The organism is Bombilactobacillus sp. ESL1097, assembly GCF_058107205.1.
Genome location: NZ_JBYLUB010000001.1, coordinates 173015 through 230685, shown reverse-complemented (window position 1 = coordinate 230685; position 57671 = coordinate 173015). Strand labels below are relative to the sequence as shown.

Genomic DNA, 57671 nt, shown 5'->3' with positions numbered 1-57671 from the left:
CTATTATTTGACAATAAATAGCCACATGGTATTTTATAAGCAATAAGTATGCATTTTTTAGACTTGATTATCAAATTATTTAATATGTAAATCAATGAAAAACCATTACATTTTAGACCAAAAAATGCTCACCCAAGCAAAAGCTTGGACAAGCATTCCTGTTTTAAAATGAAGTGGAACAAAATAACTGAGAAGTTGTGTACTAATTAAAAACTCCGTCAAGACAAAATAATTTATTGGAATGTAGGAATTTGGATCGCATATTGTTCTTCCAGCAAAATTTTGGCTAACGCTGCTGGTTGAAAAGCGCCTAAATTTTCAGGTAAATTGCTTTGTTGAAAAGCATCAATTAACGGCTTTAACTGAAAGGAAACCCCAATTAAATTCTGTTCAATCAATTGCAAATTTCCCGAAGCCAACGCAAAATCACCATAAATTTTGATTTGCGTCAGCACGTCGTGCTGCACAGTAAACGCAAATTCAATTGTCCCCAAATTAGCGAAGTGGCGTGCATGAAAATGGGCTCCGGTTTGCTGTGAACCATAAATCCATTCCGGCGTACTGTATTTAGTAGCTGCCAATTTAGTTACCGCTTGCCAGTCTTCATCTGTCATGTGATAAGTTGGAAGTGCTGTTAAATCAGTCGTTTGAAATTCCATCTGTAAAAATAAGTCTTGAATTTGTTGCCGAGTAATATCTTGATACTTTGATTTCAAATAAGGCCGAATATTAGTAATTCGACGTTGAACTGAGGGAACACCCTTGATCGCCACATGCTGTAAAGCTGCTTTGGCTTGAGCCATATCAACATCCAACATTAAGGTGCCACCACAAGAAAACCGTTGCTTAATTCTCGCAGAGGACAGGCTAGAACACTTTTGATCTGCCACCGTAAGATCAGTTCGACCATTCATAATTGCGGGTACGCCTAATTCATGCAAAACTTTCAGCATCGTTTGGGCATACAAATCAAACTGCTGATAATTAGTCCCCCGATCACTATCCACATAAAAATAAGTTAAGCTCCCAACGTCGCTATAGATCGCACCGCCACCAGAACTGCGCCGCGCTAAAGTAAATTGCTGGTTCTTTAAGTAACCCAAGTTGACTTCTGCGCAAACATTTTGATTAACTCCACAAGTGACCGCTGGTTGTGAAGAGTGTGTAAAGCCGATGAGTGTTTCATCACCAAACTTAGTTTGCGTTTCTAAGTATTCAATCACTGCTTGACTTAAATACGGATTCTGACAATCAACTCCTCTGCTAGCTAGATCAATATATAACACTGTTTTTTCCTCACTTTTTTGTAATCGCTAACATTTATTATTAGCACAAAGCTTCTAATTTTTCAATCAGACTGAGCTGATATTTATTAATAAATTATCAAAATTTTAATAAACATCTGCGAAAACAACACATTACCCTTTATTTTCAACAGCCGAGCGCGCATTATTCCGCAAGCGTGAACTATGGCAGCACGAAAGTTTCGAGCTGCTGGGAATAGACTTAACTACAACTTAGTGACAATTGATCCCAATTTGCTATGGCTTATTTCAAATTTATGCAATAATCAAATCTTAAATTTACTTCAGAAGGTTTTTCTGGTCGTCAGTTACATAGTTAAATTTGATGGCTCTTAATATTGAAATGATGGTAAAAACTGCATCTCCAAACCAAAAAAATAATTATCAAAAATTGTTAAAGATGCTTCATTACTGTGATAATTAGTCAACTACCGATATGGCTGCAGAACTTGGTACTCATTCACTAAATATCTTTGATAGCAATCGTTTTACAACCATCAAATAAATTAGTAAAAAAGCAATAAAAAATATTGCAATATTTTTGAAATAAATTGATTAAAGTAATATACCACAAAATGCCGCTTTTGTAGCACTTGTTTGTGAACTGTTCTTTTTTATGAATCCTAGGTTAATAATTACTCATGTAGCAAAATGAAAAGAAAATTATTACTTGAGGAGTGAACGATGAATGGTAAAAAACAAACTACTAAAGAACAATCACGTCAATGGTTATGGCAATCATTTCTTCGACTGTTGACTCAAAAGGATTATTCGCAAATCACAGTCACAGAAATTGCCGCTAATGCTTCGTTGGATAGAGGGACATTTTACCGCGCTTTTGCTAATAAGGGGGATTTAATTGATTGGCATTGTCAACAAGATTTTTATGAATATTGTCAAGTGATTTTAGCAGAAGACCTAAAAAATTTGACTGCTGAACAATTTCTGGGTAATCTGTTCAATTTTTGGTGGGATAAACGCGCAACCATTAAAATTTTGATTCAGCAAAATTTAACTTACCATTTTTTAAAGATTTGGAATGATAAGTTTAGCGACATATACGATAATTTTAAACTACCAACTCATATACAAGGTACACAAGCAGAGATCCAATATTTACAAACTTTTACTTCGGGAGGATTTTACTTTGTCATTATTACTTGGCTGGCTAAAGAAAATCCAGAGCCACCTAGTTATCTGGCGCAGTGTTTTACACGTGCTTATAATCACATTTTAGAGAACTAACTTTTTGAAATTGAATAAAAGGTCAAAAAGCATCCCGTTTTTACTAAAAACTATCTAGAATTTCTGTTTTTTTTATGTAAGAACAACAACGGCTAATTTATTACTTTTAAATCACCATAACAAAAAAGGTAAAGAAAAAAATGAGTAAAAAATCTTTCTTTAATGTAGCATTAACATTAATTTCTTTAGTTATCAGTATTATCTTCGCCAATGGTTTTCAAAGTCAAACCATTTTAGCAACAGCTAAACAAGAACCATCAGCTGCTCTTGTTAAGCAAGTTGAAGGAATGAATTTACCTAATGAACAACTATTAAAAACGCCCGTTATGACAGTTAGTAATTTCACCTTGAATCCTCCACAAGCTACTGATATTGATGATGGCTTAACTTGGTCAGCACCGCAAAATAACTTGGAGATTGGTTATACTAATCCTATGGCTATTAACGGCAAAACAGTTAAAATGGGCTTTACTTTTGGTAGTTGGTCGGCAACTAAATTTTCCGGACAAATTACTTCAAATTCTAATATTTTTCTGCAAGATGGCTTAAATTCTAATGGTACACCAAATAACATTCAAGCCTTTAGTCACGGTGCAACTGAGGGACCTTCAACTAGTTCGGATTACGTTCTTTTTCAGGGGGGCGGGGCGAACTCATTAATGTATACAGCATTACTTACGTATGGTCATCAACCGACTTATTTTGTATCTAAAGATAGTAGTGGTGCCGTACAAGCGGTTAAAGTCATGGGGTATTGTACTAATGGTGATTCTAACGATTCATTCGAATTTGAAGAAATTTTGCGGCGTTCCCCCTACCGTAATGGGAATGTTGCTCAAGAATTATATGTAAAAAACATTTCTAGTTCACCACAGCTTTACCTTATTGGTGAACATGAGGATACACAATTAGAAAATGGTGCGCTGATTGGCAACTATGTTCCAGATCGAGTGCCAGTTTATGCCTTGGGAGATAATCGTGGTATGTATCTGGAATCACCTAATCATCGGTTAAATATTAATTTTGATCTTACAAATGGACCAGCGCATTGGTTAGCTGAAGATTATAGTGATCGGTTTAGCTATAGCCCAACAGGTCTTAGTAATGCAGTTAATCGTGATAAAACTCCAGTTTTTAAGGGACCGAATTTTACAAATGTTACTGGACAAGAGATTTATAATTATTCAGCAGGTAAGATATTGTTACCGAAAATTAAAAACCGCAATAACGGTAAAATCGAATATCCTGATTCAGGTTATGCTGTATTATGGCCACAATTTACTTTACCAGTAGGACAAACGCAACATTATGCATTGGATATTGGGGTGGGTGCTAGCTCTTCTTCCAACCCATGGCTAAAAGAAAATTGGCAAAATGAATCCCGATCAGATGGTAAAAATTATTCAGGAGATAAAATTAAGTTTACTGTTAATTTAGGAAATGATGGTAAAGATAGTGAGTATAAGACAACTAACTTATCCGATTTAGTACCTGCAGGAATAGACGTAGATAATAGCAGTTTTAAGTTAACTGATGCTAATGGTACAACTAAGTCTGTCACTTATAATGCTGCTAATCGTGGTTTGCAGTTAAGTAATGCTGATGCCATAGACTTAAAAGATAATCAAACTGCAACTTTAACATTTTTGGGAACTATTTCGAATTCTGCTAGTGGACCAGCTTTAACGACGACTCCTAAAGCAATAGCTATTGAACAAAAGTTAGATGGCAATCCTACTAAGGACTTTTCTGGACCACAGGTTAGTATCCCATTATCACATAAATTTCAGGCCGAATTAACACAAGATGCCTCAGACCAAACTCACAAAGAATTACCAGCAAACCATTATATACCGGGGGATACGATTGATTTTCATATACACTACAAGATTAATGCTGATGTTACTGATAGTGTATCGGAACTTCACTTTATTCCTAGTGTTAGTGCAGGATTAACAGCTAGTGGCCATGTAGCAGCGACAATGGATAATTCTGAGACTAATGACTTAAAAGTAACTTATCAACAAACAGAAGGTTCTCCTTGGCCTTCTCAAGTTAACGTTACTAAAAGTGATGGAACTGCTTTTAAGGCAGGTGATCAAATAACGGTAACCATTACGGGAACCGCGGAAAAATCACCCGATGATCAGTCTGATGGTAAGTTAAGTCAGACAGTTGATGTGACTGGTACTTTAGACTCAGGTGAAGCAATTGCTTCAAACCCAAACACTTTAACAATCTTACGTCAAAATCTGACCCGCTTAAGCGTACCGAAGAGTATTGATTTTGGGACACATTACAAAGGAGAAGCAACCGAATTCTTAAATCCAGAGTTAGATGCTAATTTGACAGTGGAAAGTGGAGTTAAATTAAATTCTAATTCTAGATTTTTGGTTCAAGCCCAGGGTAATGCGCAATTAGCTGGTGGATTATTTTTGAAAGATCAAACCAATCAATGGCAGGATTTATCAACGCCAACATTGCTACCTGTGCCATCACCATCGCCAGCTCCAACAACTGATGTTAATTATCAGTATATTTATGATTTTTCTGCCTTAATCCAGCCTAAAAAATGGAAATTAGTAGTACCGGTTAATGCTCAAAAACCAGGCCAGGCTAATCAAACTGTTACTTGGACCATCTCGAACTCATTATGAGTTAGTAAAATTGAGAAGTATTTAATTTTGAGCGGAACCATCACTTAATCCAAGGTTAATCCAATTAATCTGAGACCAAGTGGTTTGATTTCATCAGGTCTTCAAAGAATGGGTTCCTTGCTTACTTTCAAAAAATTAATAGTATGTCTAAACTAGGCAAAATTTGCTATGATAGAAGTAATTACTTCAGAAAAGAGTGAGTTGCATGAAACAAGGAACACATATTCTAACCTTAGATAATGGTTACCATTTATGGACACGCACCGTAGGTCACGGTGATATTAAATTATTATGCTTACACGGTGGTCCCGGTGGTACCCATGAATATTGGGAAAACTTCGGTGATGAATTGGCCGATTTAGGTGTCGAAGTTACGATGTACGACCAATTAGGTTCATTTTATTCTGACCAACCAGATTACAGTGATCCCCAAATTGCCGAAAAATATTTAACGTATGATTATTATTTGGGTGAAGTTGAAGAAGTCCGTCAAAAATTAGGTCTTGATAATTTTTATTTAATCGGCCAATCTTGGGGTGGCTTGTTAGTTCAATTATATGCTGCCAAATATGGTCAACATTTAAAAGGCGCTATTATTTCTAGTATGGTGGACGAAATTGATGACTATGTTAAACATGTCAACCAATGCCGTTTAGATTGCCTCGGCCCTGATAAAGTAGCCTACATGGAGCAAATTGAACAAGCAAACAAACTGGATGACCCTACCTACCAAAGTTATGTTGACGTTTTGAACGCCGAATACGTTGATCGCAAACAACCTGAAGCCATCCGACATTTAGTATCAACCATGGCAACTGATGTTTACAACGTTTTCCAAGGCGACAATGAATTTGTTGTGACTGGTAAATTAAGTCAATGGCATTTTCGCGAACATTTGCACGAAATTCAAGTTCCAACCTTGCTGACTTTTGGTGAACACGAAACTATGCCGTTATCATCTGCAAAAATTATGCAGGAAAAAATTCCACATGCTCGCTTAGTAACCACGCCTAACGGTGGTCATCATCATATGATCGACAACGCACCAGTGTACTTTGATCATTTGAAACAGTTTATTAAAGATGTGGAATCCGGTAATTTCAACGATTAAATAATCACTGCGACAAGCAGCGTTTAAAAGTTGAGTATAGCCTTAGATAAAGGACTTAAGTTTTGATTTTTAAACTTGAGTCCTTTATTGTAGCTAGACGCAGACTTCTGCTACTTGGAGCGCTAAATCAATTACTGTGACAAAGGGCGATTAAAAACTGAGCACTAACCTAGACCAAGACTAAAGTGTATTTTAGCTTTAGGACTTGGGCGTAGTTAGGCACAAGTTTTTGCCCTTTGGAGCGCTAAATCAACATCGCGACAAAAAACGTTTTTAACCGAAAACTAACCTAGACTAAGGACTGAAGTTGAACTTTAACTTGAGTCATTAGTTGTTGTTAGGCGAAATTTTTCAATACTTAGCTGAATTTCATAGTATAAAATTCAAGCTAAGTAATTATTTTATTCATTAAATTAAATAATGTCATCATTAAAACAACTCCGCCATTTTCTCATAAAACGAGTACAATAATTGACAGGAGGTAGTGAAATGAAATACACAGTTTATTTAATCCGTCACGGCCGCACCTGGTTTAACAACTACAATAAAATGCAAGGTTGGTCTGATAGCCCACTAACAACTGAAGGTACTGCTGTTGCCGAAAAAGCAGCTCAACAACTAAAAGATGTTCCGTTTGATCTTGCCATTTCTTCTGATGCACGACGAGCCATTGATACTTGTCGCATCATTATTTCTGAAAATGTTAATCATGAACAACTAGTTCCTCAAAAATCTTCCCGCTTTCGGGAAGAATTTTATGGTTACTTTGAGGGAATGAACTCTGACGAAGCTTGGCATATGATTTTAACACCTCATGGTTATACCAGTTATAATGACGCTGCCCAAAAAGTGGGGTTGGATCAAACCAAAGACTGGATGAAAGTCGCGGATCCATTTCATGACGCTGAAGATTCCACGGAGTACTGGCAACGATTAGAGGCGGGATTTAATGATTTAGATCACCTCGCATTTGATGGCGCCAAAGTCTTACTAATCAGTCATGGCACCACCATTCGTTCTTTAGCTCAACGCTATGGTGATGGCTCTTTTGAAGTTGATCGTGGCCCGGCTAATGCTAGTTTAACGACTTTAGTGCGTGAAGATGGTCAAAATACCGTAACCAGCTATAACCAAAATCTCTTTACCGCAGACGAAGTTTAATTATCTAGTTGTCCCAAATTTATTATCTATTCAATCTTACCTGAGAGTTAGATTTCTAAGTTTCTACTTTAGAAATTTAACTCTTTTTATCTGCTTAAATTTTCACTTGACTCCTGTTCAAAATAAATTATAGTAAAATAGGATTAGTTAGTGAGTGTTTACTCATTGATTTTTGAGTAATTACTCAAAAATTATATTATCAGGAGGTAGCCCTATGGAAGATCGGGCTTTATACACGCTCTTTCCTGAAGCCCAGTTGTTTACCAATACGAAGTATAAATTATTTAAAAGTGCGATTGAATTATTTGCACAACAAGGCTTTAACAAAACGAGCACTCGCCAAATTGCTCAACAAGCACAAGTATCCGAAGCTTCGCTGTTCAAATATTTCACGAATAAGCGTGGAATTTTAACCGCGATTTTAAAGCCGATGGCGCAGCAAATTTTTCCCGACGTCATTCGCGAATTTTCTCAAACCGTTTTGCAGAAACACACGGCCAATCTTCAAGAACTCATTACTTTAATTGTTCATAATCGCATTGATTTTTACAAAAAAAATCCCGAGTTAACTAAAATTTATCTCAACGAACTCAGCACGAACCCCACTTTAAGCCAAGAGCTGCTACGTTCTTTTCCTAAAGAAGCTATTCAAGATTTTAATGCCGAAATTAATTATTTAAAGCAGCGGCAAACTATTGTCACTTGGCAAAATTCTGAAATTTTTCGCTTTATTATCACAACCTTGTTAGGTTATTTTGTCGAACATTATATTTTGTTTCCCCAAAAAAAGTGGTCTCAAACCGTTGAGGTCAATCATTTAATCACTTTTATCACTGACGGTTTAACCGTCAATAACCACTAAGCATTTTTGATGTCAAGTATTTGGAGGTCCTAAAGATTAATATTTTATATTGTGGTGATGATAACATGTTTCATGGTATTTTATTATCCATGTTATCAATTGCTAAACATGAACCAACACCGTGTCATTTTTATATTATTACTGCTTCGCTCTACAACAAAAAGCATCAGTTTCAAGCCTTGAGTACTGCACATGTAAACTTTTTGACGAAAGTTTTACATGACAAAAATCCGCAGCATACGCTAACCAAAATCGATTTAACCGACCTATTTAACCGTTATTCACCGTTGGCCAACTTGAATACCATGTTTACACCTTACAGTATGTTGCGACTATATCTTGACTTAGTTCCAGAAATTCCCGATCGTTTGCTTTATTTAGACGCTGATGTTATTTGTCACCATGCTTTTGATGATTTTTATGATCAAGATTTGCGTGATACCGAATTAGTGGGCGTTTTAGATTATTACGGTCGGTGGTTTTTCCATTACCAATGGCAGAAGTTTGATTATCTCAATTCTGGGATGTTACTACTTAATATGCAAAAAATTCGTCAGACCGGTCTCTTTGCCAAATGTCGCACTTATTGTCGCAAACATAAATTAATTATGCCGGATCAATCAGCCATCAACAAATTTGCGCGCACCAAACGCTTCGCCGCCACTAAATACAATGAACAACATGGCGTGAACGAAGCCACGGTCTTTCAACATTTTTCTACCAATTGGAAATTGTTACCAGTTATTCATGTAGTTAGTGTCAAGCCTTGGGAAACTGACAAGGTTTTCCAATTAAATTTAACTGCGAATGACCAAGATATTTACTTAGAATATCTTGCTTTAATTAACTAGTGCTTGTTCAACGTGCCAAATTGTTCCTGAAAATAAGCTTGGTAAGGTGGATAATTTTGTAATAGCTCCTCATGCGTCCCCGAACTTTGCACTTGACCATTTTTAATAAAATAGATTTGATCAGCATGAATAATGGTATTGAGTCGATGAGCAATAATGAGTGTCGTGCGGCCAATCATTAATTGCTGCAGTGATTGTTGAATTAATTTTTCAGATTCTAAGTCTAAACTGGCAGTTGCCTCATCAAGTAATAGCAGTTTGGGATTGCGCAAAAACACCCGTGCAATCGCTAAACGCTGGCGTTGACCACCGGACAAATTCGTTCCTTGCTCTCCCACTGGCGTGGCCAATTTTTGGGGCATTTGTTGGACGAATTCGCGCGCATTGGCTAACGCCAATACTTGCCATAATTGTTCATCAGTATAATGTTTTGATAATCCATAAGTGAGATTATCCCGAATTGTGCCAGTAATGGCTACTGAATTTTGATCAACCAAACCCAATTGCTGACGCCAAGAAGTCAAGTTAACCTGGTTTAAATCGACTTCACCAATTCTGACTTGACCGTGGGTGGGCTGGTAAAAACCTTCTAACAAGTTAAAAATTGTAGACTTGCCGCTACCTGAAGGTCCCACAAATGCCACTGTCGTCTGCGGTTTAATCGTGAACGCTACTTGGTCTAAAGCTTGCCGGCCATCCGGATAAGAGAATTGCACATTATCAAAAGTTATTTTTTGCCGTTGATAATCAATTTTTTGCCCACTGTGTGAATTTTCTGCTCCTTCATCTAACAATTCCCGAATTTTATCGGTGGAACCATCCACTTTGGCTAAATCCGTTAAGAATTGCCCTAATGTCGTAAAGGGGACCATTAATTGAATTAGATACATCATAAAGGCCAACAACGTTCCCAAATCCAAAGTACCATTTTTGATCCGCACTTCACCATAAAGTAAAATGCTAAAGACCGTGGCTAACATAATAATGCCCGTGACAGGACCGACAATAGAATCATAAATGGCTTCTTTACGTCCAACCTGATACAATTGCTGTAATTGATTTTGACCGCTCTGATATTCTTGAATTTCGGCGTTATCAGCCTTAACTAAGGTAATGCCACTAATCATTTCGCTAACTTTACCACTAAATTGTGCTAACAAGCTTTGCCGTTGCCCCGCAATTTTGGTGGAACGGTGAAACACTGGTAATAAAATCAAAATCAATAACGGGACCGCAATAAACAAAATCAGCGTTAATTGCCAATCCATCGCTAGCATAAATAACAAAGCCCCGACTAACTGCAACAAAGAAGTTAACATTTTGGGTAAAGAATTAGCTAACAACTCTTTAACTTGGTTGGAGTCATTAATGACTCTTGACGCAATTTCGCCGGATTGTCTTTGATCAAAATAACCTACCGGTACCGTTAACAACTTATCCCACAATTTTAAGCGTAATTTCAAGACCACCTCTTCGCCAAAAAAGCCCAAAAAGCTGCCTGAAAAAGCCCCAATCAAAGTACTCAATAAAAACAGCCCACCGCCTAAGACCACTAAACCTACATCCACGTGTGCTAGAGATTTTTGTACCATTGCCACTAATTGTTTAGCAATCATGGGCACAATTAATTGGATCACAATCGAAACCGCCCCTAACACAATGCCAAGGAGTAATTGCCAATAGTGCGGTTTAATTTTATGTATTAAAGTCATCAAATTATGATAACTATCTCTTAATTTGTTACTATTGAAAAATGACATAATTTTACTCCTATGATTGCTAAATTAAAGAGTTCTATGTAATATTAACCGAACCAGCTAGCATAAGTAAAGCCATTATTTTACTAGGAAGGATGGACTATGACTCAGAAAACCATTTACTATGAGTCTTATCAAGACGATGTTGTTACTTCTAAAAACCAAGCGGCCAAATTACCAGCTAACCATCGTTGGATTCATCATAATTTATTTTACCTCTGTTTTTCACAATTATTTTATTATTTAGTAGTTGTTATTAGCATTATATACTGTTATGGTTGGTTACATTTAAGATTTCAAAATTTACATAAACTACGCCAAAACTCCAAGAAAGGTGGTGTTGTCTATTGTAATCATACTCAGCCTTTAGGGGATGTTTTCTTGCCTTTTTTAGCGGCTTTCCCCAAACGGCCTTATATTATCTGCTCCCAAGCCAATCTCGGATTGCCAATTATCGGTAAATTACTGACATTTGCCGGCGCGTTAATCATCCCTGATGGTAAAAAGCAATTTAATCAATTTAATCAAGCTATTAAATATCACTTAAACAAGCACCACCTCATCTTTATTTATCCAGAAGCCCATGTTTGGCCGTACTTTACTGAAATTCGGCCCTTTACCGCCACGAGCTTTCATTATCCCGCCGCTTGTAATAAACCCAGTTTTAGCTTAACCGTGACCTATCAATCAGCTAACTACTTCAAGCGGCCACAAATAATTGTTTATACTGATGGACCTTTTACGGTTGCTTCGCAACTTTTGCCCAAGCAAAGGCAATTCCAATTGTATCAACAAATTCGCAAAACCATGATTACTCGCAGTCATCAGAGTAATTGTCAATACATTAATTACCAACAACGAAAGGACTTCGTCAAACAATGACAAATCTTAATCAAGAAATTCCCGTTTTCTTTTCTGTCGATGACAGATACGCACCTTATCTAGCTGTAGCTATAAATTCCTTAATTCAAAACAGCAATCCTGAAAGAAATTATCATATTATCGTTTTGTGTGATGACTTATCACTGACTAACCAACAAAAACTCCGTACCTTAGTCCAATCAAATATTCAGTTAGAATTTGTTTCCATCACCGAGCAAATCAAAAAACAAATTACGGATACGAATAACAAGTTACGTGCCGATTATTTCACCTATACCATCTACTTCCGCTTATTTATTGCAGAATTATTTCCACAATTTGACAAAGCTATTTACTTGGATGCCGATACTGCTATCAATCATGATATTGCGGATTTATTTGATCTGCCATTAGGTGACAACTGGATCGGCGCAGCCGTTGATCGCTTCATCGTGGAAAATCCAGAAACTTTTAATTACGCTCAAGAGGCTATTGGCGTTGCCGGTGATAAATATATCAATTCGGGCGTTTTACTCATGGATTTACAGGCCTTACGCGATAATCATTTTGCTGATCATTTCTTTAACTTATTAAATCAATACCATTTTCGTAGCTTAGCTCCCGATCAAGATTATCTCAATGCTATCGCTAAGAATAAAATTATGTACCTAGATTCCACCTGGAACGTAATGGTAACTTTTCCTGAGGAGACACCAGCTGCTTTAATCCACTGGAACTTATTCAACAAACCTTGGTACTACCAAGATGCCCCCAGACAAGAATATTTTTGGAAATACGCCCAAACAACACCGTATTATGATCAATTACAACAACAACTGCATAGTGTGGATGCTCAAGCCATTCAAAAAGATGAAAAAAATGCTGACGAATTAATGAACTTAGCTGTGCAAATTGCTAAAACTTCTAATACTTTTCATGCTCGTGCCCAGCAAGGAGTGAAGATCGCCTTATGATGATTGATCATTTTATTGATATTGGTGATCGAAAACCGGTCATCGACAACATCAAGCATAACGTTCAACAGCACGCTTTAACTGCTAAAGTGGAAGTTAATGATCCCGTCATGAGCTTAGCTGACGAACAGGCAACCATTCACGAATTTGAACAACTGTTACCAACTTGGAAATATCGGCTGAATAATTCTACGGCCCGCCATATCATGAACTTAGCGGCAGCGACTTTAAAAAGCAATCTTCAAGTAACAAACCAACATAATTTAACCGGCTTACAATTGCCTGCGGTCATTACTTGCAATCATTTTAACCCCATCGACAGTTTATTGGTCCGCCAAGGATTGCATTTTAAGCGAATGGCCATTGTGATTGAGCCTACCAACTTGAAGATGCCCGGACTGTTAGGATATCTGATGAACTATACCGATACCATTCCTATCAGCCAAAGCTTCAATTATATGAAAAAAGATTTTCAACAGTTGGTCGCTCACAGTTTGCAACAAAAATTACCCTTATTGATTTTTCCCGAAAGTGAAATGTGGTTTAACTATCGTAAGCCGCGCACTTTCCAACGCGGTGCTTATTATTATGCGGCTAAAAATCATGTTCCTATTCTTTCTTGTTTTATTGCAATTTTTGACGCACCAACTGCCAAGGATTCACATGCTGTTAAGTATCAATTAATGATCCTCAAGCCAATTCATGCGGATCCTGATCTATCTATCAGTGATGCGTCTGAACAGATGCGACAAATTGATTACCAACAAAAGGTCGCTGCTTATGAACAGGCCTATCAAAAACCATTTACACCTGAGTTTGAGGACACAGATATTGCGGGACATTACCTTTAAGTAAAGATACACATTATAAAAGGCTTAGAACTAAAGCTTACGATCTCAATATTCAAACATTTTTTGAATATTGTTAGATCCTAATTGCTTAAGTTCCAAGCCTTTTTTGATTTATGGACATTAAACTTATTTGATCTAGTCTCCAAGTATCATCTAACTACGAATCAGCCACCAAGTCAAAAGTCGAAATTAATTGTTAATCCTTAGCTTTTAGATAGGTACTGGTCAAAGTCTTTGCTGTTAACCAGCCATGCGCTTATCAATATGATTACCTAATAATGATAAGCTGAAACAAACGATAAAATATAACACAGCTAATGCTGCAAACATTGGCAAAATATAGTTGGCATTTTGTCCATAAATTACTTGCGCATGTTGCATCATTTCAGGAACCACGATAATTGTGGCTAACGATGTATCTTTAATCAAAGAAACAAATTGACTAATCAGTGCCGGAATCATTTTTTTATACGCTTGCGGCAAAATAATATGCCACAAGGCTTGCAAAAAGCTCATCCCCACTGAGCGCGCGCCTTCCATTTGTCCCGTATCAACCGCATTCAAACCCGAACGAACAATTTCGGCAATCATCGTTGATTCGAAAACCGTCATCGCAATAATTGCTGCAACGATGGTATCGGGCTTTAACCCAAAATTAGGCAAACCAAAATAAGTGAAGAAAATAATCAACAAAAGCGGAATATTGCGAATAATATCAATCACAAAACCAAAAATAGCCGAGACATATTTGATTTTAGAATAGCGAATAATCCCTAAAATGGAACCAAAGATAAAGCTTAATACCACCGAGATCACGGAAATATAAATTGTCACCCAAAGTCCCATTAACAAGAAACGCAGGTTCAACCATGAAAAAGCTTGAATCCAATTTTGCATTGATGGTCACCTCCTAAGCCAGTTTCTTTTCTAAGTGTTGCATGTAATAACTCAATGGCAACGTAATTATTAAATACAAAACCCCCACAACCAAATAACTATTGATGGTATCAAAAGTCGTGGATGCAATCGAATTAGCTTGATACATTAAATCAAAGCCCGCCACAAACGCCAAAACGGACGAATTCTTAACTAAGTTAATAAATTGATTACCCAAAGGAGGAATCACAATTTTGACAGCTTGCGGCAAAATAATATAACGCATTGCTTGCCAATAAGTCATCCCTACTGATAGGGCTCCTTCCATCTGGCCTGTCGAAACTGACTGAATACCCGAGCGAATGGTTTCGGCAATAAAAGCGGAAGTATATAACGTCAAGCCAATGGTCCCCGCGGTAAAACCGTTGATTTTTACAACGTACATCGGAATAACTAAATAAAAGAACATGGTAATTACTAATAACGGAATATTACGAAAAATTTCCACATAAGCCTTGCCAATTACCCGGGCAATTTTATTGGGCACCACTTCCATAATGGCAAACAACGTACCAATGATTAGGCTAAAAAACAAGGCCAAGATACTTGATAAAACGGTCCAACCAAAGCCGCTTAATAGTTGGTGGCCGTAATGTGTAAAAATATTAATCATTATCGATACAGCTCCTTATAATTAAACCCAGGCACATTACCAAACCATTTTTTAATTAAACGATTATACTCACCATCACGTTGCATTTCTGTCACCGCACGGTCCACGGCCTTCGTAAAGGACTTTTGACCCTTGTTAACTGCCACCCCGTACGGTTCTTTAGTAAACGTGCCGCCCCGCACTTCAAAGCCGGGATTTTCGACAGCTAACCCGTACAAGATCCCATTATCGGTTGTTAATGCATCACCTTGGTGCGACTTTAAGGCATTCATTGCTTGGGCATAATCTTGCAACTCCACGACGCGAGCTTTCGGTGAAACTTTTTGGATATTATCAACTGAATTAGAACCGACTACGCCAATCACGGTTTTATGATTTAAGTCACGCGCATTTTTAATAGTAGAATTTTTGGGAACTAACAACGATTGACCAGCATCAAAATAAGAATGTGAGAAATCAATGGTTTTTTCACGTTCTGGTGTAATCGACATGGTTGCAATGACCGCGTCAACGTTACCATTTTTTAGTAATGGTACCCGGGACTGCGAGGTAACCGTGACAAATTTGGCATGACCATGAGTGCCTAAAATATGCTTCGTAATGTGCTTGGCCATATCAACGTCAAACCCTTTTTGTTGCCCGTCACGTACATCAATCAAACCAAATAATTTCACGTCACCTTTGACACCCCAAGTAATGGTATTCGACTGACGATCATTTTGTAAAACCGATTGACTGGACAGTTTTTGACCACAACCACTTAAGAATACAATACCTATTAATAAGGAGAACAACCAAAATTTCTTTTTCATCGCGGTTCCTCCTAATGTGTAATAATCTTACTCAAGAATTGTTGTGCCCGTTGCGTTTTCGGCTGCTTAAAGAATGACTCCGTATCATCATCTTCCACAATGCGCCCGGCGTCCATAAAAATAACGCGGTTAGCCACCTCTTTCGCAAAGCCCATTTCATGGGTCACGATTAGAGAAGTCATATCACTATCAGACGTAATTTTTTTAATAACTTGTAAAACATCATCAATCATTTCTGGATCTAGCGCCGAAGTTGGTTCATCAAATAATAACAGTTTCGGACGCATAGCTAAGGAGCGCGCAATCGCCACCCGCTGTTTTTGACCACCCGAGATTTGACTCGGCATATTTTGAGCTTTCGTTTCTAAACCAACCATTTCTAATAATTTCATGGCTTGTTTTTTGTTATCAGCTTCTGGAATATGGCTGACAATTCTCGGAGCCAACATAATATTTTCTAAAACTGTTTTGTTCGCGTATAAGTTGAAATGTTGAAAAACCATGCCAACATCGCGGCGTAAAATATTTAAATCAGTCTGGTCTGATGAAAGATCATGATTATTGACAATTAATTGTCCCTCTTGAATCGACTCCAGTCCATTCACCGTTCGCGCTAGCGTACTTTTTCCTGAGCCAGATGGACCGATTAAAACTACCGTCTCTCCCTGATCAATTTCCAAATTAATATCGTACAATGCATGAAACTGTCCGTAATACTTTTGGACATTATGAAATTCAATCATTGACATGTTATCGCCTCTTTCAAACTTGTTTCCTAATAGCTTCTGTCTAGAAACTATTTTTTCAATTATACTCTTCTAAGGACAAATTAAAAATAGTCTTTCTTATAATTAATTTTTCTTAATTTTATAATCCCGTCGCCGAAACCGCCAAGCTAACGTCAAAACTACTGCAAAACCTAAGGTGGCCAGTATTAAATCTAAGAAGAAAATTTGCTGAATATTTTGCGTCATGCGTCCCGTAACTAACGGAATCACCACTGCTGCCACAGCGCCCGCCGAGTTATAAAGTCCCGTGGCCCAACCTTTTTGTTGCGGCCAAACTTCTAATAATAATGTCAATCCTAACTGCATGACGCCACCAGCAGCACTAAAGCCGATTAAACCAGACATTAAAATGCAGACCGCCTGATTATTAAAAAAGCAGAGCAGACTTAAAGCAATAACTGATAATAATGTATAAACGAGCATCAAGCTAAGGGTTTTCGCGCCGTGTTGGGTCAACCAGACGGTCAGCAAAACGCACACCACCGATCCTAGACTGTAGTAACTAATTAATGCTTGAGCCTGTGACGTTGTTAAGTGAACCACTGTTTGCCCTAAGCGCGTTAACCACTGGCTTACTAAATAAAACGTTGCTTGGGCCAAAAAGCCATAACTAATTAATAAGCCAATATCAAAAGTCGTTGCTTTAACCGGCAACAAAGTAGTCTTTTTAGTTGTCGATGGTGATATTTGAGGCACTGATTGGCGCCAATTGATGGCCCATAAAACGAATCCATTACAAAACATTAAGCTTAAACATAAAAGAATGTTCCAACCAAACCATTGTTGATGCAAAGTCAACCAACTCACCAATAGCGGTAGCATAAATTGTCCCAAAGACATACTGGCTTTTAATAACACGTTGGCACTACTGGCATGTTGTGGAAATAATTCCGTTAAACTCGGATACGTTCCGGCATCTAAACACGCATTAGCGACACCTGCCAAGAGAGCACTTAACTGAGCTGTTAACAGTGTTGAGCTAATTAATAAACCGCCAAAAAAACCTGCATAACAAACCATTCCTAATAGAATGATTTTTTTTCTGCCCAAATGATCAGATAGTTGACCTGCTAATAATTGCGTCAGTAAACGACCAATTCCAATATTGGCAATCACGGTAGCAATGCCTGCCAAGTCAGTCTGCCAATACTGCATCAGACTAGTAGCATTTTGGGCAATCATAATGGCACCCATCCCGTGAATAACATAATTTAAATAGAGGCTGCTCGCCAAGATTTTACGTTGAACTTTCATAAAATGGTTCTCCAAAAGAAATTATTTTTTCTGGTACAAAAAAGGTTGGAACAATAATATTAACATTTCCCACCTTGGGCAACATTATTTACTATTATTGTGCTCCAACCACTAAATTGCGTCTACTGATTCATTTGAAATCAAATACTGTTTCTATTCTGTAAAAACTAATCCGAACTATTTTTCTTCAATACAATGACTTTATATAAACCAACTGTCACTAAATAATACAACGCATATAACAAAATAAAAATAATCATTGGCCACCACAAGTGTTGGTAGGGATTACGTAACAGCGGTTTGAATAAGCGCAACCCAAATAACAAGTTAATAATGCCTAAGCCAGCCGGAATACCAAAAAGGACGGCCAATTCTTGTTGAATCGAAGTTGTTAATAACTTTTTTCGAGTACCAATTTTTTGTAACATGACATACCGTTGGCGATCTTGATTAGCTCCTGATAAGACTTTAAACATCAAGCAACTGGCTAGCATTGCTAAAAAGGCAAAGCCTAAGAAAAAGCCCATAAACTCTAAGCCACTGTACATTTCGTTAATCATTTGGTAAGTCAAAAATTTCGGCATCGCTCCTTGATCCTTTAACATTGGAAACCGGCTTTGTTGCGCAGCGACTAATTTCCCAATGACTTTGGTATTTTGATAAAAATCACTAGTCTTCACCAAAATTAATTGATTAGTAGGCTGATTAATTTGATCAAAGTCACTTTGATCTACCCAACGTAAAGATTTTTCTAAGCCCTGTGGGATTAATAAGTGTTGTAAATGATTCCCCACTTCTGATTCTGGACGTTGCATTTGCTTAGCCGATGGGGTCAGCGTGGTCACTTTTTGGTTATTCGTTAATAAATATTTAAACGGTTGTCGTTGTAATTGTTGTCGGACCAAATAGACCTGTCCCGCCTGAATTTTATATTGATAACGCGTTTGTTGTGGCTGTTTTAATTGGTGCAATAATTGCTGTTCATGATATGTCGGATTATTAACCGTAACATCGTAATACTCGGCATGATCAGTGACAGTCCGCACATTTTGTTGAAAGCTCATTCCCACACTCAAAGCTCCCAACGCCAACGAAAAGAGCAATGACACAATCGTTAAAATTTTTGTATAATCAGCAATTCGAAAATTCAATTGTCCTAACGTAAATTCATGTAAGCCCCGCAAAGCCCACCGGCTTTTTCGCAAATGGTTTAATAAAATTCGAAACAAAGTATTGATAATCAGATAAGTTCCGAAACTAACCGCAATTAAAGATACCGCCAACGCTAGAATAGCCATTTGACTAACTAACCCCATCATCCAATAACCAATGCATAAACAAACTAGTCCCCAGATTAGCCTAATTACCTGTCCCACTGAAATAGCATTCAACCGTGGATTAATTCGCGGACTTGCTGGCTTTACCAGTTGTAAAATTGGTGTATGACTAATCTTCCAACTGTTTTGGCAAGCCGCTAATAAAAAGATTAAGCCCAACACAATGATCGTTGATAATAAAGCTGGACCATAGAAAATGTGAAATCCAGTTAATGAGGTGTGAAGTTGGTGTGCCAAGGCTTGAGCAACTAATTTTGTCAAGCCTAAACCAACCAGCATACCACTAAGCAAACTAAACAAGCCAATCAACATCGTTTCCAGAATGACTAGTTGACGAATAGTCTTCGGTCTGGCTCCGAGCATCAAAAACATTCCGTAATCTTTTTGGCGCATACTCATCAAAAAGTTATTAGCATATAAAACATAGACGAGTGTAATCACTACTAATAAGACAGTTCCTAACTGAAAGACAATTGGCGTCACGGCAATTGGGGAATTAGTTTTTAAGAACTTTTGATTCAAAGCTAGTGCTTGAAACATATAAAAAATGGCGGCCGAGATTAATAACCCCGAAAATAATACCGCGTAATCTTTCAATCGATGTTTAATTCCACTTAAAGCTAATTTATGAAGCATAATTCCTCCCTACTGCGACCAGTGTCGTTCAGAAGCCGAAGACTAACCTAGAATAAACAATTAAGTTGCGTTTTTTAACTTGATGGTTTATTCGTAGTTAGACGCAGGCTTTTGGCACTTAGATCGCTAGATCAAATACTGCGACCAGTGCCGCGTAAAAGAAACGGACTAACACTTAGGCTGCTTTGTACTTAAAGATTGTGTGTCGTTAAATAACCTTGAGAGCAGCTCAATTCCTATTGAAAATTTTTATTTTCAATCTTATTCCACAAAAGTACCCAAATTATTTAATATTTGCTGATAAAATTCCGTCCGTGTGGCTTGCTGCCGCTTTAATTCCAAACCAATTTGGCCATCGCGAATAAATAAAATGCGATGGCAAAAACTGGCTGAAAATGGATCATGTGTCACCATTAAAATAGAAGTTTGATCCGTTTGATTGATTTTAGTCAGTGTATCTAGTAAAGCTCGCGCACTTTTGGAATCTAAAGCACCAGTGGGTTCATCACCTAAAATCAAGGCTGGATCATTAATTAAGGCCCGAGCCGCCGAAACGCGTTGTTTTTGCCCACCCGATAATTGATTAGGATAATGTTTTAAATACTGTTTCAGGCCTAACTTTTGCGCAACTAGCTGTACTTTTTGTTGAATCAGTCGCGGTTTAACTTTTTGTAAGGATAAAGGCAAGGCGATATTTTCAAAAGCCGTTAAATTATCTAATAAATTAAAGTCTTGGAAAATAAAGCCAATTTGCCGCGCTCGAAAATCAGCTAATTGATTCCCCTTTAACTGCGTAATGTCCTGACCATTAATTGTCACCGTACCACTGGTTGGTCGATCTAACGTCGACATCGTATTTAATAACGTCGTCTTACCCGAACCAGAAGCACCCATAATCCCCACAAATTCACCCGCATCTACTTGCAAATTAATATCTTTTAAAACTGGAGTGGCGACTGTATTTTTCTGACCATAAACTTTTTGAATATTTTTTAATTCTACAACTGGTGTCATAATATCCTCCACAGCAATATTTTTTATTATGTTATATTATATGGTAAATAGCATTGTACAATAAATTATATATTTGCGTCAAACCTTTTTTGGCGTATACTATTTACGTTTTTGATTAATTGGAGGAGGACGATCATGTTTGAAGATTTAGACCCTGATCGTAAAAAATTTATTAGCTGGCCCGTAGTCGCTTTAATGGATTTTGTGACAGTCATCGGCTTTGATGATATTATTTATAACTTTCAAAACCAAGGCTTAGCCGTGGTGACTACTTGGATTTTAATGTTATTTGTTTTTGTCGTCCCTTACGAGATGATTGTGGGACATCTAGGATCCGTCTTTAGCCATGATGGTGGCGGCATGACTTCTTGGGTTCGTCATACTAGTGGCGATCTCTGGGGTTATATCTGTGCCTGGACTTATTGGGTCTCAGGTTTGCCTTATATCGTAGATGTTGCTAACTCAATGGTTGTTTCATTTGGCTGGTTGATTTTTGGTAACAACTCACTATCTAACAAAATGAGTAATGCCATGTTTGCTTTATTAACTGCCGTTATCTTTACCATCTTTATTTTCTTGGAACACCGCTTTAAAAATTCCCTGCAGTTCTTCAGTATTATTGGTGGGGGCGCGATGTTTATTATGACGGTTTTATATGTCATCATGACCTTTGTCTATTTAGGACACGGTGGTGCCCCACATACCCAACCATTTACTTGGAAGTCCTTTTTACCGCATGTCGATATGAAATACTTAGGATCATTTGCGTTAATTATTTTTGCCATGAACGGGAGTGAATTTGCGGCTCCTTATGTAACCGAAATGAAAAACGGCAAAAAAGACTTTCCTAAAGCCATGTGGATGTTAGCGATTATGACCGGCTTCTTAACCGTGCTGGGTTCATTTTCACTAGGAATTTTCTTCAATGCCCATCACTTACCGAATGATCTAAAAATGAACGGTTCTTATTATGCTTTTCAAAAAATGGGCGCTGAATTTGGCTTAGGTAAGTTCTTCTTATACGCCTTTGCAATTACCCAAGCCATTTATATGATGGCCCAATTGGCTGTGTTATTAGATGCGGGCACGCGCATGTTCTTATCCGATACGGCGAAAAAATATTTACCAAAGAGCTTAACTAAATTAGATAGTCGGGGCTTACCGATCAACGGCTATTGGTTAACGACTGGTATCTGTACTTTTATTATGGTCGCCAGCGCTACCTTGCCGAATATGAATTCTATTTTTAATCAACTCTTAAATCTGAACGGTATTGTTTCTCCGTATACTACATGTTTTCTCTTTTCTTCATTTATATTAGTGCGCCTGCACGATAAAAAGTACCCTTCCGATTTTGTCTTTATTAAAAATAATAAATTAGCTGTTGCGGTAGGGATCTGGTGTTTTGCCATCACCTTTGGTTTTGCGACACTTGGCATTTGGCCCGTTGATGAAAAACCGGGTACTGCCACGTTCTATCAGGTTTTAGCTTTAAATATTATTGAGCCCTTGGTCATGCTAGTAATCGGTGCCATTTTACCAATGATTGCCCGCCATCAACAAAAAAAGGCTTTGGAATAATTTTTACTATTAAAAAAAGACTGACTAACATCAGTCTTTTTTTAGTTATAACTAGTAGAACTTCAATATACACCATGAGCTATCTTAGCTAAAATAGATAATATTAAGATTAGTTTTTGAAATCATCAGCCCACTTTCTTAAATTACAGGAGGTCTATTATGCAGCAACTAATACCCGTTATTCTGATCGGTGTCAGCCAATTTCAAAGTGATTTTTCCAGTTCGATGGCCGAATTAAAGCAATTAACTTTGGCGGCCAACTTAAAACCGCAAGCTCAACTGACCCAAAATATGGCCCAAATTAATCATCAAACTTACTTTGGTCAAGGAAAAATTCAAGAACTTATTCAATTAGCTCACCGCAAAGCTATTCAGTTAATCATTGTTAATGATGAACTCACCCCGGCTCAGTTACGCAATCTGGAAAAATTGACGCAGTTAAATTTTTTAGACCGAACAGAATTAATTCTCCAGATTTTTAATCAACGAGCTCATAGCCGCCAAGCTCAACTCCAGGTAAAAATTGCCCAGCTGCAATACCAATTGCCACGTATTCACCCCTCTGGCAATCCATTAGATCAACAACGTGGTGGTGGTTTAGCTAACCGTGGCACCGGTGAAAGCCAATTAGAATTAAACCGCCGGACCATTCAACAACAAATTACCCAACTCCAACACGAGCTTCAACATCTGCACACCGCACTACAAGTTCAAAGCCAGCGCCAACAACAATCGCGCCTGCCTAAAGTGGCACTGGTAGGTTATACCAATGCTGGTAAATCAACCACTTTAAATGCCATTTTAGATTATGTTCAACAACAAACGACTAAACAGGTTTTAGTCAAAGACCAATTATTTGCCACGTTAGATACAGCCGTGCGGGAAATTAAATTACCGCGACAAACTAATTTTTTATTATCTGACACCGTCGGCTTTGTCAGTAAACTGCCCCATAACTTAATTGAAGCTTTTAAATCAACCTTAGCTCAAGCTCAAGATGCCGACTTATTGGTACAGGTCATTGATGCCGCTGATGTTCACCATGAACAAATGGTCCAAATTACAGAACAAACCTTACAAGCCATTGGCATCAACCAAAAGCCCATGATCTACGCATATAACAAGCTAGATCTAGTCACATCGAAGACCAACGCCGTGACTATGAATCGCAATACCATTCGTTATAGCGCTCAAAATCCGGCCGATATTGGGCAATTGTTACAATTGATTGAACAATTTTTGACGGAGCAGTACCAAACTATTGCTGTGCTGATTCCCTACACTAACGGCAAAATGGATAATTATATCCAAACACAGCTCACCATTATCGATAAATACTTCACCACAACTGGGACCTACTACCAACTCAAAGTCGCGCCCGCAGCAAAAAAACTTCTCCAAAAATTCAGATTACCTAGTGCCCAAAAGCCGGCCCCTCTGAGTTAATTTTTACGCTTTGAACTAAAATCGCACATTACTCAAATAATCAAATTGCTCTGCTGCACTCCCTCGACTATTGGCAAATTAATTCTTATTGCCCGCTTCCACTTCAAAATCTTTAATTTTTTTAATAGTAATTCGCTATGTAAACAGTGCTTTTTTGATATTCATTAATCTATCATCATTTTATATAATTTATTTTTAATATCACTATTTACTTTTAGATTATTAGTCGGTACACTTTGAATAATCTTTTAGTAAGGAAGTGATGTTGATGAAGTTTAATAAAATGCTTTTAGTAAGTAGCACTTGTTTATTAGCTGGTAGTTTATTAGCTGGTTGTCATTCTCAGAATCAGTCTCAAACTAGTTCCAATAGTACAGTTAAATTTATGGCTAAAGATGTCATTGCCACGATGGATCCCTCTTTAAATACCGATGTGATTGGTTCCCAAAACCAAGGTAATACGATGGAAGGATTATATCGCTATCATGGCAAGCAATTAGAACCCGCCATGGCCACGAAAATTGTGACCCCGACCAATAACGGTTTAACCTATACTTTTCCTTTAAGGAAAAATGCCAAATGGTCCAATGGTCAACCCGTAACTGCCCAAGATTTTGTCTATGCCTGGCAAAGAACGGTCAATCCCAAAACCAAATCCCAATATGCTTATGCTTTTGAGAATATTGTCAACGCCAAGGACATTTCCGCGGGCAAAAAAGCCGTAACCACCATGGGCGTGAAAGCCTTAAATCGGCATACATTACAAGTTCAACTGAATCAACCGGTTCCTTATTTTAGTCAATTAATGACAACTCATGCTTTTTTACCTCAAAATCAAAAAAACAATGCCAAGTGGGGCAAAAAATATGGCACCAGCTCCAAAACGTTAGTGTTTAACGGGCCGTATAAATTAATCAATTGGAGTAGTCCCGATACTACTTGGACTGAAGTGAAAAATAATCAATATTGGAATGCTTCCGCTGTTAAAGTTAAAAAATTACAATACCAAGTGGTCAAAGATCCCTCAACCGCGTTAAATCTTTATCAATCCAAGAAATTAGACGATGTGGTTTTAGGTGGCGACACAGCCAAGCAAATGCGTAAAGATAAATCCTATAATATTGTGAAATTAAACGCGACTTTCTATATCCAAACTAATCAAAGAAAAGACCCGCTGTTTAAAAATGCCAAAATTCGCCAAGCCTTATCTTTGAGTCTGGATCGCCCCCAGCTCACTAAACAAATTTTAGGTGATGGTAGTTTTCCGGTTTCGTCAGTCACTCCCAAGCAAATGGCCTATAACCCCAACAATAAACAGCAAGATTTTGTGCAAGCTACTAATAAATCGGGACAAAAATATACCACGTACAATCCGACTTTAGCCAAAAAATTATGGCGTCAAGGTTTAGCTGAAAGTGGTCAAACTAATAAAAAATTCACTTGGACCTTGTTAGGTGATGATACTGATGGTTCCAAAAAGCAAGGCGAGTTCTTACAAAACCAATTAGAAAAATTGCCGGGCGTCAAAATTAATTTGAATAACGTTCCCTTCAAAAGTCGCTTAAGCAAAACCGATGCAGGTGATTTTGATTTAGTTGTAACTGGTTGGAGTGCTGATTATCCCGATCCAATTAATTTCTTAACACTGTTCACTAGCGATGCCAGCAACAATGATGGTCACTGGAACAATAGTAGCTATGACAATCTCGTCAATAAGAGTTTAACCACTGATTCCAACAACGCCACCAAACGTTGGCAGGATATGGTCCAAGCTCAAGATATTTTAAATGAACAACAGGCTGTCTTACCGTTGTACCAAAAAGGTGAAGCTCACTTGACGAGCTCACGTTTAAAGGATGTGCAATACGACCCGGCTGGTAAATGTGATGTGTTAACTTTAAAGATTAAATAACTACTGAACTATTTTCTCATGACATTTAAATGTTTATTAGTAAGTTTATTCGACTTATTAATAAGCATTTTTTTGATTGAAGCTAGATTAGTTGGCCCATGAGCAATTTTTAAGATTACCCGTTTACTTTTAATCTTAAACATTGTAAACTTAACTAAATGCTTATGAATGAGGAGAGGTTTTTATGAAGTTAAAACAAGTGTTAGTTGCTAGCACAACAGCACTCGTTAGTATCGGTGTTTTAGCTGGTTGTGGCTCTTCCAAATCAGCTGCACCTTCTGATACTGTACGAATTATGCGTAAAGATGTGATCGCCACCATGGATTCTTCCATGAATACTGACGTCATTGGTGCCCAAGCACTAACTGATACAATGGATGGTTTATATCGCTACCATGGTAAAGATGTGAAACCAGCGATTGCTACTAAGGTAGTTAAGCCAACTAACAATGGTCTAACCTATACTTTCCCATTACGTAAAAATGTTAAATGGTCCAATGGTGATCCTGTAACTGCCAACGATTTTGTCTATGCTTGGCAAAGAACAGTTAACCCTAAGACTAAGTCGCAATATGCTTATATCTATGAAGGTATTGCCAACGCCAAAGCTATTACTGATGGCAAAAAGCCGGTTAATTCCTTGGGCGTTAAAGCTTTAGACAAGCATACCTTGCAAGTTAATTTAGAAAAACCAATTCCTTATTTTAATGAATTAATGACTTCATCAACTTTCTTCCCACAGGATAAAAAGGTTGTTAATAAATGGGGTAAGAAATACGGTACTAGTTCTAAAACGCTAGTCTTTAACGGACCTTATACTTTGAAGAAATGGAACGGTCCAGACAATACTTGGAATGAAGTTAAGAATCCGAACTATTGGGATGCTAAACGCGTTAAGGTTAAAAAGCTGCAATACCAAGTAGTTAAAGATCCTTCCACTGCGTTAAACTTATACCAATCGAATAAACTTGACGATGTGACCTTAACTGGCGATACTGCTAAGCAAATGAAGAATTCTAAGGGCTTTAATGTTAAGAAAATGAATGCTACTTTCTACATGCAGATGAACCAAAAGAAAGATCCCGTCTTTAAGAACCAAAAAATTCGGCAAGCTTTAGCAATGTCGATTGATCGTAAGCAACTAACTAACAAAATTTTAGGCGACGGTAGTGTGCCACTATTATCCACTACTCCTTCGGATATGTCTTATGATCCCGCTAATAAATCACAAGACTTTGTCAGTGAAACCAAACAAAGTGCCAAAACTGCTGAATACAATCCTACCAAAGCTAAACAGCTCTGGAAGCAAGGTTTAGCCGAAACTGGCAATACTGGTAAGAAGTTCAACTTGACTTTATTAGGTGATGATACTGATTCTGCCAAAAAACAAGGTGAGTTCTTACAGAATGCCTTTGAAAAACTACCTGGTGTTAAAGTTACCCTGAATAACGTGCCATTTAAGAGTCGTTTAACTCGTTCTACGAATGGTGACTTCGATTTAGTCGTAACTGCTTGGAATGCCGATTATCCTGATCCATCGAACTTCTTAACCCTCTTTAACACTGGCGCAAGTAACAACGATGGCAATTGGAGTAATAGTCAGTACGATAACTTAGTCAATAAGAGCTTAACTGACGATGCCAATAATGCCACTGCACGGTGGAATGACATGAAGCAAGCTCAGGATATTCTGAATAAAGAACAAGGAATTATCCCACTATATCAAACTGGTGAAGCCCATATGACCCGCTCAAATGTGCAAAACTTGAATTATGGTCCATCAGGTAGCTACGATACAGCTTCACTTCGTGTTCATAAAAAATAGCAATTATTAATTCATGAAAACGGAGTTACAGGTAACGCTGGAACTCTGTTTTTGTTTTATATCAAAGGAGTTGGTGACATTGACCAAATATATACTCAAGCGTCTTGGTTACATGCTTTTAACACTATTTATTGTTGCTAGTGTGACCTTCTTCATGATGAAATTGATGCCTGGGACGCCCTTTTCAAATCAAGATAAACTCTCAGCAGCACAATTAAAAATCATGAACGAACAATACGGTTTAAATAAACCCATTTGGCAACAATATTTAATTTATATTGTTAACTTATTACACGGTGATTTTGGAACCTCGTTCCAATTTAATAATCAACCTGTACTCTCTTTAATCATGACCCGCTTAAAGCCTTCCATGTTGATTGGGGCACAAGCCATGATTATTGGTTCACTCCTTGGTATTTTATTGGGAGCCATTGCTGCGATTAACAAAAATAACTGGATTGATAGTTTAGCTACTTTTGTTTCCATTGTGGGCATTTCAATTCCAAGTTTCGTCTTAGGTGTTTTGTTACAGTTCTTCATTGCCTTTAAATGGCATCTATTGCCCATCGCGTTGTGGAACGGTTGGCAGTCTAGTATCTTACCGTCTCTAGCATTAGCCGTTTCGCCGTTGGCCCAAACCGCGCGCTTTATGCGGACGGAAATGGTTGATGTCTTAAATAGTGATTATATTGAATTATCCAAAGCTAAGGGAAATACCCGCTGGCAAACCGTGGTTAAACATACTCTGCGGAACTCTTTAATTCCAGTTATCACAATTTTAGGACCGTTAACTGCTAATATCTTAACTGGTTCTTTGGTGGTTGAAAACATTTTCTCCATTCCTGGTATTGGGGAACAATTCGTCAAGTCAATCATGACCAACGATTATCCCACGATCATGGGCTTAACAATTTTTTACTCCATCATGTTCATGGTAATGTTATTAATTACTGATATTTTATATAGTATTATCGATCCACGTATTCGCTTAACTAATAGTAAGGGGGCTAACTAATGGCTGATCTCAAAATCACAGCTGATAGTTTTGAAAAACTCAGTAGTGACCAAACTCAAAATCAGGAAAAAATTAGCGCACCTTCATTAACTTTTTTCCAAGATGCCGTGCGGCGTTTAAGAAAGGATAAAGTCGCGGTCGTTTCGTTTATTGTTTTAGTCTTAATTGCGGTCGTAGCTTTTTGTGCTCCGATTCTTTCACCAAGAGACCCGAACGCGCAAAATCCCGATTACGCCAATTTACCACCCCGTATTGCCAATACCAATATTCCGGGTTTTCGTGGAGAAATTAAGAATGCTGCTGGCATTAAAACTAATCCTTATGAAACCAACAATGTGCCGAAGAATCGGACTTACATTCTAGGGACTGATTATCTTGGACGTGATTTATTCTCACGAATCCTTTATGGAACACGTTTATCACTAATTATTGCGGTGGTTGCTACCTTGGTCGACTTATTAATTGGTCTACCTTACGGGATTATTTCCGGTTGGAAAGGTGGGACGGTGGACTTAGTTCTGCAACGCATTATCGAAATTATTTCTTCCGTGCCTAACTTAATCATTGTTATCTTGCTGTTATTAGTCTTAAAACCGGGACTTTCTTCGATTATCATCGCGATTGCCTTTAGTAGTTGGGTCACGATGGCGCGACTCATTCGAGCGCAAACTTTACAGTTAAAAGAAGAAGAATATATTTTGGCTTCGTTAACTTTGGGTGAATCACCCTTCAAAATTGCGATGAAGCATTTAATTCCTAATTTATCTTCAACAATCATTATTCAAACGATGTTTTCCATTCCCAATGCCATCTTCTTTGAAGCTTTCCTCAGTTTCATCGGAATTGGGATTCCCGCTCCAAACGCTTCATTGGGTACCTTATTATCTGATGGTCAAAAAGCTTTCCGGTTCTTACCATATCAAATGTGGTACCCCGCTTTAGTCCTTTGTATTTTAATGATTGCCTTTAATTTATTTGCTGATGGCTTACGCGACGCGTTTGATCCAAAATCAGAATAAGGAGGTTGACATAATGGCGAATAATATTCTAGAAGTTAAACATTTACAAATTGATTTTAAAACTTTTGCCGGTACTGTGAAGGCTATTCGAGATGTCAGCTTTACTTTACGCAAGGGTGAAACGCTCGCCATCGTTGGTGAATCCGGTTCCGGTAAGTCCGTTACTACCAGAAGTATCATGGGTTTGTTAGCTTCTAACGCCCAAATTACCAATGGGGAAATTTTATATAAAGGTAACGATTTACTCAAAGAATCAGAAAAACAAATGGATCATCATCGCGGAAATGACATTTCAATGATTTTCCAAGATCCGATGACTTCGTTAGATCCAACAATGCCGATTGGTAAACAAGTAGCAGAACCACTGCGAATTCACGGCAAAATTTCCAAAGAAAAGGCGCTCAAACGTGCCCAAGAAGTTCTTGAATTAGTCGGTATTCCGAATGCGAAAGAACGGATGAAAGATTATCCCCACCAATTTTCTGGTGGCCAACGGCAAAGAATTGTGATTGCTATTGCCATTGTCAATTATCCCGAAATCTTAATTGCTGACGAACCGACCACGGCCTTAGATGTTACCGTGCAAGCCCAGATTATTGATTTAATGCGCGAACTACAAGAAAAGCTCGAGACTTCAATTATTTTTATTACGCATGACTTAGGTGTGGTGGCCGGTATTGCCGATCGCGTGGCTGTGATGTATGCTGGCAAAATTATTGAATACGGCACAGTTGATGAAATCTTTTATCAACCAAAACACCCTTATACTTGGGGGTTATTAAGTTCAATGCCTACGTTAGATACTAAAGGCACTAAACTATCATCCATTCCGGGAACACCACCGGACTTATTGGATCCACCCAAAGGCGACGCTTTTGCCCCCCGGAATCCGTATGCTATGAAAATTGATGTGGAAGCTCAACCACCATTCTTTAAAGTCAGCGATACACATTATGCGGCTACGTGGTTATTGCACCCCGATGCACCGAAAGTTGAGCCCCCTGCTGCTATTGTCAAACGCGCACAGGAATATGATCATTTACTCCACAATGGTCAAATAACTGATCCCATTGAGGGAGGAACCAATTAATGAGTGACAAGAAAAAGATCGTTCAAGTTCAACATTTAAAACAGTATTTTAGTCCTGGTAAGCCTAATGAAGTCCGGGCGGTTGACGATATTAGTTTTGACATTTATGAAGGTGAAACCTTCGGCTTAGTCGGTGAATCTGGTTCCGGTAAAAGTACTACCGGTCGCAGTATTATCCGCTTATACAATCCGACTGCCGGCAAAATTTTGTTTGACGGTCAAGATGTAAGTCAAATAAAAAATCATAGTGCTGAAATGTTAAATTTTCGGCGTGAAATGCAAATGATTTTCCAAGATCCATATGCTTCCTTAGACCCGCGGATGAAAGTAAAAGATATTATTGCTGAAGGTTTAGACATTCACCACCTCGTTAAAAATGACCAAGAACGTGATCAACGTGTTAACGATTTGCTCAAAATCGTAGGTTTAAATCCTGATCATGCAACTCGTTACCCGCATGAATTCTCGGGTGGGCAACGCCAGCGGATCGGCATTGCGCGCGCTTTGGCTGTTGATCCTCAGTTTATTATTGCTGACGAACCAATTTCTGCGTTGGATGTTTCCATTCAAGCACAGGTAGTTAACTTAATGAAAGACATTCAAAATCGCAGTAATTTAACTTACCTCTTCATTGCCCACGATTTATCAATGGTTAAATATATTAGTGACCGCATTGCCGTAATGCATCAAGGCAAGTTAATGGAAATGGGTGATGCTGAAGAAGTTTATAATCACCCATTGCATCCTTATACTAAGAGCTTACTGTCCGCGGTGCCTACGCCAGATCCCGAATTAGAGCGGCAGCGCACCCGAATTGCTTATGATGCTTCCATTGAAGATAGTAATCCGGATCACCAACGTAAATTACGCGAGATCACTCCTGGACATTCTGTTTTTTGTACTGAAGAAGAAATTACTCACTATCAACAATTAGCTGCACAACAACAAGCATAAAAGCTGCTACCACAGCAAATAAGCCATGAACTCAATTAGTTCATGGCTTATTTTGATGGAATAACAACCATCAATGTTTTGGCGACAGCAGATTGAAGCAACAGCAAGCGATGATTAAAACAACAATACATAAAGCAAACAGCCAGTGGTAACTTAACTGGCCAATAATGACCGCACCAAAAATGGGACCCAATGCTTTACCGGCGGCTGTAAACATTTGCACGCGCCCTTGAAAATAGCCACTCATGGCCGTAGGCGTTTTGGCAGCTACCCAACTTGAGATACCGGGATATAACAGAATTTCGCCTAAAGTTAAAATCCCCATCGCAATAAAATAACCCACATACTGGCGATTACTCAATAAGAAAACAAAGGAACCAATAAAAAGCACCAAGCCAACATTTAATCGCGCCCTTAAATGCTGCATCAAAAACTTGTCAAAATGCGTAATAAATGGTTGGCAGATCACAATCACAATTGCGTTAAAAGTCCAGAGTAAACTATAATCTTTGACTTGATAACCTTGACCAACCATAAAAGTGGATAGATTACTTTGCCATTGTGTATAGACCAGCCACGCACACAAAACCGTAATTAACGCGCCCACGATTTTACCGAAGTAGCCTTGCTGACGTTGTTGTACGACTTTAGTACCAGCAGTTTGTGTAGCAGGAGTAATTTGAATCCGATAAAAACAAAAAACCACTATTAAAAAGATAATCTGAATCAAAACTGCGGCCAAAAAAACTGTCGCAATACCCAATGGTAAGATATAGCCCACAATGGCTGTGCCAATCACAATGCCAAGATTTAACATGAAATAGGTGGCATTAAACACGTAACTAGCCGCCCGTTTGGTGACATGCGTCGCCAAGGAATTTTCACAAGTGGCGGAAATTCCATTCGCAAAACCAGACAATGTAATTAAAATTGCGTAACTGGGCCAACCATGCCAAATCACCAAGCATCCTAAAGCCACAATATTGAGACTGACCCCTAACAAAATCGTATAGTACGGATCCCAATGATCAAATAAATGGCCTCCTAATACATTCCCTGCCATCGTAGCAACTTGATTAATACATAAGACCACCGCAGCTGTAACCAAACTTTGATGTAGAGTTTCATGCATATAAATAGTGTTCAAAGGCCAAATAAAACTCATGGCGATACTCGTGATTAGCGTCCCCAATAATAGCCACTTTAAATCAATGGTTTGCGTTCGTTTCATAACTTACTCCTATTTATAAAGTTGGTTGTTGCTGTAATAACTGTTGATATTCCGGTAATAATTGTACTCCCAAACCAATTTTTTGTGGCACCTGTAACTGGCCCTGATTAAACAATAAACTCGTCGTATAATCATGCTCATAATAGCGACTGTTGGCCGATAAATCACCCGGAAAATTAAAATTGGCTAAGCTAGCGAGTGCTAAATTAGCGGCCCGACCAATCCCACCTTCTAACATACCGCCACACCACATTAGAAATTTTCGTTGCGTTTGCGCTGGAATTAACTGCAAAACTGGGGTAATGCCCCCCATCACTGCTAATTTAACACTAACGATTTGACATTGTTGCAGTGCCACGGAGGTCAAAGCACTGCGAACATCCTCAATCGGTTCATCAAAACACAGCGGTGTTTGCATTTGTTGTTGTAGGTCAGCACTTTGTTGGAATTCACTGGGTGCAAACGGATCTTCAATAAAGGTTAATTTTAATTGATCGATTTCATGCGCTAAGCTTTTTGTCCACCGCAAACTGCCATTAGCGTCCAACGTTAAATTAAAATCGGGCATGCTTTGGCGTAATTGTTGAATACGCTGTAAATCTTGATTACCATTGACCTTGATTTTAATTCGGGTATAACCAGCTTGGAGTGCCTTATTCACAGCAGTGCGCGTTGCCGCTAAATCCTGCAAGCCGACACTAATGCCTACCGGTACTTGTTTTTTATATGGTAAGCCACTAATATCCGCCAAGACCGCGGCCAAACTTTGGTGCCGTCTTTGTGCAAATAAGTCCCACATTGCCATATCTAGAGCGGCTTTCGCAAAGTTATTAGCTTTGACTGCTTGTAACTTATGCCACATTTGCTTAGGATCACTAAATTCTTGGTTCTTAATTAACGGCCATAAAAATTGCTGTAAAACACTTACGGCCATGGCTTGGGTTTGTGCGGTATAAAATGGGGTTTGAAAAGCCTCAATTTCCCCATAACCCCAATTGCCTTGTTCATCAGCTAATGCCACTAAGGTGACGGGGCGTTTTTGCATGGTTTCATGTGCGGAAACAAACGGTTTCTTTAATGTTAAAGTTAATGGTAATAATTTTAACTGCTTAAGTTGCATCGGCTAAACTCCGTAAAATCATTCGGTAAATCTTAGGCTGCTCTAAATGCACATTATGTCCGGCCTGTGCCACTACGTAACGTTGAACTCGTGGTAGTCGTTGCGCCATTTGTTGCGTTATTTTCCGAAACTTTGCATCTTGCGCTCCAGTAATCAACGTTACTGGTAAGGATAATTGAACCAATTGAGGCCAAAAATTCGGCATTGCCCCCGTTCCCATCCCTAATAAACTGGCTGCTAAAGCTTTGGGATCTTGAGTTAAACGTTGTTGTCGAATCTGAGCTTGTAATTGGGCTGGCAACTGCCGTTGGGAAGCAAACAATGGTAGTTGCTCCCACTGGTTAACAAATTCGACTAACGGTCGCGTTTGTAATTGATGCGCTAACAGAGCATCATGCGCCCGCCGGGCTGTTTGTTGGTCAACAGTTTTTAGTCCTGCGGTACTACTTTCTAAAATCAAATTTAATAACCGTTTGGGATAAGCGAAAGCATACCCTAATGCCAAGCGGCCACCCATTGAATAACCTACAAGATTAATTGGTTGATAACCCAGTAATTGCTGCAATAACTGCTCTAAAACTTGCACTTGTTGTTCCATGGCATAAGTGGAGGCAGTGTAAACTTTGGAAGTTTGCCCATGACCTAATAAATCAATATACCAACTCGTCCCCGGCAATTGTGCTCCAATACGCGCAAAATCGGCACCACTTCCCATAAAACCGTGCAAAAATACCCAATGAGGCGTTGCTTGCCCCGTTTTAGTAACATAAAAAGTTTGCTGTGCTATTTTAATTTTCATGAAAGTCTTGCTCCCAAAAAGTAGCCACGGCCGCTTTAATTTGACCATCAATTTGTGTCAATAACGGACGCTTAGTCGTAACTTCAATAATGGTCAAACCCGTCTGCTCTTGTGCCAGCAATTGTGCCAATTCGCTTTGCTTGTGTGCGCGATAATATTGACCACCAAATAACTGCGCTACATCGGCAATTTGATAATTTAAAGGAGTGCCAAAAACTTTTTCAAATTGTGTGGGCTCTTGCGCTTGTGGCAAAAAGGAAAAAATGCCGCCCCCCTGATTATTTTGCACAATGATTGTTAGTTGTAGTTTTTCTTGGCGCGCCATCATTAAGCCGGTTAGGTCATGGAAAAAGGCCAAATCACCAATGTATAAGTATGAATTTTTTGACCGCTGACTAGCCATCCCTAACGCGGTCGAATTGATCCCATCAATTCCGTTTGCACCTCGATTAGCTAACACTAACTGTGGCTTGGTGGGAGCAAAATAATCATCAATTTCCCGAATTGGCATGGAATTGCTGACAAACAAAGCGGAATCCGCTGGGAGATTCTGCCCTAAGGTCCAAGCAATTTGCGGTTCCGTTAATGTCGTCGACGAAGTAACAGCTTGCGTTATAACTTGACGCAGTCGGCGATCAAGTTGTTGCCATTGAGCCAACCAAGCACTTGGACTGGGTGGTAATTGTAAAGCAGGCAATAATTGCTGTGGCGCTAAGGCGATTGCGATGATCGTATTTAACGTATGGTCTAATTGAGCGCGATTAGCATCTAAATAGACTACCGGAATGGTCGTTTTTGCCAGCCAGTCACTTAAGGCGGCAGAAACTGGTGTTGCTCCCAAGCGAAGAATTACCTCTGGCTTTAGGTCAGCAGGCCAAGAATTCGCTTGTTGAAACAACCAATCGCCAGTAGTTAAGACCGCTTCCTGTCCTCGCAAGCAACTCAAAGGATCCGCAATAATCGGCCAATTCATCGTGTGCGCAAATTCCAGGACACTAGCAGTAGCTTGTTGCGTCCCCACCTGCGGGCCCGCAAGAATGAGGCCTTTTTTATTGCGTAACAAATCCTGAACTTGCTGAATTAATTGTGGACTGGCTACTTGGCCCTGCCATTGTTGGGCTACTGACAGCTGGGCAGTTGGTAATTCTTGTGCGGTCGCGGGCAACAAGGGCTTGCGCAACGGTAAGTTAAGGTGTACAGGCCCTTGGGGTGTTTGTAAAGCTAATTGCACAGCTTTTTGGGCAATATAACTAAAATATTTTTGGGCCTGGGTAGGTAAAGTTGCTTGAGGCGTTGGTAGTTGGTAAAAGGCCTTGACTTGTTGACCGTAAAGACGTTCTTGAGTCAACGTCTGTGGCGCACCAACTTGTTGCAATTCTGGAGGCCGATCGGTCGTCAAAATTAATAAGGGAATATTGCTGGCCTGGGCTTCACAAATTGCTGGATAATAATTAGCCGCAGCCGTGCCTGAAGTACAGACTAATAACACCGCCTGTTTTTTAGTTTTGGCAATGCCCAACGCCAGAAAAGCCGCCGAACGTTCATCAACATCTATGTGTAACGTTAACCGTTTTAAATCTGCGAGTTTACCTAATAAAATCGCCACCGGCGTCGAACGTGAACCCGGTGATAAAACAACTTCGGTAATCCCGTTGGACAAAAAAGTTTCTAAAAATGGTGCTAATTGTTGTGTTAAATAATTTTCACCAATGGTCATTGTGATTACTTCCTTCAATAATTTTACGAATTAATCCGCATTTAATTTTGTAAAGCTTGATATAGTGATTGTAATTTCAGCCCCGTCTCTTTTTGCTCTGAAACAGCCTGGGAATCAGCTACAATCCCCGCTCCAGCAAAGAAAGCCAATTGCTGATCTTTGATTAAAGCGCTCCGAATACCAACCGCAAATTCGCCGGTTTGTTGAGCGGATAAATAACCAATGGGGGCCCCAAATAAACCACGAGCATGGGGTTCCAACTGCCTGATTAATTCTACCGCTAATTGTTGGGGCATCCCGCCTAAGGCGGGCGTTGGATGCAATTGTGCAATAATCGACCACGGTTGAACTAGGCCGCGACCTGTAATCGGGGTGTACAAATGTTGCAAATTAGCAGTAGTTAAGATTTCTGGCGTCGCTGGTGCTTGCACCGTCAGTTGCGCTTGCTGTAAAACTCGTTTAATCCCTTGAACTACTATATCATGCTCTTGGCGGTTTTTGGCATCATGTAATAATTCGTGGGCCAATTGTGTTGCCTTTTGTTGATCAACATCATTGGCAATCGTACCAGCCACTGCACCGGTTTGTACCATCTGCGCTTGGAAACTAGCTAACCGCTCCGGCGTAATACTAATAAAACTAGCTCCTGGCACACTTAATAAAATATGATATCCTGGTTGCTTTTGACTCAAATAAAGCCAAACTGCTACCCAGTTGGTAGCCGCACATTGAGCCGTAGCCTGTCGTGCTAAAACTACCTTTTGTAATTGTGTTTGCTTAATTTGTGCTACTGCTGTTGCTACGGCAGTTGACCATTGATCCACTGCCTGCTCTCGATAATTAACTAATTGTACCGCCTGGGGTGCCAAGTTCGGTAACTGCAAAATAGTGTTAATAATTTCGTTTAACTTGGTTTCATCCGTGGCAATTACTGTTAACTGCCATTGTTGAGCTGTTTGAAAAAAACTGACTGCTGGGATGAAGGCAATTCCGTTTTGTAAAGCGCCCCAAGTTGAGTTCCGGGGATCTTTCGGATCAAACAAAAAACTACCAACTAATTTAACATCTTCCCAACTACTAGAAGGTGTTAACTGTAACGTCGTGTGAGCTTCTTGTAATAAATTTTGTGCTGCACCCATAGTAATTGGTTGGGAACTCTTAGCCTGCAAAACGCTACCAGCCGTAAATAATTGTTGCGTGCGCGGCGGATTTTCCCACAAAAAAATTTGGGTCTGCTGCGCCAACCACTGCAAAATTTGGGAACGTTGAATTTCAGGCGGTAAAACTGTTGTATATACTTTTAATTGTGTCATGGATTGCTTCTCTTTTCTATCATACAATACTGCGACAAAAACCGGTTAAAAGTTGAGGATTAACCTAACCTAAAAGCTTAAGTCGGTCTTTGACTTGAGTTTTTAGGTGTAGTTAAACGCAAACTTTTGGTTTTTGGAGCGCTAATAAACACACTGCGACAAGTGTCGCTTAAAAGCCGCGGACTAACCTAGAATAAACAATTAAGTTGCGGTTTTTAACTTGATTATTTATTCGTAGTTAGACACAGGCTTTTGACACTTGGAGCGCCAGATCAATACTGCGACCAGCAGCGCTTAGAAGTTGAGTATAGCCTAGATAAAGGACTTAAGTTTTGCTTTGTAAACTTGAAGACTTATTCGTAGCTAAACGCAGACTTCTGCTGTTTGGAGCGCTAATAAACACACTGTGACAAAGGCTGTTCAGAAACTGAGCACTAACCTAGACTAAGACTAAAGTTTCTTGCCTTTGGAGCGCTGGATCAATATTACGACAAAAGCTAAGAACTAATAAACACACTGCACTTCATATCGCTTAACGACCAAATATTTTTACACAATAAAAAAACCAGCTACAATTGCCGCTGGTTAACTTAATTATTTATTGAATTGGTTTTAGTTAATTGCCCGCACACCAAATGATGGATAGAAGTAACCAGAAATTGTGGAAACTTGAACACCTTGACCAGGTTGTGGAGCATGAATGTATTGATTATTACCAATGTATAAACCAACATGATAAGAATTACCTTGTGAACCCCAGAAAACTAAGTCACCAGGTTGTAAATCATTTACAGAAACCTTCGGACCAGCACTTTCTTGCGCTACTGTGTAACCACCAATATCGACACCTAAAGCTTGTTTAAAGACGTAATACATTAAACCGGAGCAATCAAAGGAATTTGGTCCTTTAGCGCCCCAAACGTAAGGCTTACCGCCTTGAATTTGTGCCATGTTAATTACTTTTTGAACTTTCGCATTCCGGGCTTCTGTCATGTCTGTAACATCATTAGCTGGAATCCAATCATTTTGACCTAAGTTATACCATTGACCATCAGCACTAATTTGTGTCACAGCCCAAGAAGATCCGTTCGAAACATATTGTCCAGTTAAAGTGCCAGCATTATTTGGTTGGCTCCGCAAACCGACTTGATTGTTGCTAGTAACAGTCACGCCATCACCAACATTAGCAGCTTGTGCGTCTTGATTATGACTTAAAAATGTAGAAGTAGAAATACCAATAACACCTGCAGCAATTAAACTAAGAAAATGTTTTTTAGAAATCATGAAAATTGTTCGCCTCCGAGAATAAGTAACAAGTTATTTTTACGAGAATTGATTTGAATTTAATTTGGAAATAACTTAACAATCAAAATAGTACACTTCTTACATTGCAATCATGTTACAAACAAACAAACAAACCGTTACAAATCCCGAATTTTATGACATCTTTGTAATCAATTGATCAATGGTCTGCTTTAATTGGGGCCAAGCATCATTAGTCAAAACCAGCGCTGTACCTTTTAAAGCCTTCGGCAGTTGCAAGTCACGCGCAAATTCTTGACTGGTTAACCGCTGGTGAATCGCTGCCGTTTGATCTCCACGCTGCAACAGCCGTTGCTGTAAAACTTGCCGATCAGCAGTTATAAACCAAATGACTACTTGCTGGGGATAAGCTTTTAAATACGTTAAAGCACCTTTAGTGTCTAAAACGATACTAACTATCTCAGCTTTCGCAAAAGCCCGCTGTAAGCCCTGGCGCGAAGAGCCATATTGATGGTGAGCATATGTAACTTGTTCTAGATAATCATTTAAGAGAAAACTCTGGGGCGTCTCAAAATAGTAATCCACACCATTTTGCTCGTTAACGCGTTGCGGACGCGTCGTATGCGTTACAACACTCGGAATTTGGTATGCTTGCGTCAAATAATGACTGACGGTCGTCTTACCTACACCGCTCGCACCGGTAATAACAATAATCTTTTTCATTAATTTACTCCTTTTCAATTGTTCAATTAAAGAACCCAGGCCCAAAGTAAGCCTTATTTTTATCGTTTCAACTTCCAATTAACGACCGGATAATCCTTCTTTGGCAACTATCTGTGGTAAGATAGTACTTAAGAATTCTACCGACCAGGAATTCTGGTAGCTCTATCTTTTTAAGCTACTGTTGCTTGATAGTGCTCAACCTTTGGCGTACAGTCTTTCCAAGAATTTTACCAAAATGGGAAAACACCAAGCATGGTGCACTATCAATGGTCCCCGTTTAAACTCAAAACCAACTCCACGTTTAATTAGTCTAGGAGGAACTACACATGAAAATTGCCAATATTAAAGTCGGCGACAAATTACAAGGTTCAGTCGAAGAAGATTTAGAAAAGCCCTTCGTTGGCACGGTTGAAAAGATCTATACCAATGCCGTTTTATTAGATATTGAAGACTTTGATCCACAAGATAGTGATAACGTCGTTGAACTGAACCATAAAATTGTGATTAATGCTCAAAATTTGAAAAAGCTGCCCAAAAAAGCAGCTAAATAAATAACCATAAGAAAAGTTCCTCAATTTGACTCATAAATAGTCATTGAGGAACTTTTTTAATCCAATGTTTTAACAAAAGTGGTTCCAGGAATACGAATCAATGCATAATCCGTCGCGACATTACCGGCATGAACGCCTAAGCCGTTGCGCCAGTTATTCTTATAATGAGCCACCATCATCATCACATATGCTTGCTGATATTTTTGATCATAGCGTTTCGTATTTGGCCACGGATAGTTCTTCGCGTTTAAACTAGCTGATTGATTACCATCTAAAACTGAGGCATTATTGCCCGGAATACTGTACTTAGCTCCTTGGACCCAATAATTATAATACTTAACCGTTTTTTTATTGTCTGCTGACTTAACTTCTACATAATAACCTTGACCATTCTTGGTCTGCATCACTAGAGGTTTAACCGTATAGCTCAATTGAACGCGCTGTGTATCTTTCACATCAACTTTATCTAAAAAAGTCATATAAAACATAAAGCCCACTAACACAAAAGCGCCAATAAACTCACAAAAATCCCAGCAGACATTGCCTAATGAGTGGTGCTTGCGGTGCACGACAATCATTTTTAAATGACGGCGTCGAATATCAAAGATAATCACCGCTACCAAACAAAAAACAATTAACCACGCGCCAACCCCTAATAAATTCCAGTTTAATTGCATCCTGCTTTCTCCAAACTCCAGATAAATTTAATTAGATTTATTATAGCTCACTTTCACACTGACTGCACTGTCCAAGTCTAGTGAAAACCTTCCGACCTACGTAACTGTCATCAGCGTAATTGAAAAAAACTTAATAAAAAAATTACTTGACTTATGCAGCGAACAAATGTTTTTTATTTTTTTCTTACCCAAAATCCAAGCCTGGCAACCACACTATCATGTGGTTCGATTTCGAATCAAACACAATATATTGTATTTTGACTAGTAGGGTTTTATAATTGGGCTCAGTTATTCCGATCAAAAGTTCCGCAGCAACAACTGGTTAACTAATGCCAGTACAACTCAACTGTGAAACTTTTAATCGAAAATTGATCGGTGCGCACTACCGTGATTTTTTCATCATTAAGGAGGTTTTTTCATGAATCAATCAGTAAAGATTTTTACCAAAGATGGCTGTATGCAATGTAAAATGACCAAACGTTTTTTGAATGATCACCAAATTCAATTTGAAGAACATAACATTAATCAACAACCTCAGGCCTTAACTTACCTCAAACAGCAAGGATTTCAAAGCGTCCCCGTCGTAGTCACGAATAATCAGCCCCCGATCATTGGTTTTCGCCCGAGTGAATTGAAAGCACTGGTGCAATAATGCAAATTGCTTACTATACAATTACTGGTCAAACCCGCCGTTTTATTCAAAAAGTTAAGCTACCTGCTTACGAGATTAATGATGCTAATCCTTATCACGTCATGAACGGTCCGTACTTGTTAGCTGTGCCCGCTTATGATGACAATATGATGGATGCGGTCATTGACTTTTTAGGTTTTCAAAATAATGCCCAACAATTAGTCGGTGTCGTCGGCAGTGGTAATCGCAACTTCAATGAACTCTACATTCATACTGCCAAAGATATCGCTGCTGGCTTAGGTGTCCCCGTTGTTTTCGATTATGAATTTAACGGCACCGCGGCCGATGTTAAAAATTTCAGGAAAGTAGTGGAGCAACTTGAGTCTAAACAACATTGATATCGCTAAAGTTAATTACTTTAAACTAAATAACGAATTAAATATTCCGGTTAACGGACAGATCCCTTTAGATCGTGACCAAGCCGCACTCCAGGCTTTCTGGCAAGAAAATGTTCAACCTAATCTGAAAATGGAACCAGATATATTAAGCCAGTTACAAAAGTTAGTGCAAGCTGATTATTTAGAAGCAGCTTTTTTAAAGCAATACTCGCCAGCTTTTATTAAAGAACTTTACCAATATTTACTGCAACAACATTTTCAGTTTAAATCCTTTATGGCTGCTTACAAATTTTACAATCAGTATGCGTTAAAAACCAACGATGGTGCCTACTATCTAGAAAATTATGAACTCCGGGTGTTAAATAATGCTTTATATTTTGCAGACGGTGATGAGCAACTCGCACACCAATTAGCTGATGAAATGATTCATCAACGTTATCAGCCCGCCACGCCTTCGTTTTTAAATGCGGGTAAAAAGCGCCGCGGCGAGTTTGTTTCGTGCTTTTTAATCCAAATAACTGACGACATGAATTCCATCGGTCGTAACATCAACAGTGCATTACAATTGTCGCGTATTGGCGGCGGTGTGGGTATTACCTTGTCTAATTTGCGAGAAGCTGGCGCCCCCATCAAAGGGGTTGAAGGTGTTTCGAGCGGTGTTTTACCCGTGATGAAATTATTGGAAGATAGTTTTAGTTACAGTAATCAATTAGGGCAGCGTCAAGGAGCAGGAGCTGTTTATCTCAACGTTTTTCATCCCGATATTTTAGACTTTTTATCTGCTAAAAAAGAAAATGCGGACGAAAAAATCCGTGTCAAAACCCTCTCCTTAGGCATTATTGTCCCTGATAAATTTTATGAATTAGTGCGCCAAGACGCGCCAATGTATTTATTCAGTCCTTACAGTGTGGAACGTGAATACCACCAGCCCTTTTCTTACGTTGACATTACTCAAGAGTATGACAAGTTAGTGGCTAATCCCAAAATCAAAAAATATCAGATTAGAGCACGTGATTTGGAGCTAGAAATTAGTAAATTACAACAAGAATCTGGCTATCCTTATATTCTAAATATTGATACCGCCAATCGCCACAATCCGGTAGCGGGCAAAATTATTATGAGTAACCTGTGCTCCGAAGTTCAACAAGTCCAAACACCATCTTTATTAAATGACAAACAAGACTACGTGCAATTGGGACAAGATGTCAGTTGTAATCTTGGTTCAACGAATATTCCCCAATTAATGACTAGTCCAGACTTTGGTCAATCCGTGCGCGTCATGACCCGTGCTTTGACTTTTGTCTCCGATCATTCACAAATTGACGCCGTACCGTCGATTAAACACGGTAACGAGCTGAACCACGCCATCGGCTTAGGGGCGATGGGGTTGCATACTTTCTTAGCAACTCACCAGATTGAGTATGGCTCACCACAAGCCCTCGAATTTACCAGCGTTTATTTTATGCTCTTAAATTATTGGACTTTGGTCGAAAGCAATCAGATTGCCCGTGAACGACACAGTATGTTTCACGATTTTGCCAAATCCAAGTACGCTGACGGTTCTTATTTTGCGAAATATACGCAGCGCTCCTTTGCACCGCAAGATCCCCAGGTGCAAGCTTTATTTAAAGATATTTTTATTCCTACTCAAAAAGACTGGCAATTATTACAACATAAAGTCCAAGCGACTGGTTTGTACAATGCCTACCGCTTAGCCGTGGCTCCTACGGGTTCAATTTCTTATATTGATGATACTAGTGCCAGTTTGCAACCAATTACCTGGTTAGTGGAAGAACGCCAAGAAAAAAAGAACGGCAAATTATATTTTCCAGCACCACATCTGACTAACGATACTATTCCTTACTATCGTTCTGCCTATGATACCGATATGCGCAAAGTCATCGACACCTACGCCGCTGCGCAAGAGCATGTCGATCAGGGCTTAAGTCTCACTTTGTTTATTCGTTCCAGCATTCCGGAAGGTATGTACGAATGGAAAACGCCCGCTGAGGAGAATAAACAAACCACCAGAGATTTAACTATTTTGCGTAATTACGCCTATTACAAAGGGATTAAATCACTTTATTACGTGCGTACCTTTACCGATGATAACTCAGAAATTGGCGTAAATGAATGTGAAAGCTGTTCAATCTAACAAGTTGTGACAAGAAGCGTTTAACAGTTGAGTATAGCCTAGATAAAGGACTTAAGTTTTGGTTTTTAAACTTGAGAACTTTATCGTAGCTAGACGCAAACTGCTGCTTCTGGGAACACAATTTAACCAAGTTGTGAGCAAAACCTGGTAAAAGACGTAGGCTAACCTAGATTAAACTTTTAAGTTTTGGTTTGAACTTGAAAGTTTAATTGTAGTTAGACATAGGCTTTTAGTTTTGCGAACACAATTAACAAGTTGTGGCAAAGAGCGTTTAAAAGACGAAAAGTTAACCTAAGCCACTAAAAAGTCTGCATTTGACTTTTTTAGTGGATGTAGTTAGATAGAGTCTTTTGCTCTTTGGAACACAATTTAACCAAGTTGTGACAAGAAGCGCTTAGCAGCTGCGGATAATCTGCCAAATTAAGTACTATGCTGAGATTCTCTGGAACTATTATTCTAAGAAGGGATTTATTATGGCGAAAACATATTATCAAGCAATTAATTGGAACCAAATTGAAGACCAAGTTGATAAGGCCACTTGGGAAAAATTAACCGAACAATTTTGGTTGGATACGCGCATTCCGCTATCCAATGATCGTGATGACTGGCGTGAATTAAGTGCTGTAGAACATACTGTCGTCGGTCATGTTTTTGGTGGTTTGACTTTACTGGATACCTTACAATCACAAGATGGAGCTGCCGTTTTACGACAAGATGCGCGCACTCCCGAAGAAATTGCTGTTTTCAACAATATTCAGTTTATGGAATCAGTTCATGCTAAAAGTTACTCATCAATCTTTAGTACGTTAAATACTGCCGAAGAAATTGAAGAAATTTTTGATTGGACGAATCATAATGAATTTTTGCAAAAAAAGGCCTACATCATTAATAATTTGTACCAAAACGGTGATCCTCTGCAAAAGAAAGTCGCATCCGTCTTTTTAGAAACTTTTCTCTTCTACTCTGGCTTTTATACACCGCTTTACTATCTCGGTAATAATAAGTTGACCAATGTGGCCGAAATTATTAAACTGATTATCCGCGATGAATCTGTGCATGGTACTTATATCGGCTACAAGTTCCAGCTAGGCTTTCAAGAATTATCCCAAGCAGAGCAAAGTAAGTTCCAAGATTGGATGTATGATTTACTGTATCAACTGTACGATAATGAAGAAAAGTATACTGCTCAACTCTATGATGAAATTGGCTGGACCCAGGAAGTTAACTGTTTCTTACGCTATAATGCCAACAAAGCTTTAATGAACCTTGGCCAAAACCCCTTGTTTGCGGACGGTAATGCAGAAAATGTAAACCCAATTGTAATGAATGGGATTTCTACCGGCACTAATAATCACGACTTCTTTTCCCAAGTCGGCAATGGCTATCTTTTAGGCAAAGTCGCCGCAATGAAAGATTCTGATTACGAAATCGGACGCAATTAAAATTGTCATAAGAAACTACCGACTTATACTTTTGACGCATATAAAGAGAAAATGTTCGTATTAATACGAGCATTTTTTTATTTCTGCTTTCCACCATATCGCAGAGCAAAAGATGATTAATTTAAAAAATTTCCACCCCGTAACTGAACAAATTTTCAACATACAAGAAATAAAACCAAATATAAAATAATCAATTATTGCGTAATTAATTATTTGTCAAAATTATTTTGATAATTTTGACTGCTTTTAAAAAAGGTACAATAATTCATAAACGATTGAACATTGAACTATGATAGCGCTTTAGTTATAATGAGTTTGCTAACAAGGAGGTTAACAAAATGACTTTAATTACTCATCCAGCTATTCAAACCATCAAAGTAGAACAAATTCTCAATGCTTTATGTGAACCCCTACGTTTACAAATTATTGCATCATTAAAGCAAAATGGTGAAACCCCTTGCTGTGAGTTCGACTATTTAGGTAAAAAAAATAATCTCTCACATCATTTAAAAGTCCTCCGTGAAAATGGTTTAATTCACGTGCGCATCGACGGCCGACAACGCTTCATTAGTTTGCGCAAATCTGAATTAGAACAAAAATTTCCTCATTTAATTGATACTATTATCTATAGCTACTTATGTAATATTTAAAGTAATCGAAAAAGAGAAGTCCTCAAAAGTTAGACACTTTTAAGCACTTCTCTTTTTTTGTTGCCAGTATTAATCAATCGTTCACCTACCGATTAGCTAGATAACCGCCGATCATCGCAAAAGCTAAAATTACTAAAACTAAAGTAGTAATAGCTACATATAAATAATCATGTTCCTTAAAGAAAGCATAAATGGAAACGACCACACGTAACACGGGGGTCAAAATCAATAAAAAGACACCTAACATCATCACGGCAAAAGGTTTGAATTGAATGATGCCCTGATAAATCGCACTAAAGGTGGTTGGATGACTCTGCCCTGGATAACCACTATTACCTTGAATTAACATCATCACAATCCCTAAAGCCATCACAATGACGGAAATAATTACCCCGACACGCAAAATTTTACCAATGATTAATTCAATATCCTGCATCTCATCTTTTTTCATTTAAATGTTCACCCCAAATCCCTTTAAGAACATTTGTAAACCTAAGTACAATAAAATTGGAATAAAGATAATCCGGATTACTTTCGGATGTAAATGCTGCATAATGCGACTACCAATCATCGCGCCAAAGACCACTCCTAAGGCTAATGGCACCGCAATATTTGGTAAAATCGTTCCGTTAAAGAAGTACACCGTCGCACTGGCCGCCGCAGTCACGCCCATCATTAAATTACTGGTAGCACTAGACGGCTTGAGTGGCATTTTCATAATGTTATCCATCGCAATCACTTTAAAAGCACCACTCCCAATGCCTAATAAGCCACTGGCAATGCCGGCAGCTAACATCATCAAGAAACCACCCGGAACGTTTTTGACTTGATAGTCCACCGGCTTTTGTAAAGCTTTATCATAGTAGCTACCATTTAGTCGCAATTTTTGCGATAAATAATCCGGTTGTACCTCTTGGTCACTTTTAGCAGATTTTTTATTCATGAGCTTTTTAATCATGTTGTAGCAAGATTGGAATAACAAAAAGCTAAATAAGACATATAAAACTGCTTTGGGGATAATCCCGTTTAAAGCCGCACCAGTTACCGCACCGACTGTCGTTGCAATTTCTAAGAACATGGCAACCCGTAAGTTCAACATTTCATCCTTTAAAAACGAAATGGTCGCTCCAGAACTGGTGGCAATGACGACGATAATACTGGCCCCAATCGCGTACTTAATATCTAAGCCCATCGCGATCGTCAAAATCGGTGTGACAATCATGCCACCACCAATACCTAAGATTGAGCCTAAAGTTCCCGCTAATAAACCAGTAATCAACATTATTAATAAATTACTTGTCGTAATCATGATTTCTTTGCAGCCTCTTTTGTTTGAGTTTGATTAGTAATCGCCTGTCGACATTGATCAATAATTAGTTGCACGATGGCAGCTTGTTGTTGCTGTAAGTCCGCAGCATCTGTGGCCACTTGATCAATCCGTAAGTGGGAAGCATTAATAAATTCACAGCTCGTTACTAAGTAAAACGCTAATTCTACTTGTTCGTCCCGATCAAAAAAATGACTCACTTTGGCAGCGTCTTGCCACGGCAAGTTCAAGGGACTGAGTTGTAAATTACAAACCACCGGAAAGCCCAATCCTTCAATGGTTAACTCCCCCTGCGCTAAATAACCACCATTTACTGCTTCTTCCAGTTGCTGGGTTAATTGCTGAAGCGCTGGCGTTACTTTACTGGCAGCTAAACGCTTCGTTAATTTAATCGTTTGCTGAAAAGTTTGATATTCTGCGTTCGCAATTTTATCTTGAAATTGCTGAATTGTCATTTTCATATAATAACCCTCTTTAATAATCAAAATTATTATATTACTGTGCTACGCTCGTTGCAATTATCACTATCTTTAGATAGATTAACCTGGCTGGTTTGATTATTCAGTACTCATTTAAATTAATTTTGTATGAATAAGCCAACAAAGTTCTCATACACTTTTCACTTATCATCTAGTTTGTGCTATGATATAGGCTTAAACAATTCGATTGTCATAGACCTAATAGGAGGATTTCTCATGACAGAAAAAAAGGCGCTCTCGCGCAGCCTATCAGCACGGCATGTCAGTATGATTGCCTTAGGCGGAACCATTGGTACCGGTTTATTTTTAGGTTCAGGCGAATCCATTCATAAAGCCGGACCATTAATTTTGGTAATTTATCTTTTAACAGGCGCGTTTGTTTTTTTAATGATGCGCGCGCTCGGCGAATTGCTTTTATCCGATACACATAAAATCATTTTTATTGATTTTATTAAAGAATATCTCGGTGATCGCTGGGGCTTTATCATGGGCTGGACCTATTGGCTAGGTTGGTTAGTGATTGCCATGTCCGAATTGACTGCCGTGGGTAATTATATGCAGTTCTGGTTTCCCCATGTGCCAGCTTGGATTTGGGAATTAATCTTTTTAGGTGCTTTATATCTTATTAATATCACGGCGGTCAAAGCTTTCGGCGAAACCGAGTTTTGGTTTGCGTTAATTAAAATCGTAGCCATCTTAGCGATTATTGCCGTGGCTGTGATCATGGTCTTATTTCATACCAAAACCAATCACGGTTACGTCGAATTTAGTAATTTGTGGCGCTTTGGTGCCACTTCTGGCAATCTGAAAGAAATTATTTCCGCCTTTCAAATGGCATTTTTCTCTTTCTTGGGTGTCGAATTTGTCGGTGTATCTGCCGCCGAAACTAAGGATCCCCAGGCGAATATTCCGCATGCGATTAATTCTGTCATTATGCGAATTTTGATTTTTTATATTGGCGCGTTAGCAGCCATCATGATCATTCAACCCTGGACTGACTATAGCGCGGGGCACTCACCTTTTGTCCAAGTCTTTGGTGGGATTGGGATTAAGGCCGCAGCCGGCATTATCAATTTCGTCGTCTTAACGGCCGCCGCTTCGTCGTTAAACAGCTCCCTGTTTACTACAGGACGAATGTTATATTCCTTATGTAAACCGACTAGTTATTTTGCTAAACTCAACAAGAATCAAACACCTATGCGGGCCATTTCTTTTTCGACCTTATTAGTAGCAGCGGTCGTGATTGTTAATTATATTTTTCCTCAAGGTGCGTTTAAATTAATCACTTCCATTGCTTCAGCCGGCTTTTTAGTTATTTATATGTTTTTAATGGGCACCCACGCCAAATACCGCCACTCTCAGAACTTTCAAACTAGCGAGCAACACTTTTTAATGCCGGGTGCTCCGATGACTGATTATTTAACCATTATTTTTATGTTAATTATTTTTGGTATTTTACTATTCACTCCCGAAACGACTTGGACCACCATCGCGACCATTGGTTGGTTCATCGTTATTTATCTACTGAGTTTCAAAGCCGTGAAAAAGTAAAGCACCTAACAAGTGGCAAAGTTTCGAATAATCTCGGAATTTTGCCACTTTTAATTATGTTAAACTAAAACTTGTAAAGTTAAGCTAAGGCAGTGGCTATTCCTGAAAGGTAGTGGTGCTTATGGTGTAAAAACTGTAAACCCAGACCCTAAAGGAGTAGCAATTTGTTTCATTTGAATGTCCACGATCTTTGCCAAATAATCAATACGATTATTGATGTGGCAAGTTTCGTTTGGATGGTCAAACAAAGCACAAAAAAGCTGAAATTATCCAGAAGATGAGTCAATTAGCGCAAACATTACCTGAATTTGAGATTTTATGTAGTATTCCTGGAATTAATGAATTAAGTGCTAATTTAATAATCGCCGAATTTAGTTTTTGTACCCTTAAGGATTTAGCAATCCTGTCAATCATTCATAATACAAAGGAGACTAATAATGGAAAACGCCAAAAATAAACAGACCGAAGCCAATAAGCGATGGCAAGAAAAAAATCGCGATCATACTAAATATTTAAGAAATCGATCAACTGCTAGGAGCTTTGTTAGAAAGTGGGCAACACTTGAAGATATTCAAGAATTGGAACAACTTATAGCAGAACGGAAAGATTTACTAAGCAAATAACTTTTAAAATGTGCTCTCATTGGTCGTTTGACAGACAGTTATCCATTTAAAGAGATTGAACTTGACCAATGTGGGCGCATTTTCCCACGATATTATATGTAGGTTGCGTCCCCGACACAGCAACAGTAGGGGGCGAAACTATTGTTTCAAAATATCCTAGCACCAATTATTGTTATTGCCGCTTTTAAATGGTGGATCAACAAACATTAATTGACGCGAAATAAAAAGGCATCTAGTTACTGTCCAAGGAAACTAGGTGTCTTTTTTATTATTAAGTGGTGTAAAACTAATGTTTCAAAATATCCATATGCATTTTAACACAAATATCATATCAAACGCCGGCGCTGCTCTTTTTCAATTTAAACAATACCAGATTTAACCAAGAATTTCAGCTAACAGAAAAACTGCCACAAACAATTGTTACATAAAGAATTAAGCCTCTGCTTGATAAGCTAGTTGGCCATCTAAATAGGTAGCTTGCAATTTCATCTTTGGTGTTAACACGATGAAGTCAGCCGCGCGTCCTGGCAAAATAGCCCCGGCAGTTTGGTCAATGTGCACACTTTTGGCCGGTGTCGCAGCTGCCATTTGAATGGCCGCTTGCGGCGTTACCGTGTTCCAATCTACCAAATTTTTAATTGCATCATTCAATTTCAAAATGCTACCAGCCAAATTATGCGTTTCATCTTTCAACCGCGCCGTACCATCAGCCACAACAACGGGTAATTCTCCCAACATGTAATCCCCATCGGGCATTAAACCGGCTGACATACAATCCGTCACCAACACTACGTGTTCGGGCGATTTTTGTTTAATTAAAATTGCAGCCGCATTAGGATGAACATGGTGACCATCACAAATTAATTCAGCATTAACGTTGTTTAAACTCATGGCTGCTCCAACCATGCCCGGTTGACGATGATTCAAGCCACTCATGCCGTTATACGTATGAGTAAATGTTGTGGCTCCCGCTTCCACGCAAGCTTTGGCTTGCTCAAAAGTGGCAGATGAGTGCCCTAATGCCACGACTACTCCCGTTTGACTCACAGTACGCGTGAATTCGACCGCGCCTTGGCGTTCCGGAGCGATGGTAATTTGGCGCAACAAACCTTGAGCGGCATCTTGCCAATCGTTAAACGTATCAACATCCGGATCGCCAAAGTATTTCGGGTTTTGAGCCCCTTTATGTTCCGGCGTAAAGAACGGGCCTTCAAAATTAATGCCCGCAATTTTAGCACCCGAAATTTGTTGATAATTTTGCGCGATGGTTTGACAAATAGCCGTTAATTCCGCTTTAGAACCGGTAATTGTTGTAGGTAACCACGAAGTAACCCCACACTTTAACAAAGCTTGCGCCATGGCTTCTAAACCGACCGGATCATTGTCCATCACATCGTGACCCGCCAGTCCATGAATATGCGTATCAATTAATCCCGGCGCAATCCACTGCTGGTCGTAATCAAGAATCTCGCCTTCTGGACGTTGGTCTTCTGGCAAGTACTGACCAAAGGTGCCGTCAGCATTAATCGCTAAATAACCACCATTTTCAGTCGTATTTTTCAAAAAAAACTTGGCTGCGTGAATATATTTCATTGACTTAAACCTCCATTTGCTTGCCTTAATTGTAACGAGCTTTCACAAGAAAGTAAATTAACGCTAAGAAAAAGAAAATGTGCGAATGAATCATTACGCAGCATTTTCTTTACTAAGCTAAATTTCAAATTAATTCAAAGTATTATTAACTGTCCAAGTAAGCGTGGATTGGTATTTTTTCGCCGCAGGTTGATCTTGCGTCGGTTGGAGATAAATCCCTTTCTTTGCTCCAGTCAAGGGCCACCAATTCGTGGCAAACTTCGCTGGTGAACTCGTGCTGGTACCTGTTTGAAAGACAGGCACATCCCCACTATTAATAACTTTGGCCACCGAACCAGTAGTACCATCTTGATAAATCAAATTAAACAAAGCATTACTGGAATCACAACGCACACCCACCGTGTAGTGGAAGGTGGCATTGGCAGGTGCTTCATATTTCAACTGGTAAGCGGTCTGCTTATTACTCGTATTGGCTGGACGATACTGGTCTGTCGTTTTCACCGAATTACGTGTATGGCGACCATAATCAATGTTGGTCGGAACCGTCAAAGTCACATCATATAGGTTATTGTACGTCAATGAACCCGAAGCACCTAAGTTCAATTGCTGCGTTGGAGCTGTAGCGGGGGCTTCTGGATCCGTTGTTTGTAAGGTTGAACCATGCAAAGTTAATTGCGTATCAGCTTTGGACTTCTGATAAGTCACCGGCGTATCCACTTCAAAACTCGTTCCGGCAGGAAAACTTGTTTGGGACAAATTAAAGTCTTTGGGAGTATAGGTCTTTTCGTAAGCAAAATTCGTTAACGTCTGGTCTTTTTGATTTGGGATATGCAAAATCACTTTTGCCGTTCCCTTCTGAATACCACTGCCATCATCGGCGGGTTGAGTTAAACGAAAATCCTTTAAACCGACGGTACTAATCTTTGGTTGATACAAATCTTTTTCCAGATAGTGTCCACTAGCCATATAGGTTTTGTGATCAGCGCTAGTCGTAGAATCTAGTAACTTGGTAGAATCATTTTGTTGATACAATTCTTTAGAACCGTTAAAGCCGGGCACATTTTCGACATGATAGTTATATTGTAATAAATCTGATGTGGCTAACTTGCCAGCAGCATCGGGCTTGACGTAGGGACTGAGGCCTTGTTGGTCATCACTGCCCTGAATATACAAAGTGTGATCACCTGGTGTTTTCGTCACTTGCCCAACGTCCCAAGTATGTTGGGCTAAGGCCGTCGAAGCTGGTGTAACATCTGAAGTTTGTGGCGTGGCTGTGGTGGTGTTCAGACTACCAGTGTCGCCTTCATCGTAACCTTTTAAATGAATAATATTCTTATCGCTAATATCATCTTGATATTCTAACGGCACGGAAACTTTATCACCCAACAATACTTTCGGTCCCTGATAGACATTGGACTTGGCAGCAGCTTTTTGGTTAAAGCCTAAATACAAGCTATTAATATCTACATTTTTAGCAGCGGATTCTTGGTTATTAGCAACAGCACTAACCTTAACTGTATCATTAGGTTTTAAGGTTAAAGGTGTAAAACCAGTTTGACCACTATTCTTATCATTATAATTCTTCACTGCTTGGTCAATATCAAAGGAGAAGTCAGTTGTTCCCGTTGGCCAAGTAACAACTTGACCATTGGCTAAATATAACGGCGCCGCTGTAACCTGCTTGCCAAGATCCCAAGTGGTTTTTTGAGCGGTGGGATCTGTACTATCGGTACTATAAGCAATGTCGTCGTCATCATTTAAAATATCGGGCGTGGACGGACTAAAACTAGGAATATAACTCCCACCAGAAGGAGTAAAACTGCTGGCAATATAGCCTTGTGTATCCTGCTTATTAGGATCTGAAGCACTCGCATCTTCATTTGGAACAGTTCCCAAATCATAATCTTTAGCTCCATCATTAACTACCACTTTCAGCATTGGCGGATCCGGATGAAAATCATCGTTAGAAGCATTCAATGACCCACTAACTGTGCGGGAACGCGGATCGATGACCGAAGTCTTCACGTGTTCCACCGGCCCATCAATTTCTGAAAAATGAATGTGACGGAATTCTTTAGAAAGACCCGAACTAGCCGAGGTTTGCATTTGATTCAAATAAGTTAATAATCGTCCAATCTCTGCCTGACTACCAGTTAGATCTTCGGGCGGTGACTTTAAAACAAATTTCGTCAAATCAATATAGCCAACTCCCCAACTATTAGTGAACGGAATACTGAGGTGTTGCATTGGCACCGGCTTTTGGTCATTGGTTGGAGAATCATCAAAGCCAAACGATATCGGTTTCAGCTTAGAATCTACCCCACTCGCAGCCATTTTGATATCGTAAGCCTTGATATCCGTCGCCGCACTCGGCGAAACCATATTAGATGAAGTATTATTATTATTACCCAGATTCAAATCAACACCTTGGGGTTTATACAAGCTGATGTCAGTAGTCCCTGTGACATTCAATAACTGCACATTACCAGAACTTGGTTGCTCAGGCGTATCGGCAATCTTAATATTAAAGTTTCCACCTTTACGCACATTGACCGTCGAAGCTCCTAACGTAAATAACCCTGAATTGCTGGCAGAGCCCAGATTATTTGCTGTGATATTAAAATCCCCACGATCTAAATCAGCTTCACCACCAGCAAATTGAACTAATGGTTTAGTATCAGCCCCGTCACTTTCCACATTAATAGCTTCGTCATCCGAGCCTTTTTGATAACCACCTGAATTATAGATGATTTTTGAACCTGAGCCACCCATATAAAGCGCATTGGCCGTCGTGGTTGTGTAATACGGATCGCTGTAAGTAGCGGTTGTATCATAAGCACTTGTATCACCGCTTAACTGTGCCATGGAATCTTTCATCGAATCATTTTTGACATCGATATTGAGATGAGTATTAGGATTTAATGTTAAAACACCTGTATTCATTAAATACAGTCCCGAAGAACCATTAGGGGCATCTTCTCCACTGCCGCGCGGATAGAGATTAACCTCTGCGCCTTGTTTCTTATCAGCATCACTCAATAGTGTGGCATTACCCTTCAATTCCAACACATTACCGTTATACGTCGAACCATTAAAAACCGCATCCGGTTCAAAGGTGACATTATTTACCTGCATGACTTGTTGACTCATATCCTGGCATGAATAGACTTTTTGGTCTACTGGACTTTTGTAAGTATTGAGTGAATAAGCCGTCGTATGTCCCGAAATATAGATATTCGATGTGCCACCCGTTGTCCATAAAAACTGTGAACCATAATACGTAACGTCGCGATAAAATTCGTTAGAAGTACTGTAAGCTCCATTTCCTAAACGGACAAAGCCATAATAAGTCGAACCGTACAGTTTAAAATTATCTAACGTGATATTATCCGTTTGATTAGAAACGCCATAAGCAAACCGCAAGCTATAATTACCTGCATTAATTTTCGGTGTACTTTGATCCGGACCATGGTTACCCACAATCGTTAAATGATGATTAGTTCCTGAGTCACCTGGTCGTTCAGTTAAGATGGTAAAGTTACTGGTAGCCCCACCATTATCACCCTTAACAATATCAGTAACCCCGCTTAAAGAGCTATTACCGTTAAAATTGTATTTAGCTAAAAGTGGATTAGTTTTATCAAACACATCTGACGAAACAAAATCTAAATCTTGAACCACAATAATGCGTTTGACATCACTGGTACTAGTAGTACCGCTGCCAGCTGATTCAGCAATATCAACAGTATTGGTCGTCCCATTTCTAATACCGTAAACCGCTAGTAAAAACTGCAAAACATTGCGTACATAAACGGTTTTTCCATCTTCATCAGAATCAATACTCTGGGTTCCGGTACCATCACCACCAGTAATCGCCCCTGGTTGAACATCTTTCGTGGCATCAGCGTACATCCCATCACTAGGCCAGTTAATTTTGGAGGGGTCAATTTTCGAATAGCCTAACTCTTCAAGTTTGTCAGCATCGCCGAAACCACCCTGTGAAACGCTGTCGTCAGTCTTTAATAATGGAGCCGTAGCACTAGTAATATTAGAACTAAACCGAGCTGGCGTACCACCAGTCGCTGGCAAACCACTATTTAGTTGCGCCAAGTCTTGCTGAAAGCTATCCGCATTAGCAGCCCCCTGAACCAGATTCCCCTGTTCACCACAAATAACTGTCAAAGAAAACAACATCAGACTAAAAATCAACCGAATTTTTTTCATATTATCCCCTAATATTCTTTATTATGTAATATAATTAAAATTATTTTGCTAATTTAACAAAAATAAATAATGATCCCCAAAAATAGGTATCTCATTTATAATTTAGTTTTAATTACACTAATAAAACAATCATTATATGATAATATCATCATTATGCATGCTTTTAAACCATGTTTTTTACATTATTTATTTTTTTAGGCAAAAAATTAAGTCAAATCAAGGATAACAGCTGTTTCAAAAAGATATTTTTAAATTTAAAGTTATTTTTTCAGAGGTGGATAACACCTTAATTAATTTAATTTTAAACATTAATCCCAATCATTGTGAAAAAAATAATTTTTAATTAGATGTTAAGCTTACAAAAGCTCAACATACTAAAAAAGCAGTTTAGTTTTAGCAAGTCTAAACTACTTTTATCATTAAATGTCATTTTACTAAGAACCAAAGATTGAAGAAAATGCCGGTTTCAACAGATGATTCTACTATAATATTAATATGCTTCCCAAGAATTAGGATAATAATTTTTGGAAGCATTTTTTATTGCTATCTCAATAAGACAAAATTGATATTTATAATTCAAAAAACTATCTGAAAAGTTATTAATTTAGCAATCTACTATTTATATATTTAGTGGCTTTAATTGATCGACGCGGTATTAAAGCTCTCAAAACAAGCAAGTGTGTATCTCTTAATAACAGGAGAGAAAGACCGACTCACGAAAGATTAAACTCAACAAGTCAAGCTGCTTCAACAAAGAAGCCAAAGTCTAGAGCAATCAAACCTGAAAATGCATATCGAGACCGAATTAAAAATATATTCATTACTAATCACCAAAGCATCAAGACCAAATAAAAAGGACCAACACCGATCGAATATCGGAAATTAGTCCTAATTTAAAAACTGTTTTACATTTTGGGTTCATATCACTTTTTTCATTACTAAACTTAATTATTCAAAGCATTATTAACCGTCCACGTTAGCATTGATTGATATTTTTTCGCTGCAGGTTTATCTTGCGTTGGTTGGAGATAAATTCCTTTCTTAGCTCCGGTCTTAAGCCACCAATCTTCGGCAAATGATGCCGTCGCACTAGGACCGGTACCTGTCTGAAAGACGGGCACGTCACTGTTAATAACCTTAGCCACTGAATCAGTAGTACCATCTTGATAAATCAAATTGAACAAAGCATTGTTGGAATTACAACGCACATCAACTGTGTAATGGAAGGTGGAATTGGCAGGTTGCTCATATGTCAACTGGTAATCCTTCTCCTTATAACTATCACTCGTATCCACCGGACAATACTGATCTGTCGTTTTAACCGAATTACGTGTATGCC

The 57671-nt window shown here is 38.8% G+C and carries 49 protein-coding genes (1 of these 49 cut by a window edge); 26 read left to right on the top strand and 23 right to left on the bottom strand.

All coding sequences use genetic code 11. From position 1 onward, the window contains the following. Nucleotides 1-233 precede the first annotated feature (233 nt). Nucleotides 234-1286 (bottom strand): lipoyl protein ligase domain-containing protein, encoded by a 1053-nt coding sequence (locus AC3B6D_RS01000; protein ID WP_489757055.1) that lies wholly within the window; start codon nt 1284-1286, stop codon nt 234-236. Between the two features lie 702 nt (nt 1287-1988). Between AC3B6D_RS01000 and AC3B6D_RS00995 the strand changes: the two genes are divergently transcribed. From AC3B6D_RS00995 to AC3B6D_RS00970, 6 genes are all read left to right on the top strand, one after another. Beyond that, nucleotides 1989-2549 (top strand): TetR/AcrR family transcriptional regulator, encoded by a 561-nt coding sequence (locus AC3B6D_RS00995; protein WP_489774723.1) that lies wholly within the window; start codon nt 1989-1991, stop codon nt 2547-2549. A 140-nt stretch (nt 2550-2689) separates the two neighbouring features. After that, complete coding sequence (locus AC3B6D_RS00990; RefSeq protein ID WP_489774722.1) at nt 2690-5206, top strand: hypothetical protein; 2517 nt, start codon at nt 2690-2692, stop codon at nt 5204-5206. A 205-nt stretch (nt 5207-5411) separates the two neighbouring features. Next, nucleotides 5412-6317 carry a proline-specific peptidase family protein gene (locus tag AC3B6D_RS00985; protein WP_489769250.1) on the top strand — a complete coding sequence of 302 codons (906 nt, stop codon included), beginning with the start codon at nt 5412-5414 and terminating at the stop codon, nt 6315-6317. 489 nt (nt 6318-6806) lie between these two features. Continuing rightward, nucleotides 6807-7478, top strand: a complete 672-nt coding sequence (locus tag AC3B6D_RS00980) for a histidine phosphatase family protein (RefSeq protein ID WP_489774720.1) — start codon at nt 6807-6809, stop codon at nt 7476-7478. Between the two features lie 214 nt (nt 7479-7692). Beyond that, nucleotides 7693-8340 (top strand): TetR/AcrR family transcriptional regulator, encoded by a 648-nt coding sequence (locus AC3B6D_RS00975; protein WP_489774719.1) that lies wholly within the window; start codon nt 7693-7695, stop codon nt 8338-8340. A gap of 20 nt (nt 8341-8360) precedes the next feature. Continuing rightward, nucleotides 8361-9191, top strand: a complete 831-nt coding sequence (locus AC3B6D_RS00970) for a glycosyltransferase family 8 protein (RefSeq protein ID WP_489774718.1) — start codon at nt 8361-8363, stop codon at nt 9189-9191. Here AC3B6D_RS00970 and AC3B6D_RS00965 read toward each other — a convergent pair. Then, entirely contained in the window at nt 9188-10951 is a 1764-nt protein-coding gene (locus AC3B6D_RS00965) for an ABC transporter ATP-binding protein (protein ID WP_489774717.1), read from the bottom strand. The two genes, AC3B6D_RS00970 and AC3B6D_RS00965, sit on opposite strands and share 4 nt — an antisense overlap. A 99-nt stretch (nt 10952-11050) precedes the next feature. On the opposite strand from AC3B6D_RS00965, the gene AC3B6D_RS00960 reads away from it, so the two are divergent. The 3 genes from AC3B6D_RS00960 to AC3B6D_RS00950 are packed head-to-tail and all read left to right on the top strand — an operon-like array spanning nt 11051 to nt 13634. Further along, complete coding sequence (locus tag AC3B6D_RS00960) at nt 11051-11830, top strand: 1-acyl-sn-glycerol-3-phosphate acyltransferase (protein WP_489774716.1); 780 nt, start codon at nt 11051-11053, stop codon at nt 11828-11830. Further along, nucleotides 11827-12783: a glycosyltransferase family 8 protein gene (locus tag AC3B6D_RS00955; protein WP_489769254.1), complete on the top strand. Its 957-nt coding sequence runs from the start codon at nt 11827-11829 to the stop codon at nt 12781-12783. The genes AC3B6D_RS00960 and AC3B6D_RS00955 overlap by 4 nt, the downstream gene beginning before the upstream one ends. After that, nucleotides 12780-13634 (top strand): lysophospholipid acyltransferase family protein, encoded by an 855-nt coding sequence (locus AC3B6D_RS00950; RefSeq protein WP_489774715.1) that lies wholly within the window; start codon nt 12780-12782, stop codon nt 13632-13634. The genes AC3B6D_RS00955 and AC3B6D_RS00950 overlap by 4 nt, the downstream gene beginning before the upstream one ends. A 240-nt stretch (nt 13635-13874) precedes the next feature. Here AC3B6D_RS00950 and AC3B6D_RS00945 read toward each other — a convergent pair whose 3' ends face one another. The 7 genes from AC3B6D_RS00945 to AC3B6D_RS00915 form a co-directional block, all read right to left on the bottom strand. Next, complete coding sequence (locus AC3B6D_RS00945; RefSeq protein ID WP_489757044.1) at nt 13875-14531, bottom strand: amino acid ABC transporter permease; 657 nt, start codon at nt 14529-14531, stop codon at nt 13875-13877. Between the two features lie 13 nt (nt 14532-14544). Then, the gene (locus AC3B6D_RS00940; RefSeq protein WP_489757043.1) at nt 14545-15183 is read right to left on the bottom strand and encodes an amino acid ABC transporter permease; all 639 of its coding nucleotides are present in this window, start codon (nt 15181-15183) and stop codon (nt 14545-14547) included. Then, nucleotides 15183-15995, bottom strand: coding sequence for a transporter substrate-binding domain-containing protein (locus AC3B6D_RS00935; RefSeq protein WP_489774714.1), 813 nt, complete (start codon nt 15993-15995; stop codon nt 15183-15185). The genes AC3B6D_RS00940 and AC3B6D_RS00935 overlap by 1 nt, the downstream gene beginning before the upstream one ends. Before the next feature lie 11 nt (nt 15996-16006). Further along, a complete protein-coding gene (locus AC3B6D_RS00930; protein WP_489757041.1) occupies nt 16007-16744 on the bottom strand; it encodes an amino acid ABC transporter ATP-binding protein in 738 nt (245 codons plus the stop codon). Between the two features lie 102 nt (nt 16745-16846). Further along, nucleotides 16847-18037, bottom strand: coding sequence for an MFS transporter (locus tag AC3B6D_RS00925; RefSeq protein WP_489774713.1), 1191 nt, complete (start codon nt 18035-18037; stop codon nt 16847-16849). A 167-nt stretch (nt 18038-18204) separates the two neighbouring features. Further along, nucleotides 18205-20010, bottom strand: coding sequence for an FtsX-like permease family protein (locus AC3B6D_RS00920; protein ID WP_489774712.1), 1806 nt, complete (start codon nt 20008-20010; stop codon nt 18205-18207). 261 nt (nt 20011-20271) lie between these two features. After that, entirely contained in the window at nt 20272-21024 is a 753-nt protein-coding gene (locus AC3B6D_RS00915; RefSeq protein ID WP_489757038.1) for an ABC transporter ATP-binding protein, read from the bottom strand. A 135-nt stretch (nt 21025-21159) separates the two neighbouring features. Between AC3B6D_RS00915 and AC3B6D_RS00910 the strand changes: the two genes are divergently transcribed. From AC3B6D_RS00910 to AC3B6D_RS00875, 8 genes are all read left to right on the top strand, one after another. Then, nucleotides 21160-22605, top strand: coding sequence for an APC family permease (locus tag AC3B6D_RS00910; protein WP_489757037.1), 1446 nt, complete (start codon nt 21160-21162; stop codon nt 22603-22605). A 159-nt stretch (nt 22606-22764) separates the two neighbouring features. Next, on the top strand, nt 22765-24051 hold the full coding sequence (gene hflX / locus AC3B6D_RS00905) for a GTPase HflX (protein WP_489774711.1): 1287 nt from the start codon (nt 22765-22767) through the stop codon (nt 24049-24051). A gap of 268 nt (nt 24052-24319) precedes the next feature. Next, complete coding sequence (locus AC3B6D_RS00900) at nt 24320-25963, top strand: peptide ABC transporter substrate-binding protein (protein WP_489774710.1); 1644 nt, start codon at nt 24320-24322, stop codon at nt 25961-25963. Nucleotides 25964-26147: 184 nt separating this feature from the next. After that, the gene (locus AC3B6D_RS00895) at nt 26148-27788 is read left to right on the top strand and encodes a peptide ABC transporter substrate-binding protein (RefSeq protein WP_489774709.1); all 1641 of its coding nucleotides are present in this window, start codon (nt 26148-26150) and stop codon (nt 27786-27788) included. 79 nt (nt 27789-27867) lie between these two features. Next, nucleotides 27868-28803 carry an oligopeptide ABC transporter permease gene (gene opp3b, locus AC3B6D_RS00890; RefSeq protein ID WP_489757033.1) on the top strand — a complete coding sequence of 312 codons (936 nt, stop codon included), beginning with the start codon at nt 27868-27870 and terminating at the stop codon, nt 28801-28803. Beyond that, nucleotides 28803-29822, top strand: coding sequence for an ABC transporter permease (locus AC3B6D_RS00885; RefSeq protein WP_489757032.1), 1020 nt, complete (start codon nt 28803-28805; stop codon nt 29820-29822). Before opp3b ends, AC3B6D_RS00885 begins: the two co-directional genes overlap by 1 nt. Before the next feature lie 13 nt (nt 29823-29835). Beyond that, complete coding sequence (locus AC3B6D_RS00880; protein WP_489757031.1) at nt 29836-30912, top strand: ABC transporter ATP-binding protein; 1077 nt, start codon at nt 29836-29838, stop codon at nt 30910-30912. Beyond that, nucleotides 30912-31865, top strand: coding sequence for an ABC transporter ATP-binding protein (locus AC3B6D_RS00875; protein WP_489757030.1), 954 nt, complete (start codon nt 30912-30914; stop codon nt 31863-31865). Before AC3B6D_RS00880 ends, AC3B6D_RS00875 begins: the two co-directional genes overlap by 1 nt. 70 nt (nt 31866-31935) lie before the next feature. Here the strand turns inward: AC3B6D_RS00875 and AC3B6D_RS00870 are convergent, their stop codons facing one another. From AC3B6D_RS00870 to AC3B6D_RS00840, 7 genes are all read right to left on the bottom strand, one after another. Next, the gene (locus tag AC3B6D_RS00870) at nt 31936-33096 is read right to left on the bottom strand and encodes an MFS transporter (RefSeq protein ID WP_489774708.1); all 1161 of its coding nucleotides are present in this window, start codon (nt 33094-33096) and stop codon (nt 31936-31938) included. Between the two features lie 13 nt (nt 33097-33109). Then, nucleotides 33110-34216 (bottom strand): o-succinylbenzoate synthase, encoded by a 1107-nt coding sequence (gene menC / locus AC3B6D_RS00865; protein WP_489774707.1) that lies wholly within the window; start codon nt 34214-34216, stop codon nt 33110-33112. Then, a complete protein-coding gene (gene menH, locus AC3B6D_RS00860) occupies nt 34206-35015 on the bottom strand; it encodes a 2-succinyl-6-hydroxy-2,4-cyclohexadiene-1-carboxylate synthase (RefSeq protein WP_489774706.1) in 810 nt (269 codons plus the stop codon). Before menH ends, menC begins: the two co-directional genes overlap by 11 nt. Then, on the bottom strand, nt 35005-36732 hold the full coding sequence (gene menD, locus AC3B6D_RS00855) for a 2-succinyl-5-enolpyruvyl-6-hydroxy-3-cyclohexene-1-carboxylic-acid synthase (RefSeq protein ID WP_489774705.1): 1728 nt from the start codon (nt 36730-36732) through the stop codon (nt 35005-35007). The genes menH and menD overlap by 11 nt, the downstream gene beginning before the upstream one ends. A gap of 41 nt (nt 36733-36773) precedes the next feature. Continuing rightward, on the bottom strand, nt 36774-38045 hold the full coding sequence (locus AC3B6D_RS00850; protein ID WP_489774704.1) for an isochorismate synthase: 1272 nt from the start codon (nt 38043-38045) through the stop codon (nt 36774-36776). A gap of 612 nt (nt 38046-38657) precedes the next feature. Next, on the bottom strand, nt 38658-39329 hold the full coding sequence (locus AC3B6D_RS00845; protein ID WP_489769267.1) for a C40 family peptidase: 672 nt from the start codon (nt 39327-39329) through the stop codon (nt 38658-38660). Between the two features lie 153 nt (nt 39330-39482). Beyond that, a complete protein-coding gene (locus AC3B6D_RS00840) occupies nt 39483-40031 on the bottom strand; it encodes an AAA family ATPase (protein WP_489757023.1) in 549 nt (182 codons plus the stop codon). A 326-nt stretch (nt 40032-40357) separates the two neighbouring features. Between AC3B6D_RS00840 and AC3B6D_RS00835 the strand changes: the two genes are divergently transcribed. Next, nucleotides 40358-40582, top strand: coding sequence for a DUF2187 domain-containing protein (locus tag AC3B6D_RS00835; protein WP_489757022.1), 225 nt, complete (start codon nt 40358-40360; stop codon nt 40580-40582). Nucleotides 40583-40638: 56 nt separating this feature from the next. Here the strand turns inward: AC3B6D_RS00835 and AC3B6D_RS00830 are convergent, their stop codons facing one another. Further along, a complete protein-coding gene (locus AC3B6D_RS00830) occupies nt 40639-41259 on the bottom strand; it encodes an LVIS_2131 family protein (RefSeq protein WP_489757021.1) in 621 nt (206 codons plus the stop codon). Nucleotides 41260-41677: 418 nt separating this feature from the next. Here AC3B6D_RS00830 and nrdH point away from each other — a divergent pair, with 418 nt between their 5' ends. The 5 genes from nrdH to AC3B6D_RS00805 all read left to right on the top strand — a co-directional run bounded on the left by nrdH (nt 41678) and on the right by AC3B6D_RS00805 (nt 46535). Then, nucleotides 41678-41911: a glutaredoxin-like protein NrdH gene (gene nrdH, locus AC3B6D_RS00825; RefSeq protein WP_489774703.1), complete on the top strand. Its 234-nt coding sequence runs from the start codon at nt 41678-41680 to the stop codon at nt 41909-41911. Beyond that, nucleotides 41911-42288, top strand: a complete 378-nt coding sequence (gene nrdI, locus AC3B6D_RS00820; RefSeq protein ID WP_489769269.1) for a class Ib ribonucleoside-diphosphate reductase assembly flavoprotein NrdI — start codon at nt 41911-41913, stop codon at nt 42286-42288. The genes nrdH and nrdI overlap by 1 nt, the downstream gene beginning before the upstream one ends. Continuing rightward, complete coding sequence (nrdE, locus tag AC3B6D_RS00815) at nt 42269-44443, top strand: class 1b ribonucleoside-diphosphate reductase subunit alpha (protein ID WP_489774702.1); 2175 nt, start codon at nt 42269-42271, stop codon at nt 44441-44443. The genes nrdI and nrdE overlap by 20 nt, the downstream gene beginning before the upstream one ends. 473 nt (nt 44444-44916) lie before the next feature. Continuing rightward, a complete protein-coding gene (nrdF, locus tag AC3B6D_RS00810; protein WP_489774701.1) occupies nt 44917-45885 on the top strand; it encodes a class 1b ribonucleoside-diphosphate reductase subunit beta in 969 nt (322 codons plus the stop codon). 338 nt (nt 45886-46223) lie between these two features. Further along, nucleotides 46224-46535, top strand: a complete 312-nt coding sequence (locus AC3B6D_RS00805) for an ArsR/SmtB family transcription factor (protein WP_489757016.1) — start codon at nt 46224-46226, stop codon at nt 46533-46535. An 85-nt stretch (nt 46536-46620) separates the two neighbouring features. Here AC3B6D_RS00805 and AC3B6D_RS00800 read toward each other — a convergent pair whose 3' ends face one another. The 3 genes from AC3B6D_RS00800 to AC3B6D_RS00790 are packed head-to-tail and all read right to left on the bottom strand — an operon-like array spanning nt 46621 to nt 48323. Then, nucleotides 46621-46986: a DUF1634 domain-containing protein gene (locus tag AC3B6D_RS00800; RefSeq protein ID WP_489757015.1), complete on the bottom strand. Its 366-nt coding sequence runs from the start codon at nt 46984-46986 to the stop codon at nt 46621-46623. Then, on the bottom strand, nt 46987-47844 hold the full coding sequence (locus AC3B6D_RS00795) for a sulfite exporter TauE/SafE family protein (protein WP_489757014.1): 858 nt from the start codon (nt 47842-47844) through the stop codon (nt 46987-46989). Continuing rightward, nucleotides 47841-48323: a hypothetical protein gene (locus AC3B6D_RS00790; protein WP_489774700.1), complete on the bottom strand. Its 483-nt coding sequence runs from the start codon at nt 48321-48323 to the stop codon at nt 47841-47843. The genes AC3B6D_RS00795 and AC3B6D_RS00790 overlap by 4 nt, the downstream gene beginning before the upstream one ends. A gap of 234 nt (nt 48324-48557) precedes the next feature. Here AC3B6D_RS00790 and AC3B6D_RS00785 point away from each other — a divergent pair, with 234 nt between their 5' ends. From AC3B6D_RS00785 to AC3B6D_RS00775, 3 genes are all read left to right on the top strand, one after another. Then, nucleotides 48558-49892: an amino acid permease gene (locus AC3B6D_RS00785; protein ID WP_489774699.1), complete on the top strand. Its 1335-nt coding sequence runs from the start codon at nt 48558-48560 to the stop codon at nt 49890-49892. 232 nt (nt 49893-50124) lie between these two features. Then, a complete protein-coding gene (locus AC3B6D_RS00780; RefSeq protein WP_489757719.1) occupies nt 50125-50349 on the top strand; it encodes a hypothetical protein in 225 nt (74 codons plus the stop codon). Beyond that, nucleotides 50330-50515, top strand: a complete 186-nt coding sequence (locus tag AC3B6D_RS00775; RefSeq protein ID WP_489769275.1) for a hypothetical protein — start codon at nt 50330-50332, stop codon at nt 50513-50515. The genes AC3B6D_RS00780 and AC3B6D_RS00775 overlap by 20 nt, the downstream gene beginning before the upstream one ends. Before the next feature lie 432 nt (nt 50516-50947). Here the strand turns inward: AC3B6D_RS00775 and nagA are convergent, their stop codons facing one another. From nagA to AC3B6D_RS00760, 3 genes are all read right to left on the bottom strand, one after another. Then, complete coding sequence (gene nagA, locus AC3B6D_RS00770; RefSeq protein WP_489757010.1) at nt 50948-52108, bottom strand: N-acetylglucosamine-6-phosphate deacetylase; 1161 nt, start codon at nt 52106-52108, stop codon at nt 50948-50950. A 129-nt stretch (nt 52109-52237) separates the two neighbouring features. After that, the gene (locus AC3B6D_RS00765; RefSeq protein ID WP_489774698.1) at nt 52238-56332 is read right to left on the bottom strand and encodes a hypothetical protein; all 4095 of its coding nucleotides are present in this window, start codon (nt 56330-56332) and stop codon (nt 52238-52240) included. Between the two features lie 944 nt (nt 56333-57276). After that, on the bottom strand, nt 57277-57671 hold the 3' portion of the coding sequence (locus AC3B6D_RS00760; RefSeq protein ID WP_489774697.1) for a hypothetical protein. 3745 nt of this gene lie beyond the right edge of the window; 395 of the gene's 4140 nt are visible here — the last part of the coding sequence; its start codon lies beyond the right edge, outside the window; it ends in the stop codon at nt 57277-57279.

Excerpts from the sequence above, each read along its gene's own strand:
- AC3B6D_RS00995 (WP_489774723.1), top strand. The coding sequence starts at position 1,989 with ATGAATGGTAAAAAACAAACTACTAAAGAACAATCACGTCAATGGTTA.
- AC3B6D_RS00990 (WP_489774722.1), top strand. The coding sequence starts at position 2,690 with ATGAGTAAAAAATCTTTCTTTAATGTAGCATTAACATTAATTTCTTTA.
- AC3B6D_RS00985 (WP_489769250.1), top strand. The coding sequence starts at position 5,412 with ATGAAACAAGGAACACATATTCTAACCTTAGATAATGGTTACCATTTA.
- AC3B6D_RS00980 (WP_489774720.1), top strand. The coding sequence starts at position 6,807 with ATGAAATACACAGTTTATTTAATCCGTCACGGCCGCACCTGGTTTAAC.
- AC3B6D_RS00975 (WP_489774719.1), top strand. The coding sequence starts at position 7,693 with ATGGAAGATCGGGCTTTATACACGCTCTTTCCTGAAGCCCAGTTGTTT.
- AC3B6D_RS00965 (WP_489774717.1), bottom strand. The coding sequence starts at position 10,951 with ATGTCATTTTTCAATAGTAACAAATTAAGAGATAGTTATCATAATTTG.
- AC3B6D_RS00960 (WP_489774716.1), top strand. The coding sequence starts at position 11,051 with ATGACTCAGAAAACCATTTACTATGAGTCTTATCAAGACGATGTTGTT.
- AC3B6D_RS00955 (WP_489769254.1), top strand. The coding sequence starts at position 11,827 with ATGACAAATCTTAATCAAGAAATTCCCGTTTTCTTTTCTGTCGATGAC.
- AC3B6D_RS00950 (WP_489774715.1), top strand. The coding sequence starts at position 12,780 with ATGATGATTGATCATTTTATTGATATTGGTGATCGAAAACCGGTCATC.
- AC3B6D_RS00945 (WP_489757044.1), bottom strand. The coding sequence starts at position 14,531 with ATGCAAAATTGGATTCAAGCTTTTTCATGGTTGAACCTGCGTTTCTTG.
- AC3B6D_RS00940 (WP_489757043.1), bottom strand. The coding sequence starts at position 15,183 with ATGATTAATATTTTTACACATTACGGCCACCAACTATTAAGCGGCTTT.
- AC3B6D_RS00935 (WP_489774714.1), bottom strand. The coding sequence starts at position 15,995 with ATGAAAAAGAAATTTTGGTTGTTCTCCTTATTAATAGGTATTGTATTC.
- AC3B6D_RS00930 (WP_489757041.1), bottom strand. The coding sequence starts at position 16,744 with ATGTCAATGATTGAATTTCATAATGTCCAAAAGTATTACGGACAGTTT.
- AC3B6D_RS00925 (WP_489774713.1), bottom strand. The coding sequence starts at position 18,037 with ATGAAAGTTCAACGTAAAATCTTGGCGAGCAGCCTCTATTTAAATTAT.
- AC3B6D_RS00920 (WP_489774712.1), bottom strand. The coding sequence starts at position 20,010 with ATGCTTCATAAATTAGCTTTAAGTGGAATTAAACATCGATTGAAAGAT.
- AC3B6D_RS00915 (WP_489757038.1), bottom strand. The coding sequence starts at position 21,024 with ATGACACCAGTTGTAGAATTAAAAAATATTCAAAAAGTTTATGGTCAG.
- AC3B6D_RS00910 (WP_489757037.1), top strand. The coding sequence starts at position 21,160 with ATGTTTGAAGATTTAGACCCTGATCGTAAAAAATTTATTAGCTGGCCC.
- hflX (WP_489774711.1), top strand. The coding sequence starts at position 22,765 with ATGCAGCAACTAATACCCGTTATTCTGATCGGTGTCAGCCAATTTCAA.
- AC3B6D_RS00900 (WP_489774710.1), top strand. The coding sequence starts at position 24,320 with ATGAAGTTTAATAAAATGCTTTTAGTAAGTAGCACTTGTTTATTAGCT.
- AC3B6D_RS00895 (WP_489774709.1), top strand. The coding sequence starts at position 26,148 with ATGAAGTTAAAACAAGTGTTAGTTGCTAGCACAACAGCACTCGTTAGT.
- AC3B6D_RS00885 (WP_489757032.1), top strand. The coding sequence starts at position 28,803 with ATGGCTGATCTCAAAATCACAGCTGATAGTTTTGAAAAACTCAGTAGT.
- AC3B6D_RS00880 (WP_489757031.1), top strand. The coding sequence starts at position 29,836 with ATGGCGAATAATATTCTAGAAGTTAAACATTTACAAATTGATTTTAAA.
- AC3B6D_RS00875 (WP_489757030.1), top strand. The coding sequence starts at position 30,912 with ATGAGTGACAAGAAAAAGATCGTTCAAGTTCAACATTTAAAACAGTAT.
- AC3B6D_RS00870 (WP_489774708.1), bottom strand. The coding sequence starts at position 33,096 with ATGAAACGAACGCAAACCATTGATTTAAAGTGGCTATTATTGGGGACG.
- menC (WP_489774707.1), bottom strand. The coding sequence starts at position 34,216 with ATGCAACTTAAGCAGTTAAAATTATTACCATTAACTTTAACATTAAAG.
- menH (WP_489774706.1), bottom strand. The coding sequence starts at position 35,015 with ATGAAAATTAAAATAGCACAGCAAACTTTTTATGTTACTAAAACGGGG.
- menD (WP_489774705.1), bottom strand. The coding sequence starts at position 36,732 with ATGACCATTGGTGAAAATTATTTAACACAACAATTAGCACCATTTTTA.
- AC3B6D_RS00850 (WP_489774704.1), bottom strand. The coding sequence starts at position 38,045 with ATGACACAATTAAAAGTATATACAACAGTTTTACCGCCTGAAATTCAA.
- AC3B6D_RS00845 (WP_489769267.1), bottom strand. The coding sequence starts at position 39,329 with ATGATTTCTAAAAAACATTTTCTTAGTTTAATTGCTGCAGGTGTTATT.
- AC3B6D_RS00840 (WP_489757023.1), bottom strand. The coding sequence starts at position 40,031 with ATGAAAAAGATTATTGTTATTACCGGTGCGAGCGGTGTAGGTAAGACG.
- AC3B6D_RS00835 (WP_489757022.1), top strand. The coding sequence starts at position 40,358 with ATGAAAATTGCCAATATTAAAGTCGGCGACAAATTACAAGGTTCAGTC.
- AC3B6D_RS00830 (WP_489757021.1), bottom strand. The coding sequence starts at position 41,259 with ATGCAATTAAACTGGAATTTATTAGGGGTTGGCGCGTGGTTAATTGTT.
- nrdH (WP_489774703.1), top strand. The coding sequence starts at position 41,678 with ATGAATCAATCAGTAAAGATTTTTACCAAAGATGGCTGTATGCAATGT.
- nrdI (WP_489769269.1), top strand. The coding sequence starts at position 41,911 with ATGCAAATTGCTTACTATACAATTACTGGTCAAACCCGCCGTTTTATT.
- nrdF (WP_489774701.1), top strand. The coding sequence starts at position 44,917 with ATGGCGAAAACATATTATCAAGCAATTAATTGGAACCAAATTGAAGAC.
- AC3B6D_RS00805 (WP_489757016.1), top strand. The coding sequence starts at position 46,224 with ATGACTTTAATTACTCATCCAGCTATTCAAACCATCAAAGTAGAACAA.
- AC3B6D_RS00800 (WP_489757015.1), bottom strand. The coding sequence starts at position 46,986 with ATGAAAAAAGATGAGATGCAGGATATTGAATTAATCATTGGTAAAATT.
- AC3B6D_RS00795 (WP_489757014.1), bottom strand. The coding sequence starts at position 47,844 with ATGATTACGACAAGTAATTTATTAATAATGTTGATTACTGGTTTATTA.
- AC3B6D_RS00790 (WP_489774700.1), bottom strand. The coding sequence starts at position 48,323 with ATGAAAATGACAATTCAGCAATTTCAAGATAAAATTGCGAACGCAGAA.
- AC3B6D_RS00785 (WP_489774699.1), top strand. The coding sequence starts at position 48,558 with ATGACAGAAAAAAAGGCGCTCTCGCGCAGCCTATCAGCACGGCATGTC.
- AC3B6D_RS00775 (WP_489769275.1), top strand. The coding sequence starts at position 50,330 with ATGGAAAACGCCAAAAATAAACAGACCGAAGCCAATAAGCGATGGCAA.
- nagA (WP_489757010.1), bottom strand. The coding sequence starts at position 52,108 with ATGAAATATATTCACGCAGCCAAGTTTTTTTTGAAAAATACGACTGAA.
- AC3B6D_RS00765 (WP_489774698.1), bottom strand. The coding sequence starts at position 56,332 with ATGAAAAAAATTCGGTTGATTTTTAGTCTGATGTTGTTTTCTTTGACA.